At 71.5% G+C, this 56,845-nt stretch carries 49 protein-coding genes, 3 pseudogenes and 1 riboswitch (2 of these 53 only partly in view); of the genes and pseudogenes, 33 read left to right on the top strand and 19 right to left on the bottom strand.

Annotation, left to right across the window (positions count from 1 at the left end; all coding sequences use genetic code 11):
- The 6 genes and pseudogenes from K7I03_RS03485 to K7I03_RS03460 all read left to right on the top strand — a co-directional run.
- Positions 1-1,418 carry the 3' portion of an asparagine synthetase B family protein gene (locus K7I03_RS03485; protein WP_313772146.1) on the top strand. Its footprint begins 409 nt before the window's first position, so 1,418 of the gene's 1,827 nt are visible here — the last part of the coding sequence; its start codon lies off the left edge, out of view; its stop codon occupies positions 1,416-1,418.
- Between the two features lie 24 nt (positions 1,419-1,442).
- Entirely contained in the window at positions 1,443-2,564 is a 1,122-nt protein-coding gene (locus K7I03_RS03480; protein ID WP_185941967.1) for a hypothetical protein, read from the top strand.
- Positions 2,561-3,046: an aldehyde dehydrogenase family protein gene (locus tag K7I03_RS03475; protein WP_185941966.1), complete on the top strand. Its 486-nt coding sequence runs from the start codon at positions 2,561-2,563 to the stop codon at positions 3,044-3,046. The genes K7I03_RS03480 and K7I03_RS03475 overlap by 4 nt, the downstream gene beginning before the upstream one ends.
- Positions 3,047-3,051: 5 nt before the next feature.
- Positions 3,052-4,137, top strand: coding sequence for a threonine aldolase family protein (locus K7I03_RS03470; protein WP_185941965.1), 1,086 nt, complete (start codon positions 3,052-3,054; stop codon positions 4,135-4,137).
- Between the two features lie 78 nt (positions 4,138-4,215).
- Positions 4,216-4,671, top strand: coding sequence for a pyridoxamine 5'-phosphate oxidase family protein (locus K7I03_RS03465; RefSeq protein WP_185941964.1), 456 nt, complete (start codon positions 4,216-4,218; stop codon positions 4,669-4,671).
- A gap of 7 nt (positions 4,672-4,678) precedes the next feature.
- Positions 4,679-5,015: pseudogene (locus tag K7I03_RS03460) on the top strand (transposase); the annotation flags it as partial.
- Positions 5,016-5,084: 69 nt separating this feature from the next.
- Here K7I03_RS03460 and K7I03_RS03455 read toward each other — a convergent pair.
- The gene (locus K7I03_RS03455) at positions 5,085-7,007 is read right to left on the bottom strand and encodes an AfsR/SARP family transcriptional regulator (protein ID WP_185941963.1); all 1,923 of its coding nucleotides are present in this window, start codon (positions 7,005-7,007) and stop codon (positions 5,085-5,087) included.
- Positions 7,008-8,439: 1,432 nt separating this feature from the next.
- Positions 8,440-9,186 (bottom strand): transposase family protein, encoded by a 747-nt coding sequence (locus tag K7I03_RS03450; protein WP_224346847.1) that lies wholly within the window; start codon positions 9,184-9,186, stop codon positions 8,440-8,442.
- Between the two features lie 288 nt (positions 9,187-9,474).
- On the opposite strand from K7I03_RS03450, the gene K7I03_RS03445 reads away from it, so the two are divergent.
- Positions 9,475-9,735 (top strand): hypothetical protein, encoded by a 261-nt coding sequence (locus K7I03_RS03445; RefSeq protein WP_224346846.1) that lies wholly within the window; start codon positions 9,475-9,477, stop codon positions 9,733-9,735.
- Between the two features lie 697 nt (positions 9,736-10,432).
- Here K7I03_RS03445 and K7I03_RS03440 read toward each other — a convergent pair.
- Positions 10,433-11,671, bottom strand: a complete 1,239-nt coding sequence (locus K7I03_RS03440; protein ID WP_185946275.1) for an ATP-grasp domain-containing protein — start codon at positions 11,669-11,671, stop codon at positions 10,433-10,435.
- A 358-nt stretch (positions 11,672-12,029) separates the two neighbouring features.
- On the opposite strand from K7I03_RS03440, the pseudogene K7I03_RS03435 reads away from it, so the two are divergent.
- Positions 12,030-12,155: pseudogene (locus K7I03_RS03435) on the top strand (IS5/IS1182 family transposase); the annotation flags it as partial.
- 463 nt (positions 12,156-12,618) lie between these two features.
- Here the strand turns inward: K7I03_RS03435 and K7I03_RS03430 are convergent.
- From K7I03_RS03430 to K7I03_RS03420, 3 genes are all read right to left on the bottom strand, one after another.
- Positions 12,619-13,824 (bottom strand): ATP-grasp domain-containing protein, encoded by a 1,206-nt coding sequence (locus K7I03_RS03430; RefSeq protein ID WP_185942727.1) that lies wholly within the window; start codon positions 13,822-13,824, stop codon positions 12,619-12,621.
- 22 nt (positions 13,825-13,846) lie between these two features.
- Positions 13,847-15,091 (bottom strand): ATP-grasp domain-containing protein, encoded by a 1,245-nt coding sequence (locus K7I03_RS03425; RefSeq protein ID WP_185942728.1) that lies wholly within the window; start codon positions 15,089-15,091, stop codon positions 13,847-13,849.
- Between the two features lie 167 nt (positions 15,092-15,258).
- Positions 15,259-15,459 (bottom strand): hypothetical protein, encoded by a 201-nt coding sequence (locus K7I03_RS03420; protein ID WP_185942943.1) that lies wholly within the window; start codon positions 15,457-15,459, stop codon positions 15,259-15,261.
- A gap of 141 nt (positions 15,460-15,600) precedes the next feature.
- On the opposite strand from K7I03_RS03420, the pseudogene K7I03_RS03415 reads away from it, so the two are divergent.
- A pseudogene (locus K7I03_RS03415) lies at positions 15,601-16,022 on the top strand (IS3-like element ISMyma3 family transposase); the annotation flags it as partial.
- 51 nt (positions 16,023-16,073) lie between these two features.
- On the opposite strand, the gene K7I03_RS03410 reads toward K7I03_RS03415, so the two are convergent.
- Entirely contained in the window at positions 16,074-17,648 is a 1,575-nt protein-coding gene (locus tag K7I03_RS03410) for an IS1182 family transposase (protein WP_185942730.1), read from the bottom strand.
- 238 nt (positions 17,649-17,886) lie between these two features.
- Here K7I03_RS03410 and K7I03_RS03405 point away from each other — a divergent pair, with 238 nt between their 5' ends.
- From K7I03_RS03405 to panD, 5 genes are all read left to right on the top strand, one after another.
- Entirely contained in the window at positions 17,887-19,152 is a 1,266-nt protein-coding gene (locus tag K7I03_RS03405) for an MFS transporter (RefSeq protein ID WP_185942731.1), read from the top strand.
- Positions 19,153-19,829: 677 nt separating this feature from the next.
- Entirely contained in the window at positions 19,830-20,183 is a 354-nt protein-coding gene (locus tag K7I03_RS03400) for a DUF317 domain-containing protein (RefSeq protein ID WP_185942732.1), read from the top strand.
- Positions 20,184-20,314: 131 nt separating this feature from the next.
- Positions 20,315-20,599 carry a hypothetical protein gene (locus K7I03_RS03395; protein WP_185942916.1) on the top strand — a complete coding sequence of 95 codons (285 nt, stop codon included), beginning with the start codon at positions 20,315-20,317 and terminating at the stop codon, positions 20,597-20,599.
- Positions 20,544-21,557, top strand: coding sequence for a DUF317 domain-containing protein (locus tag K7I03_RS34010; protein WP_313772155.1), 1,014 nt, complete (start codon positions 20,544-20,546; stop codon positions 21,555-21,557). Before K7I03_RS03395 ends, K7I03_RS34010 begins: the two co-directional genes overlap by 56 nt.
- 757 nt (positions 21,558-22,314) lie before the next feature.
- The gene (gene panD, locus K7I03_RS03385; RefSeq protein WP_185942733.1) at positions 22,315-22,734 is read left to right on the top strand and encodes an aspartate 1-decarboxylase; all 420 of its coding nucleotides are present in this window, start codon (positions 22,315-22,317) and stop codon (positions 22,732-22,734) included.
- On the opposite strand, the gene K7I03_RS03380 is transcribed toward panD, so the two are convergent.
- Entirely contained in the window at positions 22,731-23,486 is a 756-nt protein-coding gene (locus K7I03_RS03380; protein ID WP_185942734.1) for a carboxylesterase family protein, read from the bottom strand. The genes panD and K7I03_RS03380 overlap by 4 nt on opposite strands.
- 263 nt (positions 23,487-23,749) lie before the next feature.
- Here K7I03_RS03380 and K7I03_RS03375 point away from each other — a divergent pair, with 263 nt between their 5' ends.
- A complete protein-coding gene (locus K7I03_RS03375) occupies positions 23,750-24,532 on the top strand; it encodes a sigma-70 family RNA polymerase sigma factor (protein ID WP_185942735.1) in 783 nt (260 codons plus the stop codon).
- 422 nt (positions 24,533-24,954) lie between these two features.
- Here K7I03_RS03375 and K7I03_RS03370 read toward each other — a convergent pair whose 3' ends face one another.
- Positions 24,955-25,194 carry a chaplin gene (locus K7I03_RS03370; protein ID WP_185942736.1) on the bottom strand — a complete coding sequence of 80 codons (240 nt, stop codon included), beginning with the start codon at positions 25,192-25,194 and terminating at the stop codon, positions 24,955-24,957.
- Positions 25,195-25,517: 323 nt separating this feature from the next.
- Between K7I03_RS03370 and K7I03_RS03365 the strand changes: the two genes are divergently transcribed.
- Entirely contained in the window at positions 25,518-26,999 is a 1,482-nt protein-coding gene (locus tag K7I03_RS03365) for an SDR family NAD(P)-dependent oxidoreductase (protein WP_185942737.1), read from the top strand.
- 75 nt (positions 27,000-27,074) lie between these two features.
- Here the strand turns inward: K7I03_RS03365 and K7I03_RS03360 are convergent, their stop codons facing one another.
- Both K7I03_RS03360 and tsaD read right to left on the bottom strand, forming a co-directional pair.
- The gene (locus tag K7I03_RS03360) at positions 27,075-27,449 is read right to left on the bottom strand and encodes a hypothetical protein (RefSeq protein WP_185942738.1); all 375 of its coding nucleotides are present in this window, start codon (positions 27,447-27,449) and stop codon (positions 27,075-27,077) included.
- Positions 27,450-27,499: 50 nt separating this feature from the next.
- Positions 27,500-28,555 carry a tRNA (adenosine(37)-N6)-threonylcarbamoyltransferase complex transferase subunit TsaD gene (gene tsaD / locus K7I03_RS03355; protein WP_398858461.1) on the bottom strand — a complete coding sequence of 352 codons (1,056 nt, stop codon included), beginning with the start codon at positions 28,553-28,555 and terminating at the stop codon, positions 27,500-27,502.
- A 66-nt stretch (positions 28,556-28,621) separates the two neighbouring features.
- Between tsaD and K7I03_RS03350 the strand changes: the two genes are divergently transcribed.
- Positions 28,622-29,068 (top strand): trypsin-like peptidase domain-containing protein, encoded by a 447-nt coding sequence (locus K7I03_RS03350; RefSeq protein ID WP_185942740.1) that lies wholly within the window; start codon positions 28,622-28,624, stop codon positions 29,066-29,068.
- A gap of 35 nt (positions 29,069-29,103) precedes the next feature.
- Here the strand turns inward: K7I03_RS03350 and K7I03_RS03345 are convergent, their stop codons facing one another.
- The gene (locus K7I03_RS03345; RefSeq protein WP_185942741.1) at positions 29,104-30,315 is read right to left on the bottom strand and encodes an MFS transporter; all 1,212 of its coding nucleotides are present in this window, start codon (positions 30,313-30,315) and stop codon (positions 29,104-29,106) included.
- A 357-nt stretch (positions 30,316-30,672) separates the two neighbouring features.
- On the opposite strand from K7I03_RS03345, the gene cbiE reads away from it, so the two are divergent.
- A complete protein-coding gene (cbiE, locus tag K7I03_RS03340; RefSeq protein ID WP_224347376.1) occupies positions 30,673-32,001 on the top strand; it encodes a precorrin-6y C5,15-methyltransferase (decarboxylating) subunit CbiE in 1,329 nt (442 codons plus the stop codon).
- On the top strand, positions 31,998-32,762 hold the full coding sequence (cobM, locus tag K7I03_RS03335) for a precorrin-4 C(11)-methyltransferase (protein ID WP_185942743.1): 765 nt from the start codon (positions 31,998-32,000) through the stop codon (positions 32,760-32,762). The genes cbiE and cobM overlap by 4 nt, the downstream gene beginning before the upstream one ends.
- Positions 32,763-32,774: 12 nt before the next feature.
- On the opposite strand, the gene K7I03_RS03330 is transcribed toward cobM, so the two are convergent.
- Positions 32,775-33,035, bottom strand: a complete 261-nt coding sequence (locus K7I03_RS03330; protein ID WP_185942744.1) for a dsRBD fold-containing protein — start codon at positions 33,033-33,035, stop codon at positions 32,775-32,777.
- 159 nt (positions 33,036-33,194) lie between these two features.
- On the opposite strand from K7I03_RS03330, the gene K7I03_RS03325 reads away from it, so the two are divergent.
- The gene (locus K7I03_RS03325) at positions 33,195-34,016 is read left to right on the top strand and encodes a MerR family transcriptional regulator (protein WP_185942917.1); all 822 of its coding nucleotides are present in this window, start codon (positions 33,195-33,197) and stop codon (positions 34,014-34,016) included.
- 100 nt (positions 34,017-34,116) lie between these two features.
- Here the strand turns inward: K7I03_RS03325 and K7I03_RS03320 are convergent, their stop codons facing one another.
- Complete coding sequence (locus tag K7I03_RS03320; RefSeq protein WP_185942745.1) at positions 34,117-35,277, bottom strand: cobalt-precorrin-5B (C(1))-methyltransferase; 1,161 nt, start codon at positions 35,275-35,277, stop codon at positions 34,117-34,119.
- Positions 35,278-35,349: 72 nt separating this feature from the next.
- Here K7I03_RS03320 and K7I03_RS03315 point away from each other — a divergent pair, with 72 nt between their 5' ends.
- Positions 35,350-36,111 carry a cobalt-precorrin-6A reductase gene (locus K7I03_RS03315; RefSeq protein ID WP_185942746.1) on the top strand — a complete coding sequence of 254 codons (762 nt, stop codon included), beginning with the start codon at positions 35,350-35,352 and terminating at the stop codon, positions 36,109-36,111.
- A gap of 336 nt (positions 36,112-36,447) precedes the next feature.
- Entirely contained in the window at positions 36,448-37,773 is a 1,326-nt protein-coding gene (locus tag K7I03_RS03310; RefSeq protein WP_224346845.1) for an NDP-hexose 2,3-dehydratase family protein, read from the top strand.
- Positions 37,774-37,811: 38 nt separating this feature from the next.
- On the opposite strand, the gene K7I03_RS03305 is transcribed toward K7I03_RS03310, so the two are convergent.
- The 3 genes from K7I03_RS03305 to K7I03_RS03295 all read right to left on the bottom strand — a co-directional run bounded on the left by K7I03_RS03305 (position 37,812) and on the right by K7I03_RS03295 (position 41,637).
- Positions 37,812-39,347: a precorrin-2 C(20)-methyltransferase gene (locus K7I03_RS03305; protein ID WP_185942748.1), complete on the bottom strand. Its 1,536-nt coding sequence runs from the start codon at positions 39,345-39,347 to the stop codon at positions 37,812-37,814.
- Entirely contained in the window at positions 39,344-39,970 is a 627-nt protein-coding gene (locus K7I03_RS03300; RefSeq protein ID WP_185942918.1) for a precorrin-8X methylmutase, read from the bottom strand. The genes K7I03_RS03305 and K7I03_RS03300 overlap by 4 nt, the downstream gene beginning before the upstream one ends.
- A gap of 344 nt (positions 39,971-40,314) precedes the next feature.
- The gene (locus K7I03_RS03295; RefSeq protein ID WP_185942749.1) at positions 40,315-41,637 is read right to left on the bottom strand and encodes a cobalamin biosynthesis protein CobG; all 1,323 of its coding nucleotides are present in this window, start codon (positions 41,635-41,637) and stop codon (positions 40,315-40,317) included.
- 323 nt (positions 41,638-41,960) lie between these two features.
- A riboswitch (cobalamin riboswitch) is annotated at positions 41,961-42,049 on the top strand.
- A 50-nt stretch (positions 42,050-42,099) separates the two neighbouring features.
- Here K7I03_RS03295 and cobN point away from each other — a divergent pair.
- From cobN to K7I03_RS03255, 8 genes are all read left to right on the top strand, one after another.
- Positions 42,100-45,729, top strand: coding sequence for a cobaltochelatase subunit CobN (gene cobN / locus K7I03_RS03290; protein WP_185942750.1), 3,630 nt, complete (start codon positions 42,100-42,102; stop codon positions 45,727-45,729).
- Positions 45,730-45,839: 110 nt separating this feature from the next.
- Positions 45,840-46,544 (top strand): Crp/Fnr family transcriptional regulator, encoded by a 705-nt coding sequence (locus K7I03_RS03285; protein ID WP_185942751.1) that lies wholly within the window; start codon positions 45,840-45,842, stop codon positions 46,542-46,544.
- Positions 46,545-46,701: 157 nt separating this feature from the next.
- On the top strand, positions 46,702-47,586 hold the full coding sequence (locus K7I03_RS03280) for a hypothetical protein (RefSeq protein WP_185942752.1): 885 nt from the start codon (positions 46,702-46,704) through the stop codon (positions 47,584-47,586).
- Entirely contained in the window at positions 47,583-49,745 is a 2,163-nt protein-coding gene (locus tag K7I03_RS03275; protein ID WP_185942753.1) for a hypothetical protein, read from the top strand. Before K7I03_RS03280 ends, K7I03_RS03275 begins: the two co-directional genes overlap by 4 nt.
- 32 nt (positions 49,746-49,777) lie before the next feature.
- Complete coding sequence (locus K7I03_RS03270; RefSeq protein ID WP_185942754.1) at positions 49,778-50,632, top strand: hypothetical protein; 855 nt, start codon at positions 49,778-49,780, stop codon at positions 50,630-50,632.
- Positions 50,633-50,705: 73 nt separating this feature from the next.
- Positions 50,706-51,491, top strand: a complete 786-nt coding sequence (locus K7I03_RS03265) for a hypothetical protein (RefSeq protein ID WP_185942755.1) — start codon at positions 50,706-50,708, stop codon at positions 51,489-51,491.
- Between the two features lie 155 nt (positions 51,492-51,646).
- On the top strand, positions 51,647-52,915 hold the full coding sequence (locus tag K7I03_RS03260; protein WP_185942756.1) for a VWA domain-containing protein: 1,269 nt from the start codon (positions 51,647-51,649) through the stop codon (positions 52,913-52,915).
- Positions 52,915-53,664 carry a hypothetical protein gene (locus K7I03_RS03255; protein ID WP_185942757.1) on the top strand — a complete coding sequence of 250 codons (750 nt, stop codon included), beginning with the start codon at positions 52,915-52,917 and terminating at the stop codon, positions 53,662-53,664. Before K7I03_RS03260 ends, K7I03_RS03255 begins: the two co-directional genes overlap by 1 nt.
- Positions 53,665-53,760: 96 nt before the next feature.
- Here the strand turns inward: K7I03_RS03255 and K7I03_RS03250 are convergent, their stop codons facing one another.
- Together K7I03_RS03250 and K7I03_RS03245 are read right to left on the bottom strand one after the other, a co-directional pair.
- Positions 53,761-54,108, bottom strand: coding sequence for a hypothetical protein (locus K7I03_RS03250; RefSeq protein WP_185942758.1), 348 nt, complete (start codon positions 54,106-54,108; stop codon positions 53,761-53,763).
- A 142-nt stretch (positions 54,109-54,250) separates the two neighbouring features.
- Positions 54,251-55,177, bottom strand: a complete 927-nt coding sequence (locus K7I03_RS03245) for a trypsin-like peptidase domain-containing protein (protein ID WP_185942759.1) — start codon at positions 55,175-55,177, stop codon at positions 54,251-54,253.
- A gap of 315 nt (positions 55,178-55,492) precedes the next feature.
- On the opposite strand from K7I03_RS03245, the gene K7I03_RS03240 reads away from it, so the two are divergent.
- The 3 genes in view from K7I03_RS03240 to K7I03_RS03230 are tightly spaced (each overlapping or abutting the next) and all read left to right on the top strand, a layout consistent with a single transcriptional unit that may run on beyond the window.
- On the top strand, positions 55,493-55,978 hold the full coding sequence (locus K7I03_RS03240) for a helix-turn-helix domain-containing protein (protein ID WP_185942760.1): 486 nt from the start codon (positions 55,493-55,495) through the stop codon (positions 55,976-55,978).
- Positions 55,975-56,658 (top strand): hypothetical protein, encoded by a 684-nt coding sequence (locus tag K7I03_RS03235; RefSeq protein WP_224346844.1) that lies wholly within the window; start codon positions 55,975-55,977, stop codon positions 56,656-56,658. Before K7I03_RS03240 ends, K7I03_RS03235 begins: the two co-directional genes overlap by 4 nt.
- On the top strand, positions 56,651-56,845 hold the 5' portion of the coding sequence (locus tag K7I03_RS03230; RefSeq protein WP_185942920.1) for an MAB_1171c family putative transporter. 1,020 nt of this gene lie beyond the right edge of the window; the window shows 195 of its 1,215 coding nt (coding positions 1-195); its start codon is at positions 56,651-56,653; the stop codon falls past the right edge of the window. The genes K7I03_RS03235 and K7I03_RS03230 overlap by 8 nt, the downstream gene beginning before the upstream one ends.

The raw sequence follows: 56,845 nt of genomic DNA, 5'->3' as shown, positions 1-56,845 counted from the left end.
GCACCGTCCTGGCTCGGGACCACTTCGGCGTGAAGCCACTGATCTACGCGTATATTGCGGGCGGGGTGCTGTTCGCCTCCGAACCGGGAGCCCTGCTGAGCACTGGTCTGGTGGCGGCCGAGACGGACCCTGAGGAGTTCGTTCTGCGGGCGTGGATCCGGATGGACGCGGCGGACGACCGGACGTGGTTGCGCGATGTTCGCGCTCTGCAGCCCGCCGAATGCCTCGTGTTGGACCCACCACGCTCACGCGCCCACCGCTATTGGCAACCCGAGTCCGGGGACTCCCCTGTGACTGCCGAGGAGATCAGGGCGGCTTTTGACCGGTCGGTCCGCCAGGCGAGCGTGTCCGACGTGCCACGCGCGGCGGTGCTGAGCGGCGGCGTGGACAGTTCCGCCGTCACCGCTGGCCTGCGGGCTACAGATGTCCCGGTCCACCCATATGTGCTGCGCTACCAGGACGGTATCGGTGGCTCCGGCGACGACGTGGAGCACGCTCAGGAGGTGGCTCGGCGCCTGGGGCTGCCCATGACCGTGTGTGAACTCGACCAGAAAATCGCCGCCGGACTGGTCCCGACGCTTTCGCGACGCTTGATGCGCCCGCTTCTGCACGGCGCCGAACTGGCGATGCACCGCCTCTATCAGCAGGTAGCCGAAAACGGGCAGGTAGTCGTCTACTCCGGGCACGGAGCCGATGAGATGTGGGGCTATCAAGACGGACGCTACTTCCCCGTCGTCGCCCCCGCCGCGCCCACACATGTGCACGGTCGGCACTACCTGACCCATCGCCTCTATCCCGATGAGCGCCCCGTATGGGCACGACTGATGCAGTGGCTCGCTCAGGAGATGGACGTCAACCTCGATGCCGTCCGCGAACAGGTGTGGGAACGCACCCTGGCCGAATATCGTGCACTGGACACCATCGACCCACTCAAGCGTGGACGCTTCCACCTCATGCGGCGTTTCCTGGTGTACGTCAACGACATGGTCGATGCCACATCGTCCACGTTCACCCTTGAGGACCGACCCGTCTTCCAAGACGTGACACTGGCCGAACTCGCCTTCCGGTGTCCCGAACACATGAAGAACACGGGCGGTCCGGGCAGTCACAAAGAGCTGCTGAAGTCGGCGCTGGCCGACCTGCTGCCCGCGTCTGTGCTGCGCCGGAGCAAGCAGGGCTTTCCGTCTCCTACCGACTCCGGCTACGTCCGGAAATTGGCGGAACTCACCGACGAACAGGGCCAGCCGTTCGGCCTGCCCCCGCTCCCTCAGCGTCTGCGCGAGGAACTAGGCGTGGGGGAATGGATTTTCCTCGCCTCCAGCACAGCCTGGCTGGAGCACCTTGCCACGCTTCGGACGGGCCAGCCTGCGTCCGACCGGGGTGCGCTCCCGCTGGGCACCGACATCGGCGCCGCCTGACAACGACCTACCCCAGGAGCGAAAGTGAACCGCCAAGACGCAGCGGATGTTCCCCGTTGGAGCTGGAAGACCGTGCCAGACGCGGCCGACCTCCCTCCGGCTCCCACCGCGATGGAGCCGGAGAAGGCCCAGGAGCGGTGCAACTTCGTGCTGTGGTCCCCCACCTGCCTGCCGGAGGACTGCGAAGTGCATGTCGGCACACTCCGGCAGGAGGCGCCCCCCGGACGCACCGAGAGCACTGCCGGACGCACTCCGTGGAGCACCGCCAATCCGGCCGCGTACCGGATGGAGATCGCCGGACGGGGACGGCGGTTGCGTATCAAACAGTTCCTGTACGACTGGGCATTTCCGGCGGTAGACCACCCCTGCCTCTGGGGGAGTGAGACACGCCCCTTCGGTATCGGTGACGGGCGGGTCGTCTGGCTGGGCACCGATTACCTCCACAACGCGGCGGCCAGTGCCCGTCTGGCCCGCACCACGGTGGAACTCTCAGTGTTGCAAGGCAAGTTCGGTGACGAAGAGCTCGTCTCCTTGTACGAAGGATTGCGACCGGCGGACGGAAGTGCGGTGCACCGTGTGCTCTCCACCCCCTTCTCGGAGTTGAGCTACTGGGCGCGCCATCCGGTCGACATGGTCTCCGTCCCCACGGGCGTCTTCGTCTTTCACCGGAGCGGGGGCTCACATGAGGGTGAGTGGGTGCCTCCAAATGCTGTCCCTGTTTTCGTCGCCGAGCACGGCATTCCAGCGACAATCCGTGGCTTCCAGGCCGACAGTGCCGCGATCTTCGCGGACCCCGACGGCCGGCGCGAACTGGAGGTCGTCTACAGCTCACCCACATCCGGGGGAAGCGAACTCCGGCTAATCGTGCAGGCCGCTGGTCGGGGCCGACTGCAGTTCCCACCGCGCCAGGACAAGCACCCGGCACAGACCGAGACGCTCGACGTGGCCAGGCACACCATCCATCTCGGCTATGTCCACTCGGACTTCGGCGCCTGTGACGCCCAGTGGCACGACACACAGGCCGCGCTGGACCTGAAGCTCCTGGGAAGCGCAGGGACAGCCCTCGGGAGGGACGGATTCCTGAGCTGTGTTGAGGAGCTGATAGCAAAGCTGCAGCTATCCGGCGACTCCGAGGTGCTCCAGTGAGCGACAGCAGCCTGGTAACAGAGGCCAAGCAGGAGATCGCAGCGGACGGAGCGACCGGCGAACGCTGGATTATCGCCCCGGCCACCGGACGCTCCGTCACCAGCCTGCCGGACACCAGCGCGCAGGACGTTGAACACCTGCTCGTTCGGGCTGACGACGCATTTCGGAATTCTTGGGGAAGCACCGCGCTGATGGAACGGTCCCATCGCCTACGCGAATTGGCAAGGCTTCTCGCACACGACACTCCCTACGGGCTGTCGGCTTCCGTAGGGACTTCCGACGCCGGTCGCGCGGAGCGCTTCGCCCAGGCGCTGCGAGCCGGCATGGTCTGGGTCAACACCTGGGGGGATATCGAGGAGTCAGTCAGCGTCGGCGGGATCGGCCAATCCGGATATGGCCGCGAGTTGGGCCTCCACGCGACAGATGGCTACATCCGCCCTCGCGCCGTTTGGGTCGCGCATTCTTCCGCTGGCACGAGGTAGCCCCCATGGCGTATGACTCAGGCGACTACGACACGGCGGCCCGGCTGGACTTCCGCAGCGACACCCGGACTGTGCCCGACGCCGAGATGCGCGCGGCCATGGCACATGCGCGTGTCGGCGACGACGTGTACGGGGACGACCCCACGGTGTCGTTACTGGAGAAGAAAGGTGCCGTACTCCTCGGTACCGAAGCGGCATTGTTCGTTCCTACCGGTACCATGGCCAACCTGCTCGCCGTGCTGGCTGCGTCTGGCCCCAGACGAGCCTGCCCACGGGTCCTCACGGGCGCGCACAGTCACATGTCTTTCCTGGAGGATGCGGGGCTACAACGGTTCGCCGGAGCCGACCTGCTCGCCCTGCCCCAACAGACTGACGGATTGCCGGACGTCAGTCGACTGAACGAAGTGCTCACCACGCAACACCCCGACGAGATACAGCAACCCACCATCGTGTGTGTGGAGAACACGAGCATGATGCACGGCGGCAGCGCTCTAGAGGCGTCAGCAGTACAAGCGGTGGCCGACCTGGCCCGTGGACACGGGGCGCACGTGCATCTGGACGGCGCACGGCTGGCGAACGCTGCGATCGCACTGAAGGTCCCGCCTGCGGAACTCGCACGGCCCGCTGACAGCGTGACCTTGTCCGTCTCCAAGGGGCTGGGGGCACCCGCCGGCACGCTGCTGGGCGGAACCCTCTCTTTCGTTGCGCGAGCCCGCGAGCTTCGAGAGAAGCTGGGCGGCAGCCTGCACCAAGTGGGAGTGCTCGCCGCCCCGGCCCTGGTTGCTCTGCGCCGGCTCCCCGAACTAGCAGACGACCACGCCACAGCGGCGCTACTGGCCTCCCAACTCTCGCAGGTACCCGGGGCCGATGTGTCACTGCCGCCTCACCCCACGAACATCGTCATGCTGCGGTGTCCCAGTCTGCCTGCGGCACAGCTCGCTGAGCGGCTCGCCCGCCAGGGAGTCCAAGTGCTGCCCCTCCCAGACGATCGCGTCCGCTTCGTGGTCCACCGGGCGCACGATGCGGACTCCGCACACGAGGCGGCCCGCGCTGTGACGGCCGTGGTTCACACCGGGGTTGCAATGCGATGAGAACCAGCCGAATGAGTACGGTGGTCGACTGCCGGTCCCAATACTGTTACAGGACTGGACTTCACTGAAGGAGGGCACATGGCAGCCGAGACGCCGCGCGAGCTGGCCGAGAGGCTACGGGACACACGGAAGAGGTTGGAGGAGGACGTCGACGTGTGGCTCTCCAGTGCGGACGCGGAGGGCTGTCCGTACCTCGTCCCCCTTTCCTTCCTTTGGGACGGCACACACGTCCTCGTCTCCACTGTCCGGACATCCCCCACGAGCCGTAACCTGCTGGCGAGCGGCCGAGTACGGCTTGCTCTCGGCCCGACGCGTGACGTTGTCCTCGTGGAGGGCGTCGCCGAGGCAGCGGATGTGGAAGAACTGCCTCCTGGGACAGCGGACGCTTTCGCGTTGAAGACGGGATTCGACCCGCGAGAACTCGACAGGCCCTATCAGTACTTCCGGATCCGCCCGGTGCGGATCCAAGCCTGGCGCGAGGCCAACGAGCTGGTTGGACGCGAGCTCATGCGTGACGGGCACTGGCTGGGCTGACGCGGAGGGGCATCGCGTCATCGTGGACATCGACGGCGTGCTGGTGCTCGCGCACTCCGAGAAACAGGACTCCACCGCAACCCGGAAGAAGACTTTCAGCCATCACCCGCTCATCGCGATCGTCGACCACGGCCACCGGTTCCGGGGAACCGGTGGCCGCCCTGCTGTGGTCCGGGAACACAGGCTCCAAGACCGCGAGCGATCACATCACCACCACCCAACTCACCCTGATCCAACCGCCGAAACGGCCGTGGCGGGGACAGCAGACACTGATCCGCACCGACTCCGCCGACGGCACCCACGCCTACCTCGACTGGTCCTCCCGCCAGGGCCGGTGGCTGTCGCAGCGCTGCGAAGTCGCCTTCCGTGATGAGGTCGTGCGCGGGTTGTGCCAAGGCCGGCCAGCACCCGACCTAGCATCGAAGCACCTCCCGCCGGTCCATCTGCGGTTCGTCCCGGGCCGACGCCTCTCGTAGAAAGATCAGTACCAGATTTTCCATGTTGTACCGTGGGGTTCCGTCATTTGCCACGCGGACGTCGAGCAGTTGGGCCGACACCAGCTCCGCCAACATGTCCTCGGCCGTCTTCAGGTCCACGTCCATGGCCGTGGCGGCCGCCCATGCGGGGAAGTCTGTTGTCTCGAGCAGCGAGAGGCGGCGCAGGAGGTGCCGGAGCTGACTTGTGAGACCACGGTAGGCGAATGCCAGCGTAGCCCGCACGTTTGTCCCTCCCAGATCCAACTCGTCCAGCCTTCGTCGCTCGTCCGCCAACCGCGTGCGCAGCTGCTCGACCTTCCAGTGCGGACGCTCCGCGAGCTTGGAGCCGGCGATGCGCAGCGCGAGCGGTATGCCACCGCAGAACTCGACCAAATCCCGCACACCATCCGGCTCGCTGTCTGCCCGGCCACGGCCGATGAGCCAGGACAACAGGTCGCTTGCTGACGGCTCGCCGAGCGGTCCGACGGACAGGCGATCAGCGCCGGTCAGGTGGACCATCCGGCTGCGGCTGGTCACGATGACCGCGCAGCCGGGAGTGCCTGGCAACAGGGGCGTTACGTCGTACTGCTCCGTCACCTCATCGAGCACAACGAGTACTCGCTTGCCGGCCAGCCAGCTGCGGTACATCGCCGCACGATCACCGAGGCCCTCGGGGATGGCCGATGCGGGTATGCCGGCCGCTCGTAGCCACCCGCCGAGGATCTGGCCCTGGTCCCTCCAAGAGCCGCCCTGGTCGCCCACTTCCGCGTATAGCTGCCCATCGGGGAACTCGTCTGCGACCGAGTGTCCGACATGGACCGCGAGCGCTGTCTTGCCCATGCCCCCGCGACCCGTGAGCACCACGAGTTTCACCAGCTCCTCGGCCTTGTCTGCCGGAGGAACCAGCCTGCGTTTGAGCTGGGCCACAAGTGCTCCTCGGCCGACGAATCCGGTGACCGCCAGTGGCAGCTGCCGGGGTACCGGGATCGCTCCGGCCTCGCTGCTCCCGGGGCGCGCGGACGGGTGGACTTCCGCCGGCGGCCGCGTGGAGGCGGCCGTGCCTTTGACGGGCTGCCTCGGCAGAGCGAGAGAGTGGTCCCCGTTGATGATCGCCTGGTGCAGTTCCCTGAGTTCACTACTGGGATCGAGGCCGAGTTCCTCCCGGTTGAGTTCGCGCCACCTTCGATAGACATCGAGGGCCTCTGCCTGCCGCCCCGACCGGCACAGCGCCAGCATGAGTTGCTTTCGGAAGCGCTCTCTGAACTGGTAGCGGGCCACCAGCTCGGTCAGCTCACCCACCACCTGGGCATGACGTCCCAATTGCAACTCCAGGTCCAGACACATCTCCTGGGCGGTGAGACGCCCCTCGTTCAGGCGCATGGCAGCGGGCTGGACAGCACAGCTCGAGAGGTCACTGACCGCATCCCCATGCCACAAGGAGAGCCCTGCCCGGTAGTGCCCGACCGCCTCGGAAGGCCGAGTGCGGGAAATGGCAGAGGCCGTCTTGACGTGTTCTTGGAACCGCCGCATGTCCAACGACTCTTTCGGTTCGCGTATCAGGTACCCGACCGGATGCGTCACCACTACGTGTCCGGCACCGGCCTTGACGAACCGTTTCCTGAGCTGTGAGACACACAGCTGCAACCCGTTCCGCGCCGTGGTGGGCGGATCGTCATCCCATACCGCGTCGATCAGCCTGCTGATCGGGACTGCCTGCCCCGCATCGAGTAGGAGCATCGCGAGTACAACCCGCTGATTAGTGGAAGCTATTGTCAGTGGCTGGCCAGCCACTGCGATCCTGATTGGTCCGAGTATGCGGAACTCGATGTCCAGTGGGGCCACATCAGCTTCTTGCGTCATTGGCTTACCTTCATCCGGTTCTGAAGATGACCAAGAGTGGGGTGTGGTTCGATACTCGCCGTAATGTCGCGCTATACTTTGTCCGGGTCGGTCGTATGGCGGACTAGGAATTGACCTACTGTGCCGCGCTTCCGCCGGAGCACGGTGAACCCCCGTTCCTTGACTGGAAGGGTGGTAAGAGAAGAGGAGGGCGGACTCAGCCGCGACTCAGCCGAGTCGAAAGGTGGAGAACGTTGTACACGCTTGACTTCCAACTCGCTCATACGGCGCCAGGGGGGTCGCCCGCAATACGGTTACGAGAACGCCCACCCCTGGTCCGCGCCCTGCCTCGAGGGTTCTGTCGAGCAGCGACGCCTGCGATCCGGCCGAGTGGCGTCTCCATCCGGCGCGTCACGGCCGGGTTCTGGCCACCCTCGTGTCGTACGTGAGTGTGGAGGTAGGGGGGGTGATCGAGTCCTTGCCCGGCACAGTCGGCCCGGTCCGAGCGCCTCGATGAGAGCCACAACTCCACCGATACCGGTCGAAATGCCGAGTGACCCGCCTCGATGGCGCGGCGCGGTAAACCATTCTCAGTATTGCGCTCAGAGCGCCCGCAAAAAGAGCTTACTTCAGTAAACGAACAACCACGGATGCCTCCCCCGTGAGATATTTGATCTTTAGCCTAGTTCAGGCTCACGCCCGCTCCTAGTGATGTTTGCCCCAAACAGACGCCCTCGATCGACGGCGCGATTTCGCCGTGCCGTATGCCATCTTCGGACGTTGCCGCTCGCATATGCCGTGGTGGCGCGCGCTTAATACATGAGTTTCTCCGCAAGGTCGGTGATGGGCAGGGGCGTTATTTGGACTTTCCTGGAGAAGGCTGTGTGGCCTGATGCTGACGTTCTCAGTACTCCGGCAGCACTTCGTGGCTTGACCTGGGGAAATGTTGAGCTGAAGCTTCCCCGTGATCTTGGACATGTCTCGGTCACGCGACGAGGGCGTGAGCTGGTTTCGTTCCGTGGTGACGCTGGCGGGTCTCATGGGGTGTGAGGTCGGGGCGGTTGCAGGTTCCGGGGTCGTGCGGCTGGTGAGGTTGTGACCGGTTGGGGCGCATAGCAGAGCAGGCACGGGCTTCTTCTCCCGTCCCTGCCGTGCCGGTGAAACTGGGGCCGCTGGACACCGGGCGGATCGCCGGCCTGTGCCCCTGCTTCGACTCGATGCCCGGACCCGCGCGCACGGTGGGGCCGGCGGCACGCCGTGCCTTCGCTGTGTCGTTCCCGCGCCTGACCGTTCCGTACGCGCAGTTCACTACCAGGCTCAACCACACGCTGGAGCGCATCGAGCCGGCACCGGCCGGACGGGCTGGCGCCCGACTGGCGGCCCAACCATGCCTCGGTGCTGGGCGGATGACCCTGCTGCGCCGGTCCGGTGCCCCTGGTTCAGTGAACCTCTCTCATCCTGAATAGCCGCAGGTGAGAAGGGTATGGCTGATGCGGTTGGTCGAGCAACGCGCTCGGCGGAGGATGCGCCAGGTTTTCAGCCGGGCGAATGCGCGTTCGCCCGGGGCTCGCAGGCGGGCGTGGTCGCGGTTGAACTGCTGGTACTGGGCCGGCTGTTTGGGGTGGTGGTAGTACGGGGTGTGGACAGTGGCGTCGGCGCCCTGGTAGGCCCGGTCGGCCAGGACGAGGATTTCCCTGGTCAGGCAGGCCTCGACGATGCCGTGGGCCCGGGCCGCGGCCGAATCATGGGTAGGGCTGGGCAGGGCGCGGGAGAACCACAGCGGTGTGCCGTCCGGTGTCGCGACGGCCTGAACGTTCATTCCGTGCCGCTTATGCTTCTGCGAGTAGTACGGCCCGTCGGCGGCGATCCGGTCCGTGGGGATCAGGGTGCCGTCAACGACGACGAAGTCTCCCTCACCCAGCCCGGTCAGGGCTGCGCGCAGGCCCGGGGCCCACGCGGCCAGGACCTCAAGCGTCTCGTCGACGTACCGCCAGGCCGTGCTTTCCGATACCCCGGAACCGGCCCCGACCTGCGCGATCGTCTCGTTCTTCCGTAGATGGGCCAGAGCGAGGAGGGCCTGCTTGAAGCAGCACAGCCGTCGCCACCGGGTGCCGAGTTCCCGCCGACGGGCATGGATCAGCCACGAGACATGCTCAGCCAGCTCGTACGGCACATCAAGCATGGAAGAATACGGAACCATGCGAGGCTCCTCGGACGGTAGCGCGGTGCGTGAGAACACCAGCGCGACGACCAGGAGCCTCGTGCCGTTACCCCCTCCGGCCAGCCTCTTTCACCCTCCCGCGACAGGATGAAAGACGTTCAGTCATCGGGGTGCGCCGCCACCGAACCCACCCAGGCGCCGTCCGCGTCGGGCGGCCGCGCTCGATCGCTGTCGACGGCAAGGTACTCAAGGGATCAGCCCGCGTCGGCACCTGCTCTCCGCGGTCACTCAGGCACCGTAGTGACCCTCGCCCAGGTGGAGGTCGGCGTGAAGATGCACGAAACCGCACCCTTTCGGCCGCTGCTGGCACCGCCGGATCTGACCGGCTCCGTCATCACCTTCGACGCCCTGCACTCGGCCAAGTCGAACATCTCCTGGCTGGTCGAAACCAAGGACGCCCACTACATCGCAGTGATCAAGACCAACCAGCCCACCACCTACGCCAACTCGCCGTCCTGCCGCAGCAGTCCATCGCAGTCCAGCCTAAGGCCTCCGGGACCGGCCATGGACGCCGCGAGTCCCGCTTGACCAAGATCTGCGGGATCGCCGACGAACTCGGCGGAATCGCCTTTCCCCACGTCCGCCTGGCCATCCGCGTCCACCGCCGCCGCAAGCAGACCGGTAAGCGCGAGGCCCGTGAGAGTGTCTGCGCCGTCACCAGCCTCGACGCCCACCAAGCCGGGCACGCCGACCTGGCCGCCGCGATTCACGGGCAGGGGGGAGAACTCCTCGCACCACATCAGGGATGTCACCTTTCGCCGACGACGCCTCCACCGTCCATGCCGGGGCCGCACCACAGGCCATGGCGACCCTGTGGTCTTGGCGATGTTGTCGGCTCCGAGGGTTTTCAGCATGCCGATGGCAAGGTTGCGGAAACTTGTCCAGGCCCTGGCACGGCAGCGCAACCCCCGGAGAGCCCGCCGGAATGAGGAGATCCGCGAGCTGCGGCGCAAGCTCACCGAGGAGACCCGCGCGTGCACCACTCTCAAGCGCCGCCTGGACGCAGCCGCCACCGCGATTGCCGCACTGCACCACGGCAATACGCTGCGGCGGCTGGAGCTCGCTGTGTCCGCGGCACCGTGCTCCCCTTGCACCTCCCGCGCGAACCGGTCCACGAGAAGGAAGGCTGACCGTCCGTTGCCCGCCCCTTACCCTTCCGCGATCACGTTCCGCACACGAAGGGGCCCCTGCTCATCGAACAGGGACCCCCATTGCCACAACGCCCTCACACGACGTCGTAGAACGCCGGCCCGTCTAAATAACGAAGAGTTGCCATGTCTCGCATGACGACCCCTTCGGCCGGATGTCTGAGGTTCACGCTCATAGGCGAGGTGGTGTCATCAACGCTGTACGTGATCGGATCGCCCGGCTGAACCGAAACACGAATGTCATGGAGGCTTTCCAGCTGTTTGACGTTGCTCATGAAGGGATAGGAGCGCAGTGTGCCTTTGCGGGGTGACAGCATGACGACCGATGCGAAGTGCTGCCGGATCCGGTAGGGATCGGAGCACCGGTCGTCGAACCGTTCTGGGTTGATGTACGCGTCGACATTCCAGTTCAGCTGTGACTCCCCGGTGGCCAACTCCGCGTAGTAGGGACTGTCCGCGCCGCCGATCCGGGCGCCAACTTCGACGAGACAGGGACCGGCAGGAGTCATCTTGATCTCGATGTGCGCGGGACCGTACTGGATCTCGAGTGCGTCGAGCACCGCCGCCGCGTAGGATACGAGCTCTTGCTGGATAGCACCCTCAAAGGGGATGATATAGAAACCTGAAAGTAGATCCGGTATCCCGTTCACATCAGCGCGGACAGTCCGCCATATGTCGCAGACATGCATCTGTCCGGCACAGCTGACTGTGTTGAGAAAGTATTCAGTGCCGACCAGATACTCTTGCGCTACGACCGCTTCGTTGCTCTCCGAGAATACGTTTTCCTTGCCAAGGAGTTCCTCGTAGGCGGCTACCGCCTCTTCCGGGGAGTCACAGAAGTGGACACCGTCGTTGGCGGCGCTGCGAACGGGCTTGACAACGATCCTTCCGCCGATCTGTTCATGCCAACGTTGCAGCTGCCCCTTCGACCTGATGAGTAGCTGTGTGGCGGCGCGGAGTCCGGCGGCCCTCACCGTTTCGATCATGGTGTACTTGTCCCGCCGAGCTGCGCTCAGCCGGGTTCCGTTGCTCAGAAGGCCGAGACCCTCGCTCAAGGCGTCAGCCAGTTCCACCCCTGTCTCACCGCCGGCGATCACCGCAACGGGTCGAAAAGCGGCCAGCTTGCTCAGCGTCTCGTGCAGCGAACCGGAGTGCACGATGTTCTCAGCGAAGTCATCGAGAACGAACGGCGACCTGTAGACCGCTGGGACGTTCGCACTGCTCTGCACTCTGACGCAGGAAAAACCCGCGTCGCGAAAATGTGGTGCCAACCGCCGTGTGGGTGCGTATGCGTCAACGATGACAATATTTTTCACAGCTAGACCCTCGCAGTACTTGCTGTAGTGTCACTGACCCGTCGCTTTGGATCGCCTGTGGTCCGTGGCGTCCCTGGTAAGAGCAGCGCTCAAGACTCACCGGTAAGTTGGCTACGGCGGTTCCGTTTAGGCTTTTGCACAGATCTTGGGGAGCGGTCGCGGAGGGTCGCTGAACGTCTTTCATCCTGTCGCGGGAGGGTGAAAGAGGCTGGCCGGAGGGGGCGGCACGAGGCTCCTGGTCGTCGCGCTGGTGTTCTCACGCACCGCGCTACCGTCCGAGGAGCCTCGCATGGTTCCGTATTCTTCCATGCTTGATGTGCCGTACGAGCTGGCTGAGCATGTCTCGTGGCTGATCCACGCCCGCCTGCGAGCCCCGGGCGAACGCGCATTCGCCCGGCTGAAAACCTGGCGCATCCTCCGCCGAGCGCGTTGCTCGACCAACCGCATCAGCCATACCCTTCTCACCTGCGGCTATTCAGGATGAGAGAGGTTCACTGAACCAGGGGCACCGGACCGGCGCAGCAGGGTCATCCGCCCAGCACCGAGGCATGGTTGGGCCGCCAGTCGGGCGCCAGCCCGTCCGGCCGGTGCCGGCTCGATGCGCTCCAGCGTGTGGTTGAGCCTGGTAGTGAACTGCGCGTACGGAACGGTCAGGCGCGGGAACGACACAGCGAAGGCACGGCGTGCCGCCGGCCCCACCGTGCGCGCGGGTCGGGCATCGAGTCGAAGCAGGGGCACAGGCCGGCGATCCGCCCGGTGTCCAGCGGCCCCAGTTTCACCGGCACGGCAGGGACGGGAGAAGAAGCCCGTGCCTGCTCTGCTATGCGCCCCAACCGGTCACAACCTCACCAGCCGCACGACCCCGGAACCTGCAACCGCCCTGACGTCGACCAGGACGCTGTCACAGTCGAACATCACTGCTTGCATGCCCCGGCCTCCTGTGTCTGTCACATGGGCCTGCCACGGACACGGAAGGCGCGGGCGGTCTCGGTCACAGATGCCTCCACTTCCTTGGCCGTGGTGCCTCGAAAGCGGAATCGACCGCCAACGTGTTCGTAGTACGAGTCCGCGGTCGGCAGCACATCCCCGACGCTGGGAATGACCTCGGCGTAGGGTGCAGCCCCGCTGCCGGTCATGGACGTGACCTCGGTGATCAGGCAGGGTCGCTCGATCGGGGCCGGGGCGAGCAGCCAGCCGGCGACTTCGTCGGAGCCCACGCCGCCGTCGGTGCGGGGATCCCGGCCCAGCTGGATGTCGCATGCCGCCCTCATCAGGTCGAAGCCGTGGACTTCTCGCCAGAGGAACGGGATCTCGGCGCCGCCGACCCGGGCGGCTGTCTCCAGCAGCGCGCATTCCCCATCAGCGAAGAAGACCTCAAGGTGGAAGACCGAGGGTCCGGCCGCCAGCGTCTCCAGTAACCGCGCGGCGAACTTGCCGATGGTGGTCACGGTCTCCGGGTCGTCCTGCTCCACCGAACCGAGCATGAGGCCGCCGCGGAAGTCAAGGCAGTTGTTGAGGTAGCGGGATGCCTTCCACGGGCCGAGTTTGCTGCCGGTGAAGACTCCATCGACATGGAATATGGGCCGGTTGTCGAATGCCTGGACGAGTCGAGGGCGGCCATCGAAGAAATCTATGTCCCCAGCCTGCTGCGGGCTACCGACGATCACGACGCCTTCGCTGCTGCTCGATACGCGCGGCTTGACCACGACGGGCCATCCGTGTGCGTCGCCGAACAGTCGCACGCCCCCGGGACCCTCCACGGGCTCACAAGGGGGCGTCGCCAGGCCTGCCCGCCTTGCTGCTTCGCACATCAGGTACTTGTCGCGAAACAGCAGGAGATCCGCGTGCCGGGGCCCCGGGCAGCCCAGCTCCTCGCGGAGCCGTGCGGCCGTGAGGAGGTCGTCCTCCTTGAGTGCCACAACACCCACAGGCGGGCCGCAGGAGGCGATGTGGGACTGTATCGTCGAGCGGACCTCCCGTAGGTCGTCGGTGCGTTCGACAACGGACACCGCCGTCGCATCGTCTGGTATCGATGAGAGGCCCACCTTGGTCGAGATGTAGGTGACCGCATAGCTGTTGTGGTCCAGGTATTTCGCGTACTCCGCATAGTTGTCACGCCAGCGATGAATGATGACGATGTGCGGCTGAGCCATGGTGGCCCCCCTCGATATCGCGTCACGCGACGTCATAGAATGCGTACCCGTCCAGATATCGGAGTGTCTCCATGTCGCGCAGGACTATCTCTTCTATCGGATGCGCGAGACTCACAAGCATCGGGTGCCGGACACCGCCCCTGCTCGGCATAATGGCATCACCTTCCGAGATGGGCATTCGAATGTCGTGCAGACTCTCCAGCCTCTTGACGGCATCGAGGTAGGGGTACGAGCGCAGGGTTCCGCTATATGGCGAGAGCATGACATGCCCTGCCACGCATTGCTGGACGGTGTAATGCTCGTGATGACGCCTCGCAAAGCGTTCCGGATCGGTGTAGGCATCGACGGTCCACGTCACCTGCGACTCGCCGGTCGCTAGCTCTGAGTAGTAGGGATTGTCACTTCCACCGGCCCTCGCACCCAGTTCGACCAGGCGCGGGCCCGCAGGAGTCATCTTGATCTCGATATGGGCTGGGCCGTACGCAATGCCGAGTGCGTCGAGAGCCTGAGTGGCGTAGGCGACCAGCCGGTCCTGGATGTCGCCCTCGCGCGGAATGACATATAGGCCGGACAAGGCGTCACGCATGCCGTTGACGTCGATACGGACCGTCTGCCAGATATCGCACACGTGATGGCGTCCCGCACTGCTGACCGTATTTACGATGTACTCGGCGCCGACCAGATATTCTTGAGCGACAACGCCGGAATTGCGCTGGGAGAAGATATTCGTTTTTCCCATGATTTTCCGGTAGGCGGCAATGGATTCGTCCGGGGAAGCACAGAAGTGGACCCCATCGCCTGCCGCGCTGCGTACAGGTTTGAGAACGATCCGTCCGCCTACCCTCTTGTGCCAGCCGCGCAATTCCTCTTCCGACGTGACCAGCAGCTGTGCGGCGGCACGGAGTCCTGCCGCCGCAATTGCCTCGATCATGAGGAACTTGTCACGGCGGGCACTGCTGAGTCGGGTGCCGTTGGTGGCCACGCCCAGTGCCTCGCTCAGCGCATCGGCAAGCTCGACGCCGATCTCGCTTCCCGCCACCACCGCGACCGGACGGAAGGGCTCCAGCTGACGCAGCGTCCGGTCGAGTGAACCACTGTGCACCATATTGGCGACGTAGCCGTCCAGGTTCAGCGCGGACCTGTAGACGGCCGGCACTTCGGGTGTGCTCTGAACCCTTACGCACTCGAACCCCGCTTCCTGGAAGTGGGGTGCGTGCCGGCGGGTCGGGCCGTAGTCATCTACGATGACGACGCAGCGGGTATCCATGGCCTCACCCTGCCGGTCTGCCTTGTGGCGCCACTGATGAGGTCCTGTGGACTACCTGCCCGCAGGCTCAGCGGGACTATAGCGGCCCAGGCCGACCGCAACGTCCCGGCCGGTGAGCTGGGCATGAATGCTCCGGTGCTCATAGAGGCTGTCGGAATTGTCGGGGTTCAACTCAAGTTCCCAGACTTCAGGGCCACTTGCATCGCCTCTTCGCGGAATCGCGGCGTATACGAGTCCGAACGTGCCGCCTGCTGAATGACCAGAGCGACACCGTAGCCACCGGCTGCGCCGATCGCCGGGGCACCGCGCACGGCAAGCCGCTCGACCGCGTCTATCAAAGGCCGTTCGCCGACCTTGAACTGCGTCACTGCAGGCGGTCCCACTGCGAGGACCGCACCCGAGGCGCACGCGCCACCGGTCTGCGCAATCTGCCCCTGCACGACACGGCACAGAGCCGGATGAACCGCTCCGGGTCTGATGGAGGCTCGATTCTCTGAGAGGATCGAGTCATGGCACGTCCGTCCCTCTACCCACCCGAGCTTCGTGAGCGCACGGTACGCATGGTCGCGGAGATTCGTCCCAACTACCCGACCGAGTGGGCCACTATGAAGGCGGTCGCAGCCAAGCTGGGCATCGGTGCGGCTGAGACGGTGCGGACCTGGGTCCGCAAGGCCGAGGTCGACGCCGGCCAGCGGCCCGGCGTCACGTCCGAGGAGGCCGCGGAGATCAAGCGGCTGCGGACCGAGAACGCCGAACTGCGGCGGGCCAACGAAATCTTGAAAGCAGCGTCGGCCTTCTTCGCGGCCGAGCTCGACCGGCCGTCGAAACGCCCGTAGCGTTCATCGACCCACACCGCCAGGTGTTCGGAGTCGAGCCAATCTTCCGTGTCCTGACCAGCCACGGACTGAAGATCACAACGAGCACCTATTACGCGGCGAAGAACTTGCTGGGGCTGCCTGGCATGGGCCGGGCAGCCCCTGGGTTATGCGGTGGCTGGTGCGAGGTGCCAGGTGTCTGCAGTGCGGGTGAGCCCGAGGGTGATGAGGTGGCGAAGGTTGAGGGCGGCTGCCCGGGTGTGGAGCCAGGTGTTGTTGGCGATCGTGCCGCGATAGCGGGGTTTGCGGTTGCCGTGGTGGACGAGCCAGGCGACGGCGCGTTCGACCGGTGGTCTCCAGTGGCGGTAGTCGGCTTGCCAGTCGGGGTCGTTGGTGGCTTGGTGACGGGCGGCGGCCAGGTGGTCGTGGTGCGGGCGGATGGTATTCGTGCGCCCGATCTTGGCTGTGGTGCACCGTTCGCGCAGGGGGCATCCGGTGTACAGATCCTTGAAGGCGGCGATGTGCTGACGGTGTTGTCCGGCGGGGGCCGAGAGGGGCACGGTGTGCCCTTGAGGGCAGGTCACGGTGGCGGCGGTGGTGGTGTCGATGGTGAAGTCGTGAGGGGTGAAGCCGCCGGGGACGGCCGACCGCAGCGGGGCGGGTTTGAGGAACAGCCGGTGACCGGCCTGGCTGAGTGCGTGGCGGGCGTCGCCGGTGGAGTAGGCGGTGTCACCGAAGACGTCGAGCCCGGTGGTCTCGTCGGCGAGCAGGTCAAGGCCGACGGCGGCCTCGTGGTGCCCGGGCCCGGTGCCCGGGGTGAGGGTGACCGCGGTGATCAGGCAGGTCTCGGGCTCGATGGCCAGGTGGGCTTTGTAGCCGTTCTGCTGGTGGGTGCGGGTCTTGTGCACGTGCCGGGATTCGGGGTCGACGGTGGAGATCATCCGGTCGTGCGCGGTGCCCCGGGTGACGCGCCAGCGTCCGTCACGCCCGTCGGAGGCATCGGCGGGTTCGACGTCCTGCCCGGCGACCAGGGCCAGGATGCCGACCGCGTTCGCCGCTTGCTCGCCCAGCTTCTGCTCGGGCAGCTGTCCCAGCACATTGAGCGTGTCCGTGACCAGCGCGTCGACGAGACTGGCCCTGGCCTGCTCGTCGTTCCAGGCGATACGGGGTTTGCCCGGATCGCTGTAGTCGTGCGCGGTGCAACGGGCCCTTGCCACGTCGGCGGCGCCGGGAACTTCGCGGATGACCGTGCGAAGGGCGGCGATGAGCTGGGTGACGGTGTCCTGGGTGGCCACCGCGTCGTCCAGCACCGTGGAGTCCAGGGCCCGACGGTGCCTGCCCCTGAGCACCCCGGTGGCCTTCACGACCTCCCGCACCGTCTCGAAGACGCGATTCGGCCGGGATGAGCGGGCCAGCCGGCGCCGGAAGTAGGCCAGCAGCGACGGGTCGAAGGCGGTGTCGTGTAGGCCCAGCCCGCACGCGGCCTTCCACCGCAGGTCACATCGCAGCTCCTGGACCGTCTTGAAGTCCGACAGCCCGTGCAGGGCCTGCAACGTGATCACCGAGGCCAGGATCTGCGGCGGCATGGACGGCCTGCCGTTGGCCGACGGATACATGTCCGCGAACACCTCCGCAGGGAACAACGCACCGCGATGCTCCGCCAGGAACGCGAACACGCTCCCCTCCCGGATCAACTCCCGGCCGACTCCCACACATCGTGCCCGACTGCATCCCCACCCCATTCCCCTATCACCACACCAACGAGTCTGGCCCCACCGCTCACACGGCGGGGCCAGAACCCAAGATTTTCATCAGTCTTCTAGCGGCCTGCTCCGGCCGGGGCGCGCGTTGTCATCGCAGCGGGCCTGCGAGATCCACTGTCGGGAGCTCGGCGACGTGAAGTCCCGTGATTTCGAATGGTAGACATGTTCTTATCTTTCCGTGGTCATGCCAGAATGGTCGGCTTGAGCGAGGGGTACAGTGACGCGAGTCTTACGCAACACTTGGGTTTTGACCTCCTTCACGTCAGTCACGAACCTGACCGACGGCATCACAAAAGTGACGCTCCCCCTGATGGCCACCTCGTTGACCGCTTCTCCAGTTCTACTGTCGGGCGTGTTGACAGCGTTGACGCTGCCCTGGTTGCTGGTCGCCTTGCACGTTGGCGTACTGGTCGATCGCGCGGACCGACGCAAGTTGCTGTGGGCGGCGAACGGCATGCGGATCGCAACCGTGTTCTGCCTGCTGGTCGCAGTCGGCGCCGACGCGCTGACGCTGCCCATGCTCTACCTCGCGGCCGTCACCCTCGGTGTCGCGGAAGTAATCGCGCTGACCTCGGCCGCGGCGATCATCCCGGATGCCGTGCCGCCGTCGGAACGTGACCGTGCCAATGCCTGGGTGGCTGGGGCCGAGACGCTCTGCAACGAACTCGCGGGGCCGTTCGTCGGGGGGGTGTTGGCTGCGGCAAGTGTCTCGGTCGCGCTCGGGGCCTCCGCAGGCGGCTACCTGGCTGGCATGGCCGTATTGCCGCTCCTGGTGGGTCACTTCAAGGTGGCACACCCCGCCGACGCGGTGTCCTCAGTGAACAGGGAGGCAGCGGAAGGACTGCGGTTCCTGTGGGGCCAACGGCTGTTGCGCCTCTTCGCGTTCACGGTCACCATCCTCGTCATGTGTTGGGCGGCCTGGTTCGCGCTCATGCCACTTGTTGCGACACAGGAGTGGGGCCTCAGCCCGACTGGATACGGCACTCTGGTCGGAGCGCTCGGCTTCGGCGGGCTGATCGGCACTGTCGCTGTCAACACGCTGAACCGTCGGTTCGGTCGCCGCAGAGTCATGTTCAGCAACGTCTTTTTGACCTGCTCGATGGTTGCCATTCCGGCGGTGACCTCGAATGCCTGGGCGGCGGGAGTAGGGGCGTTCCTCGGAGGTATGGGCGGTACCCTCTGGGTCGTCAACAGCCGCGTAATAAGCCAGACCCTGGTAGGCACGGGCATGATGGGCCGCTACAGCGCGGCATCGCGCCTGTTCAGCTGGGGTTCCTTGCCACTGGGGTCCGCACTGGCGGGCATGCTCGCACAGACTCTCGGACACCGTGTCTCCTTCGCGATCTTCGCGCTCGCCACCATGGTGGTCGTCCTCCCGTTCCTGCGCACCTTCACCCCGCGGACCCAGCAAGAACTCGCGGCCGTGGAGGATGCCTTCTCAGGCCCGGAGTCAGGGCATGACGCTCGGGTGTCGGAGGCTTGACACCTACGACCGTCAGCCCCCTCCCCGGTCACCAGCAGGTAGTCCGGGACGTGCTTGCGGAGCTTTGCCTCGACCATGGCCTTCAAAGGAACGGCTGGGCCACGATGGCGTGCACGAAGGGATCAGAGCCAGCGAAGAGGAGCCTCGCCAGTTCCAGTCGTGACTCGTAGCTCACATGGTCACGCATGGTTGCTGACCAGTAGCTTCCTGCGTAGTCGCTCTTGGCCCCGGTACCAGCGAATCGTTCGCCACGGAGTCGCAGACCTCAGCAGGTCGGCAGAAACTGCTGTCCACGGGAGATGTTCGACGATCTCGCCGTCCGGAAGCGCAAGCTGACTGTTACGGCGATCCTGTCCACGGCGAACCCCCAGGCAGGGTGAAGTCCCTGTCCAGCCACGATGCTCGCCTCCGGGCCTGGGAGGTGAGGCGACCAGCTTTCCTCACTCGAACGAGTGGGGGCTCTGAACCTGCGTGTCTCAGCATGGCGCCATATGCGGCCCAGATATGTAGTCGGCGCTGAGAATATGGCGCGGTTATTGAGAACCTATAACAGAGCGGCTGCTGTCAGTTCGCCTGGGGCAGACAGGAAAGATCGGGAAACGTCTGGCCAAGGCTCGCATGACATGTCAACGTAGACGCCTTCGCAGAAAACCGCGGGTCAGATAGGTGATTGCGCCGTGACCGTGGATGTAGCCCGTTCCGGATTCTCGACGACCGTCGGCGCGTTGCGACTGCGCCAGTGGCGGCTGGGCCCCGGACAGCCGGAGCTCGAGACGGATCAGTTCGGGACGGAGGACTTCAATCTGATCGTGGACGATCGCGCTGATGTCCACATCGGCAGTAAGGACGGCCGCTTCTACTTCGGCTGGTTCCCCGCCGGCCGCCCCGACACCGAAGGCGAGGGCTGGAGGCTGTCCGTCACCGGGACTGCCCAGACGCCCGGTTACCACGTCTCCTTCGACATGGAGACCCCCGCCGAAGTCGTCGCCGCCACCGTGGCTTGCGTCCTGGCCACGTCCCGTCCATCGTGAGGGCAACCGCGCCACCTCCACGAGTTGCTGCCGTAATCCCGCGGCACGTTCGCGCGGGGGCGCATGCCCGTGCCGGCCTTATCCAGGACCTGCACGCAGGGAGCAACGAGTTGGACCCGCACACCCCGCAGATGACGGTCGGCGAGCTGATCGACCGCTTGTCCGCATGTGACCGCTCGGCGACGTTCCGCCTGGCCGTCAACCCCTTCTTCCCGATGGCCCACCCAGTCGCCCAGGTCGTCGAAGCCCGGAACGAGAGCGGAGAGCCGGTGATCTTTATCGCCGAGGGCGCCGATGGAGAACAGCAAGGGCACCTCCCGCCTGACCTCGCTGTCCGGCTCACCTGGCAGGAACCCGTCGATGCTCCGCGGCGCAGACGACGCGGCACGATCCCTCTCGCCGACAACGGCCAGTGAACTTCCTGACCTTCCGGAGGCGCCCCTGAACCCGCCCCCCTCCTCGGACTCGCCCACCCCCGCTTCCGCGGAACCGGCCTACTGGGTCAGCCCCCGCCACCTCGCCGGCGACGACGGCCGCCTTGCCGAGCAGATCGGCACCCACCTCACCAGCGCCGGCTGGAAGAACTGGCCCACCGCCCGCGACACCCTGCTCTACCTCAGCCCGGACCAACTCCGCGGCGCTGAATGGATCCTGGCCAGCTACCCCTTCGAACTCGGAGGGCTGCCCGTGGCCTGGCAGATCTCCGCCCGCGCCCACCCCGCCAGCGCCATGACCGCGTGGAACGCCTACTTCACCACCGGCACCCCGCACGAGGCGATAGCCGACTTCCTCTTCGCGCTCGACGCCCGGTCCGAACCCGACACCGGCTTCGACGAGCCCGAGACGGTCCTCGCCGCGCTGACCGCCCAAGGGTGGATCCGCGACATCGACCGGCCCGCCACCACCGCCATGGACCCGGCCTTCACCTCCAGCGTCTCCCTTGAGCCGCTGCCCGACCTCGTCCACGACGCCGACCCCCGCCCGGATCTGGCCGGCTGGCAGGCATGGGCGGAACCGGTGCTGGGAAGGCGCATATACGGACCCCCGGAGTTGGTGGGGTGGGCTGGCCGCGCGCCGGACCGTCGTAGGGCCGGCGAACGGGGGTCAGTGGCCGAGGTGCTTGAGGCCGTCTTCGAGGGTGGGGTGCCACCGGTCGATCGGGCCGGAGTTGCGGTTGTACCAGGCCGCGTCGAGCCGGGGTTCGAGCGTCTCGTGGCCGGCGCGGCAGCGCAGCCACATCGGCGTGTCGCCGCTCTGAAAATTCCGTCCAGTCGGCGATGGACCCCGGTCAGGTGGTTGGGAATCGCTGAAGTTGTGCCATCGCGTGAAAGTGGACATTTCCCTAGTGGATCTTCTGCTGCTCCAGCCACTTGAAATACTGAAATACCTCGGCCCTCTTGTAGAGCACCTTGGAATTTCTTCCTCGCCCGAGCTTGTAGCCCTTTAGTCCGAGCTTTTACGCTTCCCTGTATGCCCAGCTTGGGGACATGCTGAGCATGAGCACCACCTCGGACGTGTCCATGGGTATCGGTTCGATCGGACGGCGCCTGTGCGGCAGGTTGGTTTCGTAGTGTGTTTCGCTGGTGTTCGATTGTGGTGTCATGGTTTCCATTCCTTGGAATTTGGCCGAAGTCTGACTTCGAGGGGGATCGTGATGCTCCGGGAGCTTTCTATGTCAGGTTTTACTGCCGCCGCCAAGCTCCATCGATCGGGTGTGAGTAATGGTCGCTAGAAAGCCGGTTTTTGCTAACCGGGGACCCGTTGCTATGCCGCCGAATCCGGTGGTCAACCTGTTTGGCCTCGGGGCCTTTCCGTGGAATGCGGCAGGGTGATGTCCAAATCGGTCGGTTCATGGGCTTCGCCGACCGTAGCGGGGGCCGCACAGTGCTGGCCGTGGACCGCTAGGGGCTCTGATGGGATCCCCTGGCGGACTGGCGGCAGCTACGAGGCTGGAGAGTGATAGGGGATCTTTCCCGGACCTGACGGTGAGTCGGGAAAGTTAGCAAGTGGTCAGCAAGAGTCCTGTGAATCCTTGGGAAAGCTGCTCGAACACGTGACTCGTTGTAGAGTGGTGAAACAGCCCTTGACCTGCAAAAACGCAGGCAGGGAGCCTAGCTTCGGGAGTTCCTCCATGTTTCGCACCATGATGAAGTCCAAGATCCACCGCGCCACCGTCACCCAGGCCGACCTGCATTACGTGGGGTCCGTGACCGTGGACGCCGATCTGATGGACGCCGCCGATCTGCTGCCCGGGGAGAAGGTGGACATCGTCGACATCGACAACGGCGCACGGCTGTCCACCTATGTGATCGAAGGGCCGCGTGGGTCCGGTGTGATCGGGATCAACGGGGCGGCGGCCCGGCTGGTCAGTCCTGGGGATCTGGTGATCCTCATCGCCTACGGGGTGATGGAGGACGCCGAGGCCAAGGCGTTCGCGCCGCGGGTGGTGTTCGTCGACGAGCGGAACGCCGTGGTGGACCTGGGGGCCGATCCGGCGGCGGTGCCGGAGGGGGCGGGGCTGGTGCGCGGGGACCGGGTCGCGGGCGTCTAGGGGCGGAGTGTCGGGCGTACGCCGGCCGCATCCGTCAGAGCCCGGACGGACAAACGGCCCTGGGCGCGCACCCGTTCGTCGTCCGACGGGCGGCAGCGGCCGGTCGACGGGTCGAATTCGGCCATGATCACACCCGCGTGGTCGGCCGCCGGCTCGTCCAGCCGGGTCGGCCAGCCGCGGCCGGTGAGCGCGGTCAGGGCCTCGCGGGAGTGCTCCGGGCCCATCAGGGTGTCCTTGGTTCCGTGTACCAGCCGGACGGGCACCGGGGTGACCGGCCCGGCGGCCGCGTCGGCCAGGTCCGTCAGCGGCGGCGTCCCCGTCGTCCGCGCCGGCAGGTCGTAGCGGGACGCGAGGCCCACGACGGCCGTCGGGCGCCAGCCGTCGACGACGTCCGGGCGGAGCGCGACGCCGAGGGCCGCCGCGGCCCCGGCGGACCAGCCGGCCAGCACGATCCGGTCCGGATCGCCGCCGTACGCCGCCGCGTTCGCCCGGCACCACGCCAGCGAGCCGAGCAGGGCGGCCCGTCCGGCGTCGGGCGCGTCGGCCCGCCAGTCCGGTACGGCCACGACCGCGCCCCGCGCGGCGACCTCCCGCGCCAGGGGAGCCAGCACACCCCGGTCGTCGGGGCTCGTGCCGTGCCACAGCAGCACCACCGGCAGCCCGGCGTCCGGCCCTTCGGGGCGGTGGACGTCGACGTCCTTGCCCTGCGGTGTCCGGGCGGGGCGGAGCTGCGGCGCGGCGAGCGGGGGCATGACGGCCTTTCCGGTGAGAGATGTGGCGGGCGTGACTCCTGTGCCGCCCGCGGACGTTACCAGCCGGTTCCGCGGGTGCCGGGGCGGCCCCGGGGCCGCCGGTGGTGCCGCCGCGCGCCCCGCGGTCGTACGGCAGTCCCGCCGCGCCACCACCGCCTCGCTGTCCGTGACCGGGTGGCTGCGCCGAGTCGCGCATCCGGAAGGGCCGGGTCATGCTGAAACCGCCGGCAGCACTCCGTGGCGTACGAGCGAGGGCGGTGACCATGGCTGAGACAGCTCTCCGACGGCGTACGCGCCAGAGCCCCGCGACGGCCGGACTGTTCGCACGGCTCGCGGCACTGCCCGACGGGCCCGAGCGGACCCGGCTGCGACAGGAACTGATCGCCGCGTGGCTGCCCATGGCCGAGCGCATCAGCCTGCGCTACCGGTCCAGCGGCGAGAGCCCGGCCGATCTCCGGCAGGTGGCGGCGCTGGCGCTGGTCCGCGCCGTCGACCGGTTCGACCCGGACCGCGGCTTCGCCTTCGAGTCGTTCGCCGTCCCCACCATCAACGGCGAACTCAAGCGGCACGTGCGCGACCACGTGTGGTCGCTGCACATCCCCCGGCGCGACCAGGAACTGCGGGCCGCCGTCCGCGCCGCGCGGTCGCGGCTGGAGCAGAAGGGCGCCGGGACGCGCGTCACCGAGGCCGCCCTGGCCGAGGAGGCCGGACTGACCGAGGCGGAGGTCCGGCGCGGCATCGACGCGGACGGGGTGCATCACACCCTCTCCCTGGACCACCCCATCGACGGCGCGGGCGAACTGCCGCTGGCCGACACCCTGGGCCGGGTGGACCGCGCGCTGGACCTGGTGATCGACCGGCAGTCGCTCAGGCCGCTGCTCGACGCGCTCCCCGAACGCGAGAAGTCGGTCCTGTACTGGCACTTCTTCGGCAACCTCACCCAGCAGCAGATCGGCGCCCGGCTGGGGGTGTCGCAGATGCAGATCTCGCGGATCCTCAGCCGCACCTGCGCCCACCTGCGGCGGCAACTGCTCGCGCCCGTCTGATCCGGGCGGCTCCGGGGCACACGTACGTCATCGAACGGCATTCAGCGGCATCAACAGCATTCGACGGTATTCAACGCAGGCAACGGAATCGAACGAGGTTCACCACCATGACGTCACAGCACACGCACCTGACCCCCGACCTGCCGCCCGTCGTCGAGGTGCCGGACCTCCCCGGCGCATCGGGCCCGCGCCCGTCCGGCGCGCCCCGGCGGCGCGGGGAGCGGGGTGACGCGGGGGACGACGGGGGGAGCGCCGGGTCCCGGCGGCAGTCCCGGCCCGCCGAGCGGAAGCGGGGTGGGAACGAGCGTGGCGCCCATCACGAGGGTGATGGGCGCCACGGGTGCGCGGGGGAGGGTTCCGGCGGCTGACTGTGACCCGCCCCGCGCTGTCGCGGTCCGGTGAACCGCGGTCCTGGGAGGAAATCAGTCGGCGACGCAGGTGTTGCCGAAGGTGGGGTTCAGCAGGGCGATGATGTCGATCGAGTTCCCGCACAGGTTGATCGGCAGGTGGATCGGCACCTGGATGGTGTTGCCGGAGATCACGCCGGGGGAACCCACGGCCGCTCCATTGGCGTTGGAGTCGGCTACTGCGACGCCCGAGGCGCCGGAGACGACGGCGCCGGCGGCGGCGGTCATGAGGACTGCCTTGGCGATACGCGACATGGCTGAAGCCTTTCTAAGGGGTGTTGAGCGTCAATTGTGACCGGGGTTTCCGGTGGGGATGCACCAAAATGGGCCAGTGAAGCCTCAATTAACCCATTGAGGGCAATAAGTCAGATGTGATGCCCGGGAATTGAGGGGTCGCCCGATACGTGGGAGCATGGCGGGCCGTCGCAGGCGGCCCGCCTCCGCATGGGCTCTCCGGTGTGTATGTCCAGCGTGGAGGCGCCTTGCGTTCGCCGGGGCGGGTTTGGTAATGGGGCCGGGCTTCCGTACAGTTTCCCGGAAGCCTCAATCGAACGTATGGACTGGAAACAACAGCGGCTATGACGGTCACAGAAGAGAGCCGCGGCGACGCCCGGGGCACCGCCGAGGGGGCGGGCATCGCCCCCGAGCGCCTGGCGATCTGCCTGGACGTGCTCAAGGAGCTCGACGAGCTGCCGATCGACCACCCGGACGCGATCACCGTCCGCCGGGCCACCTCGGGCATCTACCGCACGGTCAAGCAGCGCCGCCGCCAGGAGCGCCGGGCCGCCAAGACCGCCCACGACCGCCAGGTCACCGAGGCCACGGCCACCGGCTCCGCCGACCGCATCGACGACGAGACGCAGGGCATCCTGCCCAGCTCCAGCACCCTCGGCGAGATAGCCGGCGTCCTGGAGCGCCCCCGCTCCTGCTACATCTGCAAGACCCGCTACGTCGAGGTCGACGCGTTCTACCACCAGCTCTGCCGCCCCTGCGCCGCCGAGAACCGGGCCCGGCGCGACGCCCGGACCGACCTCACCGGCCGCCGGGCGCTGCTCACCGGCGGGCGCGCCAAGATCGGCATGTACATCGCGCTGCGGCTGCTGCGCGACGGCGCGCACACCACCATCACCACCCGGTTCCCGAACGACGCCATCCGCCGCTTCAAGGCGATGCCGGACAGCGACGAGTGGATCCACCGGCTCAAGGTCGTCGGCATCGACCTCCGCGACCCCGCGCAGGTCGTGGCGCTCGCCGACAGCGTGGCCGCCGAGGGCCCGCTCGACATCCTGATCAACAACGCGGCCCAGACCGTACGCCGGTCGCCCCGCGCCTACAGCGAGCTCGTCGCCGCCGAGTCGGCGCCGCTCCCGGCCGGTGCCCTGCCGGCGGCCGAGGTGATCGGCGCGTTCGGCAGCGGCGCCGTGGACGCCGTCGCCGCGCTGCCCATGGGGAACGGGGAGGGCCTGACCGCCCAGGACGTCACCGACCTCGCGCTGGTCAGCGGCTCCGCGTCGCTCGCCCGCATCGAGGCCGGCACGGCGATCGACGCCGGCGGCCTGGTCCCCGACCTGGACGCCACCAACAGCTGGATCCAGACCGTCTCCGAGGTCGACCCGGTCGAGCTGCTCGAGGTCCAGCTCTGCAACTCGACCGCGCCGTTCATCCTCATCAGCCGGCTGCGCCCGGCGATGGCCGCCTCCACGGCCCGCCGGAAGTACGTCGTCAACGTCTCCGCGATGGAGGGCGTCTTCAGCCGCGGCTACAAGGGCGCCGGGCACCCGCACACCAACATGGCCAAGGCCGCGCTCAACATGCTCACCCGCACCAGCGCCGACGAGATGCTGGAGACCGACGGCATCCTGATGACCGCCGTCGACACGGGCTGGATCACGGACGAGCGCCCGCACCCCGACAAGGTGCGGCTGGCCGAGGCGGGCTTCCACGCCCCGCTCGACCTGATCGACGGCGCCGCCCGCGTCTACGACCCGATCGTGCGCGGCGAGGAGGGGGAGGACCTGTACGGGTGCTTCCTCAAGGACTACCGGCGCTCCGACTGGTAGGCGGCGCCGGCACGTAGGGAGTGGACGGACGGGCCGGTGCGCGGGGAGCGCTCGGCCCGTCCGGCGTTCGTGGGGTCAGGTGCCCCCGCCCCGCCCCGCACCATCCCCGCCCCACAGCGCCGCGCACGACAGCGCGCCCCAGCCCACCGACACCGCCACCGCGCCGGCCCGGCGGGCCGGCCCCGGCAGGGAACGGCCCAGGAGGACCGCGTCGCCGAAGTCCGCGGCGATCCGCAGCAGCGTGGCCGTGCGCAGGGCCGCGCCCTCCGGCGCGAGGAGCATCGCCAGCCCGCAGGCCGCGTCGCGCCAGGCCAGCGGGGCCAGCGAGACGCGCACGGCGGCCGTGTCCGGGAGGCCCGAGGGGGCGCCGAGCAGCCGTGGGCGGCGGGTCACCGCCAGGCCGTAGACGGCGGTCGTGGCGCCGATCGCGCGCAGTAGTCCGGTCCGCATACCGCACAGTCTTCCCCCGAGGCCGCCCCGCGGCACCCGGGCGCGGTGGGTCAGGCGGCGCGGACGGTCCGGGCGACGGGGTGCAGGGCCGCGTACTCCAGGGGCGCCGACGGGTCGATGGACACGTCCAGCGGGGCCGGCTCCGCGCCCGCGCGGACCAGCAGGTCGCCGACGGCCGCGATCATCGCGCCGTTGTCGGTGCACAGCCGCGGCGGCGGGACGCGCAGGCGCACGCCGGCCGCGGCGCAGCGCTCCTCGGCCAGGGCGCGCACCCGGGAGTTGGCGGCCACGCCGCCGACCACCACCAGGGTGCCGACGCCGTGTTCGACGCAGGCGGCGACGGCCTTGCGGGTGAGGACGTCGGCGATGGCCTCCTGGAGGGAGGCGGCGCCGTCCGCGATCGGCAGCGGGCGGCCGGCCGCGCGGTGCCGCTCGGCCCAGCGGGCGGCGGCGGTCTTCAGGCCGGAGAACGAGAACGTCCACGGGTCGTCGCGCGGCCCGGTCATCGGCCGGGGGAAGGCGACGGCGCGCGGGTCGCCGTCCCGGGCCGCGCGGTCCACGGCGGGGCCGCCCGGGTAGGGCAGCCCGAAGACGCGCGCGACCTTGTCGAAGCACTCGCCGGCCGCGTCGTCGAGGGTGTCGCCCAGGTGGACGATCGGGTCCCGGGCCAGGTCGCGGACCAGCAGCAGCGAGGTGTGGCCGCCGGAGACGATCAGCACCACGCACGGGTTCGGCAGCGGCCCGTGCTCCAGCGTGTCGGCCGCGACGTGCCCGGCCAGGTGGTGCACCCCGTACAGCGGGACGCCCAGCGAGTAGGCCAGCCCCTTGGCCGCGGCCACGCCGACCTGCAGCGCCCCGGACAGCCCGGGCCCGGTCGTCACCGCGACCGCCCCGATGTCCGCCATCGTCAGACCGGCGTCGGCCAGCGCCCGGTGGACCACCGGCGTGGCGGAGTGCACATGGGCGCGAGCGGCGATCTCCGGGACCACGCCGCCGTACCGGGCGTGCTCGTCCATGCTGGACGCCACCGCGTGCCCCAGCAGCTTCCCGTCCCGGACGAGACCGGCGCCGGTCTCGTCGCAGGACGATTCGATGCCCAGCACCACCGGTGAACGTCCCACGCTTCTTCCTCCTGCCGACTGATGTGTAGTTGCACATCGTACGCAAGAAGGGTGGCCGGGTGCGCTGCCCGCGAGCCGCTGCTCGTCAACGGCCGGGAGGAGGCGCCCGTGGAACCAGGCCGGCGGGTGCGGATCCGCCTGTACGACGCGGGACACGCCGCGTCGCGCTTCGGCTCCGGCTACCTCGTCGGCCCGCGCCTCGCGCTGACCGCAGCGCACGTCCTGGGTACCGACGGGTCCGGGCCGGTCCCCGGCCGGGTGACGGTCTGCCGGCCGGACGCCGGGACCGGGCAGTACACCGGCCGCGTGCGCTGGTACCGCCGGCGGGACCACGTCGACGCCGCGCTGGTCGAGGTGGACGAGGGGCAGGGCCGGCCCCCGCCCGCGTCGCTCGCCGACATCACCCGCCGGCCGCCGCAGCGCTGGGGCCGGCTCATCGGCACCCGCCGCACGAGGTCTCCGTGGTGGGCTTCCCGCACCTGCGGAAGGATCCGGTGACCGGGGACCGCGACGACCGGCAGGTGGACGCATCGTCAGTGGCGGGGCGTCCCGACCCGGCCGGGGCGGTCGCCGTCGGACAGGCGCGCCACCGCCGACAGCGCCGCCACGGCCGCGACACCGCCGCCGAGCGCCATCAGCGCGGCCGGGGACGTGCGGTCCAGCACCCCGCCCCCGGCGAACGCCCCCAGCGAGAACGTCGCCTGGAACGCCGCGGTGAACAGGACCGACGCCGCCTCCGGGGCGTCCGGTGCCGCCCGGGCGAACAGCGCCTGCGAGGCCACCGGCACCGCGCCGTACGCCACGCCCCACACGGCCAGCAGGACCAGCGCCCCGGCCGGGCCGCCGCCCAGCACCGGCAGCAGCAGCGTCGCGGCCGCGAGCAGGCCGGCCGCCGCCCCGAAGACGTACCGCGGGTGCCGGGCCGCCCGGGCACCGCCGAGGAAGTTGCCGAGGACGCCCGCGGCGCCGTACGCGAGCAGGAACGTGGTGACCGGCCCGTCGCCCAGGCCGGTCACCCGCTCCAGGAACGGGGTCACGTAGGTGTACGTCCCGAAGTGGGCGAGGACGACGAGGAACGTCAGGAACGCCGCCGCGCGGGTGCCGGGGCGCCGCAGCACCTCCCCGAGGACGGCCGCGCGCGTCGCCCGGAGCGGCGGGAGCGGCGGGACGGTCAGCAGCAGTGCGGCCAGGACGCCGGCCGCCAGGACGGCCAGGGCGACGAAGGCCGTCCGCCACCCGGCGAGGTCCCCGGCCAGGGTGCCGGCCGGCACCCCCAGGACGGACCCGAGCGGGACCGCCGAGAAGATCACCGCGGTGGCCCGGCCGGCCGCCGCCGGCGGCACCAGCCGCTCGGCCAGCCCAGCCCCGACCGACCAGAAACCGCCGATCGTCACCCCGACCAGGATCCGCGAGACGAGGAGCAGGGGAAGGCCGGGCGCCACGGCGGCGACCACGTCGGCCAGCGTCAGCAGGAGCATGAGCACACAGAGCACCAGCCGCCGGTCGGCGCCCGCCGTGGCCACGGTGACCAGGGGAGCGGACACCGCCGCCAGCAGCCCCGGGACCGCCATCGTCAGCCCGGCCGCCCCGTCCGAGACGGTGAAGTCCGCGCCGATCGAGGTCAGCAGGCCGATCGGCAGGATCTCGGTGGTGACGATCGCGAAGAGGCCCAGCGTCACGGCGACGACGGCGGGCCGGCCGGCCCCGGCCGGGCCGCCGGGCCGCGTGGAGGGGAGTGCGGGCATGGAAGTTCCGTTCTGTACGGGGAGGTTGGGTTCGGTGCTTCGGTGATCACTCCAGCAGTCCGCCCGGGGGCGGGGCTGGCGGATCCGCGACGCGGACGTCGCCGGCGTACGGTGATGTCGCGATTCCGCGAACTGCCCGGCCGGTGGACGGGGATGGCGGGACGCCGTTCCCCTGGGCCGGGCCGCGCCCGCCGACGCGGCGTCCGCCCGGCCGCCGGCCGCGGCGCGGACAGCGCGCCCAGGTGCCGGGTGTACCGGAGTCCTCGCAGGTCAGTAGAGTTCCGGTACCGCCCGTCCGTCGACCGTCCGAGGTGTCCGTCCGTGCCCGCCGCGTCCGCTGAGTCCGCTGAGTCGTCCGTGCCCTCAGGGGCTCTCGCGCCCCGCACCCCCGTCACCGTCGTGGGGATCGGCGCCGACGGCTGGGGCGGGCTCGCGCCGGGGGCCCGGGAGGTGTTGCGGGCCGCCGAGGTGATCGTGGGCGGGGCGCGGCAGCTCGGGTTGGTGCCGGAGGAGTGCCCGGGGGAGCGGGTGGTGTGGCCGTCGCCGCTGCGGCCCGCCGTGCCGCGGCTGCTCGCGGAGCACGCCGGGCGCCGGGTGGCCGTCCTGGCCAGCGGCGACCCCATGTTCTTCGGCATCGGCCGGACCCTCGCCGAAGCGCTGGGCCCCGAGGCGCTGCGGGTGCTGCCGCACCCGTCCTCCGCCTCGTACGCCTGTGCCCGGCTGGGCTGGCCGCTGGACGGCACCGAGGTGATCAGCCTCGTCGGACGGCCGCTCGACGCGCTCACCGCCGCCCTCCAGCCCGGCCGCCGGCTGTTGCTGCTCAGTGCCGGCGCCGGCTCCCCGGCCGAGGTCGCCGCGCTGCTGCGCGAGCGCGGCTTCGGGCCGAGCGCGATGACGGTCCTGGAACAGCTCGGCGGCGACCGCGAGGCCCGCCGCGAGGGCACGGCGGACGCGTGGGAGCACCCGGCCGGCGACCCGCTGAACGTCGTCGCCGTCGTCTGCCGCTCCGCGCCCGGCACCCTCCGGCTGCCGGTCGTCCCCGGCCTGCCGGACGAAGCCTTCGACCACGACGGGCAGTTGACGAAGCGTCACGTCCGCGCCGCGACCCTCGCCGCCCTCGGGCCCGCCCCCGGCGAGCTGCTCTGGGACATCGGCGGGGGCTCCGGCTCCATCGGCATCGAGTGGATGCGCGCCCACCGCTCCTGCCGGGCGGTCACCGTCGAACGCGACCCCGTCCGGGCCGGGCGCATCGCCCGCAACGCCGCCGCCCTGGGCGTCCCGGGCCTGCGCGTCGTCACCGGCGCCGCGCCGGCCGCGCTCGCCGGACTGCCCGTCCCCGACGCCGTGTTCATCGGCGGCGGGCTCACCGCCCCCGGCCTGCTCGACGCCTGCTGGGCGGCGCTGCCCGAGGGCGGGCGGCTGGTCGCCAACACCGTCACCCTGGAGTCCGAGGCGCTGCTCGCCGACCGCTACCGGCGGTTCGGCGGCGAGCTGGTCCGGCTGGCCGTGGCGCACGCCGTGCCTGTCGGGGGCTTCACCGGGTGGCGGCAGGCGATGCCGGTGACGCAGTGGTCGGTGGTCAAGCGCGGCGGCGACGACGCGGAAGCGTCCGGCCGGCACGCGGTCGTACCCGCCCAGCAGCCCGTCCGAGCGGCGGAAGCCGCAGAAGGAGCCCTCACCTCATGACCGTGTACTTCATCGGCGCCGGCCCCGGCGCCGCCGACCTCATCACGGTGCGCGGCGCCCGCACGCTCGCCCGGTGCGGCGTCTGCCTCTACGCCGGCAGCCTCGTCCCGCGCGAGCTCCTCGCCGACTGCCCGCCCGGGTCCCGGCTCGTCGACACCGCCAAGCTGGACCTGGACGAAATCACCGCCGAGTTCGTCCGCGCCCACGAGGCCGGCCAGGACGTCGCCCGGCTGCACTCCGGCGACCCGTCCGTCTTCAGCGCCGTCGCCGAGCAGATGCGCCGGCTGGACGCGCACGGCATCCCGTACGAGATCGTGCCCGGCGTCCCCGCCTTCGCCGCCGCCGCGGCCTCCCTCGGCCGCGAACTGACCGTCCCGACCGTCGGCCAGACCGTCGTCCTCACCCGGATCGCCGAGCGGGCCACGCCCATGCCGCCCGGCGAGGACCTGGCCACCCTCGGCCGCAGCGGCGCGCTCCTCGTGCTGCACCTCGCCGCCCGGCACGCGGACCGCGTGGTCGCCGAACTGCTGCCGCAATACGGCCCGGACTGCCCCGCCGCCGTCGTCGCCATGGCCAGCCGGCCCGACGAGATCGTGCTGCGCGGCCCGCTCGCCGGCATCGCCGACCAGGTCCGGGCCGCGGGCGTCGTCCGCACGGCGGTCATCCTGGTCGGACGGACGCTGGGCGCCGAGCAGTTCCCCGACAGCCACCTGTACTCGACGGAGCGGTGCCGCGACGCGGCCGGACGCTCGATGTTCTAAGCCGCCGACGTTCTAAGCCGCGACCTCCGCCCGCAGGTCGGCCGCCTCGTGGCCGCCCTTCGCGGCGAGCTGCTCGGCGAGGTCCACGAGCGCGCGGGCGCCCGCCAGCTCCTCGCCCACCCGGGCCTCGCCCGGGTCGGCCGGGTGCCGGGCCGCCTTGCCGCGCGCCCGCACCTCGGTGCCGTCCCGCAGCCGCAGCAGGGCGGCGGCGCGGACATGCCGTTCGTCCTCGTCGAACTCGACTTCCACATGCCAGCCCGCGACGTGCTGCACCGTCCTCACCTCCGCACTCGGCACCGGGCCCGGCGACGGGAAGGGGTCCCGCCGGCGGGCCCTCGTCGCGTCCAGGCTACGGCGGGCCCCGGGCCGCCGCACCCGCGCGGCCACGCCGTTGACCCTCACACCGTGTCAGCCGCTTTCCTGAGGGGCGTCATGTTCATCATCGGAGATTTCGCCCGGTACGGACGTGTGTCCGTCCGCATGCTGCGCCACTACGACGCGACGGGGCTGCTGCGCCCCGCCCGCGTCGACGCCGCCACCGGCTACCGCTACTACGAGGCGGGCCAACTCGCCCGCCTCAACCGCGTCATCGCCCTCAAGGAGCTGGGGTTCACCCTCCAGCAAGTGCGGACGATCGTGGACGAGGAGGTCGGCACGGAGGAACTGCGCGGCATGCTGCGGCTGCGCCGCGCCGAACTGGAGGCCGCCGCCACCGCGGCGGCGGCCCGGCTGGTGCGGGTCGAGGCGAGACTCCGCGGTCTGGAGAGCGAGGGAACCATGAGTACCCACGATGTGGTGATCAAGAACGTCCCGGCGGTACGGGTGGCCGAGCTGAGCGCCGTCGCGGCCGGCTACGCACCCGAGGAGATCGGCCCGGTCGTCAGCCCGCTGTTCGCCGAGCTGTGCCGGCGGCTGGACGAGGCCGGGGTGACCCCGGCGGGCCCGGCCGTCGCCTACTACGAGGACGACCCCGCCGGTTCCGGCGGCATCCTCGCCCACGCGGCGTTCCCGGTCGGCCCGGGGGCCGCGGCCGCGGGCTTCGACCTCGTGGACCTCCCCGGCATCGAGACGGCCGCGACCGTCGTCCACCACGGCTCGATGGACGGCGTCCTCCCGACGGCCCAGGCGCTGGCCCACTGGATCGACGCCAACGGCTACCGGTCGGCGGGGTACGCGCGGGAGCTCTACCTGGAGTGCCCGGAGGACCCGGCGGAGTGGGTGACGGAGCTTCAGGAGCCGGTGGCGCAGGGGTAGGGCCGGTTTCCGCCGCCCGTGGCTCCGCGTGTGACCGGTCCGGCACCGTGCGCGGGGCCCGGGCGGGCCGGTGACCGGTACGGGGCCGGGCGGGGCGGGGTCACCCCCGTCCCGGCCCCCTGGGCTCCGCGCGGCCCACGATCGTGCCCGCCCGGTCGATGCACAGGACGTCGACGGCGACGGGCGCCCCGCGCAGGACGCTCAGGGCCTCGTCGCGGGCCGTCGTCGCGACCAGGTCGCCCAGGGGGACGCCGCGTGCGGCGCAGCGCTGGAGGGCGTCCAGGCCGGTGTTGGCGGAGGCGACCTCGGCCGCCAGGGTCTCGTCGGCGCCGGCGTGGCGGGCCAGTTCCGCGAGGAAGCCCTTGTCGACCTGGGAGCGGGCCGAGTGCAGGTCCAGGTGGCCGGCGGCCAGTTTGGAGAGCTTGGCGAAGCCGCCGGCGATGGTCAGCCGGTCCACCGGGTGCCGGCGGATGTACTTGAGCACCGCGCCCGCGAAGTCGCCCATGTCGAGCAGGGCGTCCTCGGGCAGCCCGTGCACGGCCACCGCGACCTTCTCCGACGTCGAGCCCGTACAGCCGGCCACATGCCGGCGCCCCGCCGCGCGGGCCACGTCGACGCCGCGCCGGATGCTGTCGATCCAGGCGGAGCACGAGTAGGGGACGACGACGCCGGTGGTGCCGAGGATGGAGAGGCCGCCGAGGATGCCCAGCCGGGGGTTCCAGGTGGAGCGGGCGATCTCCTCGCCGTGGTCGACCGAGACCTCGATCTCCACATCGCCCGTCCCGCCGTGCCGGGCCGCGACCTCGGCCACGTGCTCGGTCATCAGCCGGCGCGGCACCGGGTTGATCGCCGGTTCGCCCACCGGCAGCGGCAGCCCGGGCCGGGTGACCGTGCCGACGCCGGGCCCCGCTCGGAAGACCACCCCGGAACCGGGCGGCAGGAGCCGTACGGTGGCGCGGACCAGGGCGCCGTGGGTGACGTCCGGGTCGTCCCCCGCGTCCTTCACGATCGCCGCCATGGCGTGCCCGGCGGCCAGTTCCTCCGCCGCCAGGGCGAAGGCCGGCGTCTGCCCCTTGGGCAGGGTGATCGTCACCGGGTCGGGGAAGTCCCCGGTGAGCAGGGCGGTGTACGCGGCGGTGGTGGCGGCCGTCGCACAGGCCCCCGTCGTCCAGCCGGACCGCAGCCCGGTGTGCGCGAGCTGCGCCGCACGGCCGCCCTTGGCCGTCTCGCCGGGGGTCCCGGCCGCCGTGGTGCCGGTCATGCCGGCCACCCGCCGTAGGCTGGGCCTTTCCGTCCCGGCAGGGGGACGGAAGCACGAACGGAAAGGCGGCGGGTGAGCGTGAGCGCCGAGCGCCACATCCTGATCCTGGGCGGCACGACGGAGGCCCGCCGGCTCGCCGCCGCGCTGGCCGGCGAGCCGGCCCTGCGGGTCACCAGCTCGCTCGCCGGCCGCGTCGCCGCGCCGCGGCTGCCCGCCGGGCAGGTGCGGATCGGCGGTTTCGGTGGCCCCGAGGGGCTGGCCCGGTGGCTGCGCGAGCAGCACGTCGACGCGCTCATCGACGCCACGCATCCTTTCGCCGACACGATCAGTTCCAACGCGGCGAAGGCCGCCGCGGAGGCTCAGGTTCCGCTGCTGGCCGTCCGCCGCCCCGGCTGGACGGCGGGCCCGGGGGACGACTGGCGTCCGGTCGGGTCGCTGGCCGAAGCGGCGGAGGCGCTGCCCGGCCTGGGGAACCGGGTCTTCCTGACCACGGGCAGGATGGGACTCGCCGCCTTCGCGCACCTAGAGAATATGTGGTTCCTCGTGCGCTCGGTCGACGCCCCCTCGCCCCCCATGCCGCCCCGGACCGAGATCCTGCTGGCCCGGGGGCCGTTCACGGTCGACGGCGAGCGCGAACTGCTGCGCCGGCACCGCGTCGACGTCCTGGTGACCAAGGACAGCGGCGCCACCGCCACGGCCGCGAAACTGACCGCCGCCCGCGAGGCCGGGATCCCCGTCGTCGTGGTCCGGCGCCCGCCGCTCCCCGCGGGCGTCCCGGCGGTCGCCGCGCCGGAGGAGGCGGTGGCGTGGGTGCGGCGGGTGGTGTCGCTCTGACGCGCGTGTGTCGCCTCTGAGACGCGCGTACGTCGCCTGAGACGCGCGTACGTCGCCTCTGAACGGGACGGGCGGGCCGCGGCACGGCGGGGCGTGAAGGGGTGGCCGCGAGCCGGTCCCGCGCTTCAACGAGCCTGCCGCGTACGTGACTTGCGTGCCATGCGGTGCGGCTGCTCCGCCTCGGGCGCGCCGGCCTCCCCGCCCCCGCCCGCGTTCAACTGCGCATCCGCGCCCCGCCCGGGTGCGGCAGGCTGGGCGCACAGAGCGTTCCGAGTACGTCCCGCAAGTGTTCCGGGGCCGGCCCCCCCGGGGCCCGGCCCAGGGAGTGTCGCGACGGTGTCCACGGATCTCGCCGAATTCCACCGCTGGTTCGAGGAACGCCGCGCCGCGCACGCCTACCGGGTCACCCGCGTGCCCCTGACGAAGCTCGACGGCTGGAGCGCGGACCCGGGGACCGGCGACCTCGTCCACCGCAGCGGCCGCTTCTTCGGCGTGCACGGCCTGGACGTCCGGGTGCCCGGGCGCGCGGTGGAGGAGTGGCGGCAGCCCGTCATCAGCCAGCCCGAGCACGGCATCCTGGGCATCCTCGTCCGGGACTTCGACGGCGTCCCGCACTGCCTGCTCCAGGCCAAGATGGAGCCCGGCAACGTCAACGCCCTCCAGCTGTCGCCCACCGTGCAGGCCACCCGCAGCAACTACACCCGGGTCCACCGGGGCCGCGCGGTGCCGTACCTCGACCTGTTCACCACCCTGGGCCGCGGCCGGCCGCTCGCGGACGCGCTGCAGAGCGAGCAGGGCGCCTGGTTCCTAGCCAAGCGCAACCGCAACATCGTCGTCCGGCCCGTCCGGACCGACGAGGACGTACCGGTCCTCGACGACTTCCGCTGGCTGAGCATGGACGAGATCGGCCGGCTGCTCGCGGTGGACGACCTGGTCAACATGGACACCCGGACCGTGCTCTCGCACCTCGCCGGCGGCGCCGGGCCCGCCGCCGCCCGCTTCCGCGGACGTCCGCTGCACTCCCTCCCCGAACTGCTCAACTGGCTCACCCACCACAGGACGGCCGAACCGACCGTCCGCCGCCGCATACCGCTGCGGGAGACCACCGGCTGGCGGATGACCGACGACGAGGTGGGCCACGAGGAGGGCCGCTACTTCCGGATCATCGGCGTCGACGTCCGGGCGGGCAGCCGGGAGGTGGCCGCCTGGTCCCAGCCGCTGCTCGCGCCCTGCGGCCAGGGCGTCGTCGCCTTCCTGGTGCGCGACATCGGCGGGACCCCGCACGTCCTGGTACGCGCCCGGGCGGAGGCCGGCACCCCGGACACCGCCGAGATCGGCCCCACCGTGCAGTGCGTCCCCGCCAACTACGCCCACCTGCCGGAGGACCGGCGCCCCCGGTACCTCGACACCGTGCTGGCCGCCGCCTCCGGAGCGCGGCCCGGCAGCGTGCTGTTCGACGTGGTGCAGTCCGAGGAGGGCGGCCGCTTCCACCACGCCCGCAACCGCTACCTGGCCGTCCGCGCCGGCGACGACGTCCCGCTGGAGGAGGACGACGCGTTCCGCTGGGCGACCTGCGGGCAGCTCGCCGCGCTCAACCAGTACGGGGGCTTTCTCAACGTGGAGGCCCGCACGCTGCTCGCGTGCATGGGGTTCATTCCGTAGGGGGGCGGCCGTTTTGCTGCCGCCCCCCTACCGACCCGTCACCGCTCCGGATACCGCCGCGGTGTCCAGACGATCTCCTCGCCGCCGCCGGGACCGCGCCGCACCGCCCGCGTCTGCGTCGAGCCGACGATGAGGAGGGTGCGCATGTCGACCTCCTCGGGGACGAGTTCCCCGAGCCGGACGACACGGACGCTCTCCTCCGGGCCGCCCACGTCCCGGCCGAGCACCACCGGGGTGTCCGGGGAGCGGTGCTCCAGCAGCAGGTCGCGGGCCTTGCCTACCTGCCAGACGCGGCTGCGCGAGCCCGGGTTGTACAGAGCGAGCACCAGGTCGGCCGCGGCGGCGGCGCGCAGCCGCTCCGCGATGACCTCCCACGGCTTGAGCCGGTCGGAGAGCGACACCACCGCGTAGTCGTGCCCGAGCGGCGCGCCCGCCCGGGCCGCCGCCGCGTGGGCGGCAGTCATGCCCGGTACGATCCGCACCGGGATGTCCCGGTACGGGCCCTCCGAGGCGACCTCCAGGACGGCGCTCGCCATCGCGAAGACGCCCGGGTCGCCCGAGGAGACGACGGCCACCCGGCGCCCCTGCCGGGCCAGGTCCAGGGCGAACTCGGCGCGCTCCGACTCCACCTTGTTGTCCGACGCGTGCCGGCGCTGCCCGGGGCGGACGGGCACCCGGTCCACGTAGGTGCTGTAGCCGACGACGTCCTCGGCGGCGGCCAGTGCGCCGCGCGCCTCCGGCGTCAGCCACCGGGGCCCGGCCGGGCCGAGGCCGACGACGACGACCTCGCCGCCGTCCGCCCCCGTGGGCTCCTCCGGGGCGGGACCGGTGGCGGCGGCCACCCGGCTGGGCAGCACGGCCACGGAGAAGTACGGGACGGACTCCGGGTCCACCTCCGCCAGCCGCCCGGTGCGCTCGCCGGGCATCGTGGCCCGCTCCACGTACCGCGCCTCCGCCAGCCGGCCCGAGCGCTCCAGCGCGCCCCGCACGGCCGGGAAGGTGCGGCCGAGCTTCATCACCACGGCCGAGTCGGTCGCCGCGAGCCGCGCGGCGAGCTCCTCCTCGGGCAGCGTGCCCGGCAGGACGGTCAGCACCTCCTCGCCCTCGACCAGCGGCTCGCCCAGCCGGGCCGCGGCGGCGCTGACGGACGTGACGCCCGGGACGACCTCGGTCGGGTAGCGGTGGGACAGCCGCTTGTGCATGTGCATGTAGGAGCTGTAGAAGAGTGGGTCGCCCTCGGCGAGCACCGCCACCGTGCGCCCGGCGTCCAGGTGCGCGGCCAGCCGCGCCGCGGCCTCCTCGTAGAACTCCTCCATCGCGCCCCGGTAGCCGCCCGGGTGGTCCGTGGTCTCCGTGGTGACCGGGTAGACCAGCGGCTCCTCGATGTGGTCGGCGCGCAGGTGCCGTTCGGCGATGGACCGCGCGATGCTGCGGCCATGGCGGGCGCTGTGGTACGCGACGACGTCGGCCGCGGCGATGCACTCCACCGCCCGCAGGGTCATCAGCGCCGGGTCGCCGGGGCCCAGCCCCACCCCGTACAGCCGGCCGGTGGCCGGGGACTGCTGCTCGCTCACTCTTCCTCGCTCGCTATCGCGTTGATCGCGGCGGCGGCCATGGCGCTGCCGCCGCGCCGCCCGCGCACCACCAGGTACTCCAGCCCCAGCGCGTTCTCCGCCAGGGCGTCCTTCGACTCGGCCGCGCCGATGAACCCGACGGGTATGCCGAGCACCGCCGCCGGGCGCGGCGCGCCCTCGGCCACCATCTCCAGCAGCCGGAACAGCGCCGTCGGCGCGTTGCCGACGGCCACCACGGCCCCGTCCAGCCGGTCCCGCCACAGCTCCAGGGCGGCGGCGCTGCGCGTCGTGCCCATCCGCGCGGCGAGTTCGGGCACGGCCGGGTCGGCGAGGGTGCACAGCACCTCGTTGTCCGCCGGCAGCCGCTTGCGGGTGACGCCGCTGGCGACCATGTTGGCGTCGCAGAGGATCGGCGCGCCCGCGAGCAGCGCCTTCCGCGCCGCGGTCACCACGTCAGGGGAGTACGCGAGGTCGCGCACCAGGTCCGTCATCCCACAGGCGTGGATCATGCGGACCGCCACCCGGGACACGTCCGGCGGCAGTCCGCCGAGGTCCGCCTCGGCGCGGATGGTGGCGAAGGACTGGCGGTAGATGGACGCGCCGTCCTTGTCGTAGTCGAACACTGTGCTGCCTCTGCCTCGCTCGCTGGGCTTGCTGGTCGCGCTCACGCGCGGGGTGCGTTCACGCGCCGGTCGCGTGCGCGCGCTCGGAGGACCGGCCGGCCGGGTCCGGGGGCGCGCCGGGCGGTACGTGCCCCGGGGCGCGGCGGCGCGGTCGTCGCGGCGTGGTCGTCCTCGTCGGTCATGGTCGGTACATCGATACGGTCGGTACATCTATACATCGGCCGTGCTCCGGCGGTACGCGGCACCCGACCGCCGACCGCCGACCGCCGACCGCCGACCGCCGACCGCCGACCGCCGACCGCCGACCGCCGACCGCCGACCGCCGACCGCCGACCGCCGGACCGTCATGGCGTCCCGTCGCCGTCCGGGCCGGAGCGGGCGGCGGCCACCGCGCCGGGCAGGCCGGCCGCGGTGACGCGGCGGACGCCCTGTTCCGCGTCCCCGCCCCCCGTCCGTACCGCCACGCGGTAGCCGTCGTCCGTGGCCAGGACGTCCACCCACCGCCCGCCGGGATGCCCGCAGCGCCGCTCGCACCCCGACCAGTAGACCGGCAGGTCCCCGGTGCCGCCAGGGCGCGTGCCGGTGAGCGCGGCGGTCGCGTCGGCGCGCACGTCGGCGCGCGACTTGGCGCAGCCCGGGCGCCCGGCGCAGGCGCCCGCGCCGTACCAGGGGGAGGCGGCGGAGACCACCAGGCCCGCGTCCGCGAGCCCGGCGAGCCGGGCGGCGGCCGCGTCCGCGTCGGCGAGGCCGGGGACGACGACGCCCCGCCAGGGCGTCACGCGCAGTTCGCCGGAGCCGGCCTCGGCGGCGGCGACGAGCAGCCGCCACTGACCGGCGGTCAGCCGGCCCAGGGGAGCGGCCACGGAGAGGGCGGTACGGCCGTCGGGACCGGACACCGGCCCCGGTGGCGGGGCGGCGGAACGGCCGGTGGGGACGGCGGTCACTTCGGCGTCGGCGAGGCGGGCGGCCAGGGCCGTGACGTCCGGGCGGCGGCCGGCGGGGAGTTCCGTCACCCGCCACGCGGACCCGCCGTGCGCGGCGAGGAAGTGACGGGCCGCGACGACGGCCGCGCGGGGCGCGTCGGCGGCCGGGACGCGCAGGCCCGGGCCCTCGGCGGCGTAACAGAGCACGGCCGTCCGGCCGTCCGGCTCTGCGATCAATGTCACATCGGGGGTGAGGGCGGCGATGTCGCCGCGGCCGTCGTCGAGACCGAAGAGGAAACGGCCCGAGAGGGCGGTCACTTCGTCGTCCGCGCAGAGCAGGCGGTCCAGCTCGCGGGCCCAGGCGCCGACGTCCGCGTGTCCGGTGCCGTCCAGGCCGTGCAGGGGGGACGCGGCGATGTTCCGCACGCGCTCGTGGCGGTCGGAGGGGAGGAGGCCGGTGGCGCGGAGCCGGCCGCCGAGCTCGCCTCCGGAGCCGGCGGGCAGGGCGCGGAGCTGGATGTTGCCGCGGGAGGTGAGGTCGAGGTTGCCGTCGCCCAACTCGACCGCCAGTGTGGCGAGTTCCATCGCCTGACGGACCGTCAGGAGCCCGGCCGGGAGGCGGACGCGGGCCAGTGCGCCGTCGTCGGCGGCGTGCAGGCGGAGGGCGCCGGGGCAGGCGTCACCGCGGGCGCGGGGCCGGTCGCTGCCGGGGGGTGTGGGGGTGACGGGCATGGCGGCGAGCATACCGACGGGGTCGGGGGGTGGGTTTGCCCCGGTCCCGCCCTTTCACCGTTTCTTCGAGGAGTACCCCGCGCCCCCGAGCGCGCCTGCGGCGCGCGTCCTCAAACGCCGGACGGGCTGATACAGCCCGTCCGGCGTTTGAGGACAACCGCGCGGAGCGCGGTTTCGGGGGTGCGGGGGCGCAGCCCCTGCAAGAAACGGTGAAATGGGGGTCCCCCCTCTGGGGGAGGGACCGGGGTGAAACTCCCCCCTCGGCCCCGAACCCGCAGGTCGCTACTATGGCTGATCGGCGGAGCCATCCGCCGACGCCAGCGACGGCGCCAGGGGAGGAAGCCGGTGGAACTCCGGCACGGTCCCGCCACTGTGAGCACGGCAGCAGCACAACGCACCACGCCGCCGAGCGAGTCAGGAACTCCCGCCGTCCTCCCAACCGCCCGGGGCGCGGACCCCGAGGAAGGCCGTGCCGTGATCCTTCTGCTGTCGACCTCCGACACCGACCTGCTCAGCGCCCGCGCTGCCGCCGCCCAGGGCAGCCCGGTCCCGTACCGGCTCGCCAACCCCGCCCGGCTGCCGCTGGACACCCTCCCGGAGCTGCTGGAAGGCGTCGACCTCGTCGTCGTCCGCCTCCTCGGCGGCGTCCGCGCCTGGCAGGAAGGGCTCGACCGGCTCCTGGCGGCGGAGAAGCCCGTCGTCGTCCTCACCGGCGAACAGGCGCCCGACGCGCAGCTGATGGAGCACTCCACCGTGCCGATCGGGATCGCCGCCGAGGCGCACGCCTACCTCGCCCACGGCGGGCCCGCCAACCTCGAACAGCTCGCGCGCTTCCTCTCCGACACCGTGCTGCTCACCGGCCACGGCTTCGAGCCCCCGGCCGCCGCCCCCACCTGGGGTGCGCTGGAGCGCACGCCCAAGCCGGGGGCGAGCGGGCCGACGGTCGCCGTGCTCTACTACCGCGCCCACCACATGAGCGGCAACACCGCCTTCGTGGAGGCCCTCTGCGGCGCGATCGAGGACGCGGGCGGCCGCGCGCTGCCGCTGTTCGTCGCCTCGCTGCGGGCTCCCGAGCCCGAGCTCGTCGAGGCGCTGGGCGCGGCCGACGCCGTCGTCACCACGGTCCTCGCGGCCGGCGGCACCAAGCCCGCCGCCGCGTCCGCCGGGGGCGACGACGAGTCGTGGGACGCCGGGGCGCTGGCCGCGCTCGACGTGCCCGTTCTCCAGGCGCTCTGTCTGACCGGGCCGCGCAGCGCCTGGGAGGAGAACGACGAGGGGCTCTCGCCGCTGGACGCCGCCACCCAGGTCGCCGTCCCGGAGTTCGACGGCCGCATCATCACCGTCCCGTTCTCCTTCAAGGAGGTGGACGAGGACGGCCTGCCGGCGTACGTCGCCGACCTGGAGCGCGCCGCCCGCGTCGCCGGGATCGCCGTCAAGCACGCCCGGCTGCGGCACGTCCCCGCCGCCGAGAAGCGGATCGCGCTCGTCCTCTCCGCGTACCCCACCAAGCACTCCCGCATCGGCAACGCCGTCGGCCTCGACACCCCCGCCAGCGCCGTCGCCCTGCTGCGCCGGCTCCGCGAGGAGGGGTACGACTTCGGTGACGAGCCCGTCCCCGGGCTGGAGTCCGGCGACGGCGACGAGCTGATCTACGCCCTGATCGAGGCCGGCGGCCACGACCAGGAGTGGCTCACCGAGGAGCAGCTCGCCCGCAACCCCGTCCGCATCCCGGCCGCCGACTACAAGCGCTGGTACGACCGGCTCCCGGCCGAGCTGCGCGAAGCCGTCGAGGAGCACTGGGGTCCGGCGCCCGGTGAGATGTTCCTGGACCGCAGCCGCAACCCCGAGGGCGACATCGTGCTCGCCGCCCTCCGCCGCGGCAACCTGCTGATCCTCATCCAGCCGCCGCGCGGCTTCGGCGAGAACCCCATCGCCATCTACCACGACCCGGACCTGCCGCCGTCGCACCACTACCTCGCCGCCTACCGGTGGATCGCCGCGTCCCGCGAGGACGGCGGCTTCGGCGCCGACGCCATGGTCCACCTCGGCAAGCACGGCAACCTGGAGTGGCTGCCCGGCAAGAACGCCGGCCTGTCCGCCGCCTGCGGCCCCGACGCGGCCCTCGGCGACCTCCCGCTCGTCTACCCCTTCCTCGTCAACGACCCCGGCGAGGGCACCCAGGCCAAGCGCCGCGCCCACGCCACGCTCGTCGACCACCTCGTCCCGCCGATGGCCCGCGCCGAGTCGTACGGCGACATCACGCGCCTGGAGCAACTGCTCGACGAGTACGCGCAGATCTCCGCCATGGACCCGGCCAAGCTCCCGGCGATCCGCGCCCAGATCTGGACGCTGATCCAGGCCGCCAAGCTCGACCACGACCTCGGCATGCAGGACCGGCCCGACGACGACGGCTTCGACGACTTCCTGCTGCACGTCGACGGCTGGCTGTGCGAGGTCAAGGACGCCCAGATCCGCGACGGCCTGCACGTCCTCGGCGGCGCCCCCACCGGCCCCGAGCGCGTCAACCTCGTCCTGTCCATCCTGCGCGCCCGGCAGATCTGGGGCGGCACCTCCGCCCTGCCCGGCCTCCGCGAGGCCCTCGGCCTGGACGAGTCCGCCGCCACCCGCACCACCGCCGACGAGGCCGAGGAGCGCGCCCGCGCCCTCGTCGAGGCCATGGAGGACGCGGGCTGGGACCCCGAGGCCGTGGCCGGCGTCTGCGCCGGACTCCCGGACGGGCAGCGCGACGGCGTCGCCGCCATCCTCGCCTTCGCGGCCCGCGAGGTCGTCCCGCGCCTCGCCGCCACCACCGACGAGCTCGACCACGCGGTGCACGCCCTCGCCGGCGGCTTCGTCCCGGCCGGCCCGTCCGGCTCGCCGCTCCGCGGTCTCGTCAACGTCCTGCCGACCGGCCGCAACTTCTACTCCGTCGACCCCAAAGCCGTCCCCAGCCGGCTCGCCTGGGAGACCGGCCAGGCCCTCGCCGACTCCCTCCTGGAGCGCTACCGCGCCGACAACGGCGACTGGCCCACGTCCGTCGGCCTCTCCCTGTGGGGGACGAGCGCGATGCGCACCGCCGGTGACGACGTCGCCGAGGCGCTGGCGCTGCTGGGCGTCCGTCCGGTGTGGGACGAGGCGTCGCGACGCGTGACGGGACTCGAAGCCGTCGCCCTGGAGGAGCTGGGCCGGCCGCGCATCGACGTCACCCTGCGCATCAGCGGCTTCTTCCGCGACGCCTTCCCGCACGTCATCGGCCTTCTCGACGACGCGGTACGGCTCGTGGCCGCCCTCGACGAGCCCGCCGAGCTCAACTTCGTCCGGGCCCACGCCCAGGCCGACCTCGCCGAGCACGGCGACGAACGCCGCGCCACCACCCGTATCTTCGGCTCCCGCCCCGGCACCTACGGCGCCGGCCTGCTCCAGCTCATCGACAGCCGCGACTGGCGCACCGACGCCGACCTCGCCGAGGTCTACACCGTGTGGGGCGGCTACGCCTACGGCCGCGGCCTGGAGGGCCGGCCGGCCCGCGCGGACATGGAGAGCGCCTACCAGCGGATCGCCGTCGCCGCGAAGAACACCGACACCCGCGAGCACGACATCGCCGACTCGGACGACTACTTCCAGTACCACGGCGGCATGGTGGCCACGGTGAAGGCGCTGCGCGGCAAGGCGCCGGAGGCGTACATCGGCGACTCCACGCGGCCGGAGACCATCCGCACCCGCACCCTCGTCGAGGAGACCTCGCGCGTCTTCCGCGCCCGGGTCGTCAACCCCCGCTGGATCGAGGCGATGCGCCGCCACGGCTACAAGGGCGCCTTCGAACTCGCCGCCACCGTCGACTACCTGTTCGGCTACGACGCCACCACCGGCGTCGTCCCCGACTGGATGTACGACAAGCTCACCCAGGCGTACGTCCTCGACCCCGAGAACCGCGCCTTCCTCCAGGAGGCCAACCCCTGGGCGCTGCACGGCATCGCCGAGCGGCTGCTGGAGGCCGAGAGCCGCGGCATGTGGGCCAAGCCCGACGCCGAGACGCTGGCCGCCCTGCGCCAGGTGTTCCTGGAGACGGAGGGCGAGCTGGAGGGCGGGGCGGACGAGGAGTAGTCCCGACGTCCGCGAAGGTCCCCCGGGACGACAGTGCGCCCCGGGGGCCTTCGCGGTCGGGCTCCCTCATCTCGCGCCGCTGTGACGCCCGTTACATCTACAGTCCCTTCATGGACGGAAAGAGGGAGCGGCACGACCCGGCGCTGGGCGTCACCTTCACCCGGCTGGCCGGCGAGCCGTTATGGAAGCGGCTGCTCGACGAGGGGCGGACGCGCCGGCACCGGGCCGGTGAGACGCTGCTGCGCCAGGGCGACACGGGGACGCACGTACTCGCCCTGGTCGAGGGCGTGGTCAAGGTGACCCGGGTGGAACGCGACGGCACCATACGGGTGTTGGCGTTCCGGGGTGCCGGTGACGTGGTGGGCGAGGCCGCGGTGCTGGAGGAGAGCGAGCGGCGGCTGGCGTCCGTGTCGGCCATAGGGGACGTCACCGTCGTCGTGGTGGAGGGGCGGCGGTTCCGGGCCTTCGTCGAGCGGCACGACCTGTCGCCGGTCCTCACCCGGCACGCCCTCACCCGGCTGCGGCAGTCCGACCGCGCCCGCGGGGGCTGCTGTTCACGGGAGCGGGTCGCCCACGCGCTGCTCGCCCTCGCCGAGGCGGCGTACGGCGAGCGGACCGGCGACGGGGCGCACCTGTCGGTCACCCGCACCGAACTCGCCCAGTACCTCGGGGTGTCCCGCAACACCGTCAGCACGGCCCTGGGCGAGATCGGCACCCGGGTGGTCACCGCCGAGCGCGGCGTTGTCGTCGTCCACGACCTCGACGCCCTGCGGGCGGCGGCCCCTGTGACGGACGGGCCGTACGCGGACGCGTGACGCTCGTCACGTTTCCTGTGCACTCATGGTGCACACCGAACCACGCGACTCCAGAAGGATCCGAGGCGAGCCCGGCACCCCTACCGGGGGGAATGGGGTGCCGGGTGCCACCCCGCGGATCGTTTCCGCACGACCTCACCACCGAGGAGTCGCCCCTATGTCCGTCACGGACACCCCCGCCACCGGCCCGGCCCCCTGGAGCGTCAGCCGCGACCTGCCGCCCTACCGGGGGATCCTCGCCGTGGACGCGAAGGACTTCACCGGCCGGCCCGCCGCCGAGCACGCGTCCCTCACCACCGTCATCCCCCAGCTCCTCGGGCAGGCGTTCGCCCGCTCGGGCCTGGAACAGCTCTGGCTGGAGCGGAAGTTCGCCAACAACACCGGCGACGGCTTCGCCATGGGCTTCGACCCCGTCGCCCTGCCCCGGGTCATCCACCCCTTCCTGCACGAACTCCAGGAAGTCCTCACCGACTACAACATCCACGCCACCGCGACCGGCCGCGTCCGGCTCCGGGCCAGCCTCCACGTCGGACCGCTGCCCGACTCCGGCGCCCCCGGCGACGGCAACGGCACCCCGCGCAACGACACCCACCGGCTGCTCGACTCCCGGCCCGTCCGCGCCATCCTCGCGGCCTCCAGCGAGAGCATCACCCAGGTCGCCGCGATCCTCTCGCAGCGCGTCTTCGAGGACGCGGTCCTCTCCGGCTACACCCGCCGCCACCCGGACCAGTTCATCGAGGTGCCGGCCACCGTCGCCGGCAAGAACTTTCAGCAACTCGCCTGGCTGTACGTGCCCGCGCCCTCCGGCAACCTCTACGACCGCCGGATCCTCGGCGAACGGCCGGAGGCCGAGGAGCCGGCGCCCGCGACCGCGCCCGTACCCGAGCGGCGCGACCGGCCCGCACCCGCCGCACACCGCGGCACCACCACCATCAACAGCCAGGGCAACCGCGGCTTCCTCAACAACGGCTCGGTGGAGGGCGGCCAGCACGTCTCCTTCGGCGCCGACCCGCGGGACGACGCACGGGGAGCGGGCCGGTGAGCGAATCCGTCCTCGTCGACGAGCCGGAGGCGCCCGCCTCCGACGCCGCACCGCCGCAAGGCGGCCCCGAGCCCGCTACCGGCCCCGACCCCGCCCCCGACCTCGGCGAGCAGGCGGCCGAGGAGTTCGGCCGCCGCTTCCAGGTCGTCAACATCTGGGACAACCGCGGCTTCCTGAACATCTCCGACCTGGTCCGCGGCGGCCAGCACTACGACGCCGCCGGCGACGGCGAGCCGGCAGCCCCGCGCGGCGACGGCGTCGAGCCGCGCGAAGGCGACATCCCCGCCGAGCGGACCGCCCTCGCCCTGGAGGGCTTCGCCGAGCCCGCCTGGTTCGCGGACGCCCTCGGCCGGCTGCGCGACGACCGCCTCCTCTTCCTCGCCGGACAGGACGGCACCGGCCGCCGCACCGCCGCCCTCAACCTCCTCCACCGGCAGACCGGTTGCTTCGCGCTCCGGGCCCTCGACTCCGACACCGACCTCACCACCTGGGCCCCCGGCGCCGCCCCGGCCCGCGGCTACCTCGCCGACGGGCTCCTCGAACCGCGGCTCACCGCACTCGACACCATCGCCCTGGACGGACTCCGCGCCCGGCTCGAACGGGCCGACGCCCGCATGGTCGTCGTCATCCCCTGCACCCCGGCCGTCCTGGCGCACCTCGGCGACACCCTGCACACCCCGCCGGTCCGGGCCCTGCCGCCGGAGCCGCGCGCCGTCCTCGACGCCCGGCTGGCCGCCGTCCTCGACGGCCCGGCCGACGTCGCCCCCGCGCTCGCCGCCCTGCCGCCCGGGCTGCTCGACGAGACCCTGCAGCCCGGCCTGCGCCCCGCCCAGGTCGTCGAGATCGCCGCCGAGATCGTCCGGGTGGTCCGGCGGGGCGCGGACCCGGAGATCGTCCGCGAGCACCTGAGCTTCCACGCGGCCGGCCGGGCCCCGAGGCTGCTCGACGCGCTGCGCGACAGCCCGGAGGACCTCGCCCTGCTGCTCGCCGCCTGCGTCTTCGAGCACTTCGACCAGACGCTGGTCGAGGAGGAGGCCGGGCGCCTGCTGCGGATCGCCGGCGGGCGGCTCGGCGGCCCCGCCCCCGACCCGGACGCGGACGCGGAGGAGGCGCCGCGGGCCGTCTTCCGCCGGTCCCGCACCGAACGGCTGGAGGCGATCGGCGCGTACGTGGCCCCCGCCGAGGTGCACACCACCTCCGCCTACAGCTATCTCACCCGGCCCGTGGCGTTCACCCGGCACCTCCAGGGCCGCGCGGTCCTGGAGCACGTGTGGCGCGAACACCCCGAGGCGGCCGAGCTGTTGGTGGAGTGGCTCGGCACCACGCCGTCGGAGCACGGGCGCGGCGACCGCGCCGGGTTCGTCCTGGGCCAGTGTGCCCAGTGGAGCTCCGGGCGCCGGGCCCTCGGCCCGGTCGAGGACCTGGCCGCGTCCGCCCGGCCCGCGGACTGGCGGCTGGCCGCCCGCGCCCTCGGCGCCGCCTCCACCGACCCCGTGCTCGCCACCGCCGTCAAGGCCCGGCTGCGCGGCTGGAGCCGGCAGGCGTCGGTCTCCCGGCGCTGCACGGTCGCGCTCGCCTGCGCCACCGAGTTCGGGCTGGCCCGCCCCGGGACCGCGCTCACCCTGTTGCGGACCGTCTGTGACGGGCCGCGCGACGGGACGGGAGCCGTCGCCTCCGCCGTCCGCCGGGCGCTGCTCTCCCTGTTCGCCGAACCGGCCGGCCGGGCCGCCCTGCTCGACGGGCTGGTGTCCTGGTGCCGCGCCGGCGACGCCACCCGGCAGGCCGCCTGCACCGCCACCGCGCAGCTGCTGCGCACCGCCGCCGCGGCGCGCGAGCCCGCCGAGTGGTGGACCCGCCACCTGCTCGGCACCCGGGACGGCGGCCGCCCCGGCGAGGACCCGCCCGGCCTGGAACTGATCCGGTGCGCGCTCGCCGAACCCGGCACCTTCCCCGCCGTGCGCGCCGCGCTCCTGGACTGGCAGCGCCGCGCGGCCGACGACCCCCGCCGCGCCCCCTTCGTCGAGCGCCTCGCCGACCGGCTGGGCGCCGCGCCGCGCGGCGGCGCGCTGCGGCTGCTCACCGCGTTCGAGGCGGCCCGGCCGGCCCCCGGCGGCCGGCGGGCGGCCGAGGCACTGGCCGCCTGGCGCCAGGCCCTCTGACACTTCGGAACACCAGCAGGAGAGAGACCGGCATGACCCTCACCCCGTACCCGGCCACCGTGACGGACACCCCGCCGTGGCGCCGGGGGACCCGCAGCCCCTTCGGGGAGCTCCTCCGCTTCCGCCTCGCGCAGCCCGGCCAACAGGCCCTGGTGCTGCTGGACGGCGAGGGCGGGACCATCTGCGAGCCCGGTGGGCGCGGCTCGTTCGTCCGCGCCGCGTTCGGCGGCTACCGCGAGACGTACCTCGTCGACACCGCGCCCCGCGCCGGCACCTGGGCACTGCCGCCGGGCTGCGCGCCCGCGGCCCTCCAGGTCGCCTGGTGGGTCGCCGACCCGGCCCGCGCGGTGCTCGGCGGCGGCCCGCCGGAGGGCTGCTGGGCGGCCGTCGTCGGCCACTTGGACCGGCGGTTCCAGACCCTGGCCGCCCGCGCCGAGACCGCCGCCGAGCAGGCGTCGGCCCAGCACCTCCTCGAACTGCTCGCCCAGCCGCAGCCGGTGGACGCCACCGGGCTGGCCTGCTGCCTCGCCGCCGCCCAGCCCGCCGCCGAGCCGCCGCGCCCGGCGGACAAGGGCGCCCCGCCGTTGCTGTGGTCGCCGCAGCGGCGCGAGGAGTACGAGTTCTACCTCCAGGCCGTCCGCACCGGCCCCGACGCGCTGGCCGCGCTCTGGCTGCTGCACCGACCCGAGGAGGTGCGGCAGGTCCTGGAGTGGGTGACCGCGCACCCGCCGTCCGGCGACCGGCCCGGCGCGGACGGACGGGACGTCACCCTCGCGCTCCTCGACGGCCTCGCCCCCGAGGAGCGCGAGCAGCTCGCCAAGGCCGTCACCGAGCGCGTGCACGCCATGGCGGCCCCGGAGCCGCCGTCGTGGGCGCCCGGAGCGTAAATCCGTTGTCGGTGCCGGGCCGTAGGGTGTTACCTCGAGCACCAGCACTGACAGAAAGCACGAGTGGCACCGAATGAAGCGCAAGCACGGCATCGCCATGACCGCCGTCGGCATGGCGGCGGTCCTGGGACTCTCCGCCTGTGGCAGCGACAGCAAGGACGACAAGGGGGACAAGAAGCCCGCCAAGGCGGCCGATTCCGCGCCCGCGAAGGACGCGGCGTCCGGCAACGGCGTGGAGAAGCTGTCCGGCAAGGAGATATCGGACAAGGCCAAGACGGAGCTGAGGAACGCGGGCTCGCTCCGCTTCAAGGCGTCCGGCAGCAAGAACGGCGAGCAGATGAAGGTCGACCTCGCCATGGACAAGCAGGGCAACTGCGCGGGCACCATCGCCACCCCCACCACCGGATCCGCCGAGGTGATCAAACTCGGTGACAAGGTGTGGCTGAAGGCCGACGAGAAGCTGTGGGCGTCGAAGGCCAACCCGCAGGCGGCCGAGCTGTTCAAGGGCCGCTACGTCTCCGGTCCCACCAGCGACCCCAACCTCCGCGGCATGACGAGGGCGTGCAACCTGGCGGCGATGCAGGCGCAGATGGGCCAGGACGACGGCGGCACGGAGACCATCACCAAGGGGGCGGTCACCACCGTCGACGGGCAGCAGGCCGTCCCGATCAGCGCCAAGGGCACCACCATCAGCGTCGCCACCACCGGCAAGCCCTACCCGCTGAAGATCGAGGACTCCAAGGACGGTAGCGTCACCACCCTGACGGACTGGGACAAGCCGGTCGCGGCCAAGGCGCCGCCGGCCGACCAGACGATCGACATCACCAAGCTCAAGCAGTCCAAGCAGCAGGGGCTGTGACCGGCGCCGGCTTAGCCCGCCCCCGGGCGGGGAGACCGAGGGCACCGGGACGCGCTCCCGGTGCCCGCCACGCGCTCCCTGACGCCCCCGCGGTGCTCCCCGCTCCCGCAACTCCCGTTTTGAGCCGACCGCCTGTGGGTCACTAGGATCTTCGGATGATCATCACAAGACGGCTGGCGGCGGGCGCCTGCGCTCTGCTCGCCGCACTGGCCGGAGGTGTCGTGCCGGCGCAGGCCGCCGACGGGCCCTCCAAGGATTCCCCGAAGGTCGAGCTCGTACTCGACGTCAGCGGTTCGATGCGGGCCCGCGACATCGACGGCCAGTCCCGCATGGCCGCCGCCCAGCAGGCGTTCAACGAGGTCATCGACGCCACCCCGGAGGGCGTGCGGCTCGGCATCCGTACGCTCGGCGCCCACTACCCCGGGGACGACAAGGCGATCGGCTGCCGCGACAGCAAGCAGGAGTACCGCGTCGGCCAGGTCGACCGGACCGAGGCCAAGGCGGCCGTCGCCACCCTGCGCCCCACCGGCTGGACGCCCATCGGCTACGCCCTGCGCGGCGCCGACCAGGACCTCGGCGAGGACGGCGGCACCCGCCGCATCGTCCTCATCACCGACGGCGAGGACTCCTGCGGCCAGCCCGACCCGTGTGACGTGGCGCGCGAACTCGCCGCCAAGGGCACGCACCTGACCATCGACACGCTCGGCCTGGCGCACGACGACAAGACCCGCGAGCAGCTCACCTGCATCGCCGAGGCCACCGGCGGCACGTACACCACCGTGCGGCACACCAAGGAGCTGTCAGGCCGCATCAAGCAGCTCGTCCGCCGCTCCGAGACCCCCGTCGACGACACGCCCAAGCCCACGAAGGGCGCGGACGCCTGCTCCGCGGCGCCCGAGATCGGCGCCGGTGTGTGGACCGACCGCGAGACCTTCGGCGAGCACCGCTGGTACAAGGTCAAGGTCAAGCCCGGCCAGGAGCTGCGCGCCGCCGCGAGCGTCGGCGCCGACCGGCCCGTCGACCGCGACTACGGCATCCTCGTCAGAGCCGTCGGCGACGGCGGCCAGGAGCTCGTCCGCGGCTCCGACGCCGGCAACGGGCGCACCGACGTGATGTCCTCCGGCCTGCGCTACCCCGTGAGCAAGGGCAAGAAGGACTCCAAGGACGACGCCGACGCGCGCACGGTCTGCCTGGAGGTCTCGCACTCCTTCTCCGCGCCGGCCTCCGTCAAGCGCGACCCCGGCCTGCCCGTCGAGCTCGCCGTCGACCTGGTGAAGTCCCCGGACAAGCCGTCCGACATGGCCGCCTTCGGCCTCGGGCGGGGCTGGGTGCTGCTCGCCGTCCTCGTCGTCACCGGCCTGGTCGCCGGTCTGCTGTGGGGCTGGCTGGCCCGCTGGCGCGTCGCGATCTGGAGGGCCAACTGATGCGTGTCACAAGAGTCGCACGGACCCTGACCGCCGGGCTGCTCGCGGCCGGCGCGCTGTTCACCGTCTCCGGCGCGGCGGCGGCCGACGCCCCCGCCGGGACCAAGGGCCAGAACGGCGACCCGACCGAGGCGGGTACGTCGTTCCGTACCGCCACGGCCGTCAAGCAGGACCAGAAGGCCACCGCCGACGGTACGACCGGTGACTACCTCTACTGGCAGTTCCCGGCCGGAGCCGGCCAGCGGCCCACCGCCAAGGCGACGGTCAGGCTGCCGGAGGCGAGCGCCCGGCACGGCGCCGCCACCTGGCAGCTGGACGTCTTCGACGGCCTGCGCCGCCGCCAGGCCTGCGCCGAGGGGGAGCGGACGAAGCGGGTGTCCCAGCAGGACACCACCGTCACCCTCAGCTGCACCCTGCGCGTCGTCCGCCCGTACGCCGAGCGCTGGTCGAACGACCCGCTGCCCGGCGCGTACTACGTCCGTCTCACCGTCGCCGACGGGCCGGACCAGGACATGGGCCTGCCCGTGCACGCCGAGGTGGAGGCGACCGCCGAGGACGCCGGCGGCAAGTACGCCGAGGGCGGCGAGCTCGGTGCGCCGCTGCACGCCGGTGCCGTCGCCGAGCCGGAGGACGGCTGGAACGGCGGCTGGTGGTCGGACCGCTGGGTGTGGACCGTCGGCGGCGCCGTGCTCGGCGCGCTCGCGGCCATCGGCGGCTACACGCTGACGCGGCGCCCGCGCCGCGCGTAACGCGCCCGCGGGCCCCGGTCCCGGGCACGGAACGGCGGCACCACCGGAATCCCACCGGTGGTGCCGCCGTTCCGCCTGTCCCTGGAGCGGGCCGCCTCAGGAGAACCGCACCGACCGCAACTTGAGGCGCTCCCCGCCGTAACCGGTGTGCGGCCGCAGCCGGAACGAGTCACCCGAGCAGTCCGGCTCTGTGAAGACCTCGGCGTACTCGTCCGTCCGGTTGCGCGGCGAGTGGGCCGGCGAGCTGCTGCCCGGGTCGGCCACCTCCGGCAGCGTGACGCAGTCCAGGCTCGGCGGGTCCTCCAGGGCCGCGGTGTCGGGCCTGCCGTCCAAGCCGGTGTATGTGTACTCGAACCGGCCCTCGGCCGCGGCGGCCGACGTGGGCAGGGTGACGATCAGGGCCAGGGCACCCGCGGCGGCGGCCAGGGCGGCACGGAAGCGCATACGCGCGGTCCTCTCGGAGAAGGGCGACTGCGACGACGGGCTGTCGCTACCCCCGCGCCGATCCGCCCAGTCCGGGAGTCACCCGGACGAGTGGCGCCTCATCCGGGCCGGAATGTCCGCCGACTCCGGGGGCCCCGCGTCCTCACCCCGCCGGCGGCTCGCCGTGCACCGCGTCGACGTACAGGTCCAGCAGGTCCTCGGTGAAGTAGGAGCTGTAGGAGATGTCCGGGGTGTCACCGCCCGTGTGGTAGCCGCCGATCACGCCGATCAGCGTGTACCCGCCCGTCGCGCCGCGGATCAGGAACGGACCGCCCGAGGTGCCGCCGACGTACCCGGCACACGCGATCTCCAGGAAGTCGCCGGGGGCCTTGGGGTCCGTGCTCGTGTAACGGCGGGTGGTGGAGCGGCAGTCGAGGGGCTTGGGGTACTTGGCGTCGCTGTTGCCCGGGTAGCCGATCAGGCGGACGTCGGAGTGCCGGTAGCCGGGGTGGAAGGCGAGGTCGAAGCCGCCCGTCACGCGCTCGACCGGGATGCCGTCCGCGCGGTCGCCGAGCCGGACGACGGTGTAGTCCCAGCGGGCGCCGCCGTCCGTACCGAGGTCGTAGTAGCGCTGGTCGATGTAGATCGCCTCGACCGGGAAGACGCCGTGCGGCTTGAGCCCGTCGTGGTACTGCGGCACGAACGACAGCCGCCGCTTGGGGTCCGGGCGGCGCAGGCAGTGCGCCGCGCTCACCACCAGGTTGCGGTACGGGCTGCGGACCACCGTCCCGCCGCAGAACCGGCCCTGGCCCTGGCCGTCGGTCCAGAAGAAGGTGCCCACCTGGGGCAGTCCGTCGAAGGGGTGGCTCGGCGGGACGGGCGCCCTGCGGGCGTCGGGCGGGGCGGACGCGGCGCGGCGCGCGGCCTCGGCGGGGAGGGCGGAGGCCATCCGGTCGGCGGTCCAGTAGGCGTCGGCCGCGGCGGCCAGGGCGCGCTGCCCGGGGTCGGCGGCGGCGCGGCCGCCGGGGGAGAGGGCCGTGAGGCCGAGGAGGAGTGCTGCGAGAGCGGTTGCGGCGAGGGGTCTGCGCATGGGCGGGTTCCTCTCCGGTGCGCGGGGGCACATACGAGGTGAGCGTGTCATCCTCCACCCGGCGGGAGGGGTGTGGCGAGAGGCGGACGCGACAGGATTCACCAGGACGCCGGAGCGGGCCGCTGCCGGCTCTGCCGCCTGCCCAGGGGCTTTCTGACCTGCCATCAACCGACGGTTAAGTCCGTCATCCGCTCGTAATCCGGAACGGACTAGTGCTTCGCGTCCGCGCGTGACAGGATGCCCATCGCGACCCTTCAGGGCTTAACCGGCCGTGAGGCGGCCGTGCGAAACCAGGCACCTGGAACGGGGGGACACATGGCGGTCAGGGGGGACAGAGCGACGGGAGACACGGGCAGCCCACTGGCGGGGCGGCTCAACTACCTGTTCGCCAACATGCACCCGCCGGGTGCGCCGTACACCAACGCCCATGTCGCGGAGGAGATCAGCCGCGGCACGGAGGAGTACGGCGGGGTCACGCTCACCGAGCAGTACCTGTCGATGCTGCGCAACGGCAAGCGCGCCAACCCCAGCCCGGACGTGCTGCGGGCGCTGGCGAAGTTCTTCGCCGTGCCGGTCGGCTACCTGATGGGCGACCTGTCCGCGCCGCAGACCGCCCGGGTGGAGGAGGAGGTCCGCTTCCTCGTCGCGATGCGGGACCAGCGGGTACGGGCCATCGCCCTGCGCTCGGTGGGCTTGCCGCCCGAGGTCCAGGACAGCCTGACCACCATCATCTCCCAGTTCCGGCAGCAGATGAACCTGCCGTCGGACCCGCCCGCGGCGGGGGGTGAGGAGCGCCCGTGACCGTCGTGGCGGACGACCGGCTCTTCACCCACTGGCGGCGTACCGAGGATGAGGACGGTGCAGTCATGCGGGTGGGGCGGATTCGCCGACGGTGCAAGCAGCTCATCGCCGAGCTCGCGCTGCCGGCCTCCACCGATCTCCGCGGCCTGTGCGCCGTCGTCGCCCGCCGCGTGGGACGGCCGATCCACCTGGTGCCGATGAGCCTCGACGGCGTCGTCTCCGGGATGACCGCCACCACCGACGACGGCTACTGGGTCGTCTACGAGCTCAAGACCTCGCCCTGGCACCAGGTCCACATCGTGCTGCACGAGATAGGGCACCTGCTGCTCGGCCACGACCAGGACCCGGCCGTCACCGAAGACGCCCTCAAGGTGTGGACGCCGTCCGTCGACGTCGCCACCGCCATGCGCCGGATGGGGCTCACCATGGGCCTGGCCCGGCACCACTGCTACGACAACCTCACCGAGCGCGAGACCGAGATCCTCGGCACCCTCCTCATGGAGAAGGTCGTCCCGCCCCCGCCCGGCCAGGAGCAGCCCCTGGAGGGCCCGGCCGCCGAACTCGCCGCCTCCCTCGGCCCCGCGCTCCAGCACGTGCGCCGGACCCGGACCGACGACGGCGGCGCCGGTGGACCGGACGGCGGCACCGGCGGAGCGGACGGGGGCGGTGCCGGTGTTTGACGCCCTCTACCTCACCTTCTCCGCCGTCACCTGGGTCATCGTCGCCTACAAGGCCCGCGCCTGGTTCCGCGACCGCGGCAACACCGACCTGGGCCTGACCGCGCTGATGACCGCCGGCGTGCCCGTCGTCTTCCTGTTCTCCGCGCCGAGCGTCTACCGCGCCTTCGACAGGCTCACCGGCGTCGCC

The sequence above is a fragment of the Streptomyces mobaraensis genome, from assembly GCF_020099395.1.
GTDB lineage: Bacteria > Actinomycetota > Actinomycetes > Streptomycetales > Streptomycetaceae > Streptomyces.
This window is presented reverse-complemented; position numbering and strand designations above follow the sequence as displayed.

Excerpts from the sequence above, each read along its gene's own strand:
- K7I03_RS03470 (WP_185941965.1), top strand. The coding sequence starts at position 3,052 with ATGGCGTATGACTCAGGCGACTACGACACGGCGGCCCGGCTGGACTTC.
- K7I03_RS03465 (WP_185941964.1), top strand. The coding sequence starts at position 4,216 with ATGGCAGCCGAGACGCCGCGCGAGCTGGCCGAGAGGCTACGGGACACA.
- K7I03_RS03455 (WP_185941963.1), bottom strand. The coding sequence starts at position 7,007 with ATGACGCAAGAAGCTGATGTGGCCCCACTGGACATCGAGTTCCGCATA.
- K7I03_RS03450 (WP_224346847.1), bottom strand. The coding sequence starts at position 9,186 with ATGGTTCCGTATTCTTCCATGCTTGATGTGCCGTACGAGCTGGCTGAG.
- K7I03_RS03430 (WP_185942727.1), bottom strand. The coding sequence starts at position 13,824 with ATGGCTCAGCCGCACATCGTCATCATTCATCGCTGGCGTGACAACTAT.
- K7I03_RS03425 (WP_185942728.1), bottom strand. The coding sequence starts at position 15,091 with ATGGATACCCGCTGCGTCGTCATCGTAGATGACTACGGCCCGACCCGC.
- K7I03_RS03410 (WP_185942730.1), bottom strand. The coding sequence starts at position 17,648 with ATGGGGTGGGGATGCAGTCGGGCACGATGTGTGGGAGTCGGCCGGGAG.
- K7I03_RS03395 (WP_185942916.1), top strand. The coding sequence starts at position 20,315 with ATGACGGTCGGCGAGCTGATCGACCGCTTGTCCGCATGTGACCGCTCG.
- K7I03_RS34010 (WP_313772155.1), top strand. The coding sequence starts at position 20,544 with ATGCTCCGCGGCGCAGACGACGCGGCACGATCCCTCTCGCCGACAACG.
- panD (WP_185942733.1), top strand. The coding sequence starts at position 22,315 with ATGTTTCGCACCATGATGAAGTCCAAGATCCACCGCGCCACCGTCACC.
- K7I03_RS03380 (WP_185942734.1), bottom strand. The coding sequence starts at position 23,486 with ATGCCCCCGCTCGCCGCGCCGCAGCTCCGCCCCGCCCGGACACCGCAG.
- K7I03_RS03375 (WP_185942735.1), top strand. The coding sequence starts at position 23,750 with ATGGCTGAGACAGCTCTCCGACGGCGTACGCGCCAGAGCCCCGCGACG.
- K7I03_RS03370 (WP_185942736.1), bottom strand. The coding sequence starts at position 25,194 with ATGTCGCGTATCGCCAAGGCAGTCCTCATGACCGCCGCCGCCGGCGCC.
- K7I03_RS03365 (WP_185942737.1), top strand. The coding sequence starts at position 25,518 with ATGACGGTCACAGAAGAGAGCCGCGGCGACGCCCGGGGCACCGCCGAG.
- K7I03_RS03360 (WP_185942738.1), bottom strand. The coding sequence starts at position 27,449 with ATGCGGACCGGACTACTGCGCGCGATCGGCGCCACGACCGCCGTCTAC.
- K7I03_RS03345 (WP_185942741.1), bottom strand. The coding sequence starts at position 30,315 with ATGCCCGCACTCCCCTCCACGCGGCCCGGCGGCCCGGCCGGGGCCGGC.
- cobM (WP_185942743.1), top strand. The coding sequence starts at position 31,998 with ATGACCGTGTACTTCATCGGCGCCGGCCCCGGCGCCGCCGACCTCATC.
- K7I03_RS03325 (WP_185942917.1), top strand. The coding sequence starts at position 33,195 with ATGTTCATCATCGGAGATTTCGCCCGGTACGGACGTGTGTCCGTCCGC.
- K7I03_RS03320 (WP_185942745.1), bottom strand. The coding sequence starts at position 35,277 with ATGACCGGCACCACGGCGGCCGGGACCCCCGGCGAGACGGCCAAGGGC.
- K7I03_RS03295 (WP_185942749.1), bottom strand. The coding sequence starts at position 41,637 with ATGCTCGCCGCCATGCCCGTCACCCCCACACCCCCCGGCAGCGACCGG.
- K7I03_RS03285 (WP_185942751.1), top strand. The coding sequence starts at position 45,840 with ATGGACGGAAAGAGGGAGCGGCACGACCCGGCGCTGGGCGTCACCTTC.
- K7I03_RS03280 (WP_185942752.1), top strand. The coding sequence starts at position 46,702 with ATGTCCGTCACGGACACCCCCGCCACCGGCCCGGCCCCCTGGAGCGTC.
- K7I03_RS03270 (WP_185942754.1), top strand. The coding sequence starts at position 49,778 with ATGACCCTCACCCCGTACCCGGCCACCGTGACGGACACCCCGCCGTGG.
- K7I03_RS03265 (WP_185942755.1), top strand. The coding sequence starts at position 50,706 with ATGAAGCGCAAGCACGGCATCGCCATGACCGCCGTCGGCATGGCGGCG.
- K7I03_RS03260 (WP_185942756.1), top strand. The coding sequence starts at position 51,647 with ATGATCATCACAAGACGGCTGGCGGCGGGCGCCTGCGCTCTGCTCGCC.
- K7I03_RS03255 (WP_185942757.1), top strand. The coding sequence starts at position 52,915 with ATGCGTGTCACAAGAGTCGCACGGACCCTGACCGCCGGGCTGCTCGCG.
- K7I03_RS03250 (WP_185942758.1), bottom strand. The coding sequence starts at position 54,108 with ATGCGCTTCCGTGCCGCCCTGGCCGCCGCCGCGGGTGCCCTGGCCCTG.
- K7I03_RS03245 (WP_185942759.1), bottom strand. The coding sequence starts at position 55,177 with ATGCGCAGACCCCTCGCCGCAACCGCTCTCGCAGCACTCCTCCTCGGC.
- K7I03_RS03240 (WP_185942760.1), top strand. The coding sequence starts at position 55,493 with ATGGCGGTCAGGGGGGACAGAGCGACGGGAGACACGGGCAGCCCACTG.